We start from the raw sequence: 57671 nt of genomic DNA, 5'->3' as shown, positions 1-57671 counted from the left end.
TCACGGTGGGTGGGGTGACGCCGGACTCCTCGGCGACCTGCGCGGGGGTCAGTGCCGTGCCGTAGATGCGGAACGAGTCGATCGCCCCGTCGAAGAGCGGGTCCGGGTAGAACGACCTGCCGAGGAAACCCGCTGACGTGGTCTGTGCGTCCAGCAGGTCGGCGGCGGTCACGGTGGTCGCGGCCGCACCGGCGGCGACTCCGTCCAGGTACGTGGTGAGCCGCCCTCCGCCGAGGGTGACCGTGATCGTCCGCCACGCGTTCGAGGGCAGCGCGGCGTATCCCGTGACCTGTGCCTCCGCGCCCGCGAAGTCCTTGGTGGCGGCGGTACGCAGCCGGCCGTCGCCGTTGTAGGGGGTGGTGAACAGGTAGCGGCCGGTGTCCTTGCCGAGCGCGTAGATCCACTGCCAGGGGGCCGTCGTGCCGTCCCACCTGACGCGGGTGGAGACGGTGAGATCGGTGCGGCCCTCGAGGGCCGCCCGGGGGATCGTGACGTAGGCGCCGTTCGAGGTGGGTGCGCCGCCGGGCAGTTGCAGGGCGCCGTCGGCGAAGACCGCGGTACCGCCGTTGACCAGGGTGCCGTCGAGGCCGTTGCCGGAGCTGTCGGTGACGACGCCGGGAGTGTCGAACTCATAGGCCAGCACCGGGGCCGGCAGATCGGCGGCGTGCACGGGTGTCGCGGGGGCCGCGGCGAGGAGCACGGCTAGGACGGGGACTTTCCAGGCTCTCATGGGTCGCTCCAAGGCTGGGGTGCTCCCTAGCGTGTGAGCGTTAACAAATGAACGCTTGGCAAGCGATTGCGTTCTGTCAACGAGGGATTTCGGCCAGGTTACGAACTCAAACCACAACCGTCAATGCCTCGCCAGGAAATCGTTTGCCTCTCGCTCGCGGTGGTCCGTGGGCCACCGGCTGTGTCTCACTGTCGTCTCAGCGTGCTCGAGACGGCGGTGTGGGCCGGCTGGGTCTGGTGGCTGTGTCTCACCGTTGTCTCACCGTTGTCTCAGCGTGCTCGAGGCAGCGGTATGACACGGCTGGGGGGTTACACCGCCGTGGACGCCCGGGGGACCAGGCGGCAGGGGCGGGCGTGCTGGCCGTGCGCGGGGGAACCGTTGATCGCCGCGAGCAACCGCTCGGCGGCCGTGCGCCCGATTCCCTCCAGATCCATGTCGACGCTGGTCAGGGCCGGCTGGCAGCCGTCGACCATGACGTCCCAGTTGTCGAAGCCGACCAGGGCGATGTCCCGGGGGATCACCTTGCCGGCCTTGGTCAGCGCCTCGGCCAGCCCGCGGGCGATCTGGTCGCTGCCGCAAAACACCGCGTCCACGTCCGCGCCCGTGGAGAGCAGGATCCCGGCGGCCTGCCGGCCCCACGCCTCGCTCCACTCGCCGTACAGGGTGGGCGTCGCGAGCCGCAGGCCCTCCGCTGCCAGGGTGTCCACCGCGCCCTGCGCCCGGATCGTCGCCGAGTGGTGGTGCTCGGGCCCGGTGACGTGCGCGATCCGGCGGCGGCCGATGGCCAGCAGGTGCTGCACGGCCCGGCGGGATCCGTCGGCCTCGTCCGGCACCACCGAGCAGTCCTGCGGGTCGGCCGAGCTGATGAAGGCGTAGACCACCGGTACCGGCAGCCCGACCCCGATCGGCGCGCGGGCCTGGGTCCGCCGGCCGGTCACTATGATCCCGTCCACCTTGCGGCTGAGCAGCGTACGCAGGTAGTACTGCTCGCGGATCGGGTCGTCCCGGGCGTCGCACAGGAAGATCGACATCTGCCCGGCCCCGAGCGCGTCCTCGGCGCCGAGAAGGACCGGGATGCTGAATCGCCCGATGCTGTCCGTGGTGATCATGCCGACCGTGTAGGTGCGGCCGGTCTGCAGCGACCGGGCCGCCGCGTTGGCGACGAATCCGAGCTGCTCGGCGGCCTGCTGCACACGTAACCGGGTCTCCGGCCGCAGGGCTCCGCGGCCGTTGAGCGCTTTGGAGGCCGTCCCGGTCGAGACCCCCGCGAGCGCGGCCACCTGACTGATGGTCACCGCGCGGTCCATGGTGCTGATTGTTTCCTCCCCGGTTTCCTAGCGTGTCTGACACGCCGTGCTTCATGCGACCGTAACTTGGTCTTGACATGCGAGCAAGGCGCTACCTAGCGTCTAGGCAATCGATTTCCTAGCGATTCCTTCTCGACGGATCGCAGCCCCTCCCGCAACCTCCTCCATGTGCAAGGGGAACCAATATGTCCACTCTGCGTTCCGCGGCGGCGCTCGCCCTCGCGGCCTGCCTCCTGACCGGGTGCTCCAACTCCACCGGCACCGGTTCCGGCGACGGCGGATCCGCCGCCGGCGGTGACTATCAGATCTGGGATCCGTATCCGCAGTTCGACGACAGCTCGGACTGGGTGAAGCTGCTGACCAAGTGCGGCACCGATGCCGGCGTCACGGTCAAGCGGACCGGCTACGACACTACCGATCTCACCAACAAGGCTCTGCTCGCCGCGCAGCAGGGCAACTCGCCGGACGTATTGATCGTCGACAACCCGGTCGTGTCGACCCTCGCCGATGCCGGTGTCCTCACCACGGCCGACGAGCTCAAGGTCGACACCTCGGCCGTCGAGCCGAACCTGCTCGCCGCCGGGCAGATCGGCGGCAAGACGTACGGCATCCCGATCGGCGCCAACACCCTCGCCCTCTACTACAACAAGAAGATCCTCGACGCCGCCGAGGTCGACCCCACCGCGATCAAGGACTGGGCGTCGCTGACCAGCGCGCTGGAGAAGGTCAAGGCGTCCGGCAAGAAGGGCATCACGTTCTCGGCGATCGGCACCGAGGAGGGCTCGTTCCAGTTCCTGCCCTGGTTCTGGGGAGCGGGCGCCAATCTGACCCAGCTCGACTCGCCGCAGGGCGTGGCGTCGCTGGAGCTCTGGAACGGCTGGCTCAAGAACGGGTACGCGCCGAACTCGGTGCTCAACAACACGCAGACCACCAGCTGGCAGGAGTTCGCCGCCGGTGACTTCGCGTTCAGCGAGAACGGCACGTGGCAGCTGGCCAACGCCAAGAAGACCGGCTTCGAGTACGGCATCATCCCGATCCCGTCCCAGGCCGGTGGCACCGCACCCGCACCGACCGGCGGCGAGTTCGTCACCGCCCCGGTGCAGTCCGAGACCGCCCGGTACGCGGTCACCGAGAAGCTGATCGCCTGCCTGACCAGCGCGGACAACGCCCTCACCACCGACACGACGCTGTCCTACATCGCGGCCACCGAAGCGGTGCAGCAGAAGCAGGTCGCCGCGAACTCCGAGCTCACCGTCTGGGTCGAGGCGGTCAAGGCGGCCAAGGGCCGGACCAGTGACGACCTCGGCACCAAGTACCCGAAGATCTCGCAGCCACTGTGGACCGCGTTCCAGGCCGCGCTGAGCGGTTCGGCCTCCCCGGCGGACGCCCTGAAGACCGCCCAGACGACAGCGGCAGCGGCCACCAAGTGACGACGGAAGTATCCAGCCTCGTCCGGACGCGGGAGAACACCGCCCGTGTCCGGCGTGGCCGGGGGCACTGGACGGCCTGGGCGTTCCTGGCTCCGATCGTGATCTACCTGCTTGCCTTCTACGCCTACCCGCTGTACCGCAACCTGGACCTGAGCCTGCGGCACTACACGGTCCGCAGCTTCGTACAGGGCGACGCGCCGTTCTCCGGCCTCGACAACTACCGCGACGTGTTCGCCGATCCGGCGTTCGGCCCGGCGTTCCTGCACACGCTGACGTTCACGGTCGTCAGCATCGCGTTCCAGTTCGCGATCGGGCTCGCCCTGGCCGTGTTCTTCGCGCAGAACTTCAGGCTGTCGGCGACGTTGCGGGCGCTGTTCCTGGTGCCGTGGCTGCTCCCGCTGATCGTCAGCGCGTCGACGTGGTCGTGGATGCTCAACAGTGACTCCGGGATCGTCAACCACGCTCTCGGACTGATCGGTGTGGACCCGGTCAACTGGCTGACCTCGCCGGACTGGGCGCTGACCAGCGTCATCATCGCGAACATCTGGATCGGCATCCCGTTCAACCTGGTGGTGCTCTACAGCGGACTGCAGGCCATCCCGTGCGAGATCTACGAGGCCGCCGCACTGGACGGCGCCAACGGCCGGCAACGCTTCTGGCGGGTCACGTTCCCGCTGCTGCGGCCGGTCTCGGCGATCACACTGCTGCTCGGTCTGGTCTACACGCTCAAGGTCTTCGACCTGATCTGGATCATGACGAAGGGTGGCCCGGCGGACGCGTCCACAACGTTCGCCACCTGGTCGTACCGCTTCAGCTTCGGCAGTCTGCTGCCCGAGTTCGGTCCCGGAGCCGCGGTCGGCAACCTGCTGATCCTCATGGCACTGTTCTTCGGCCTGCTCTACATCCGGTTCCAGAGGAGGCAGGCATGAGGTACGCGGCAGTTCTCAGATACGCAAAGACCGTGCTCGGCCTGTTCTTCACGGCGATCATGCTGTTCCCGGTCTACTGGATGATCAACGTGTCGTTCACCAGGGACAACGACATGCGGGCCGACCCACCGCACCTGTTCCCGTGGAACGGGACCCTGGAGGGCTACCGCGCCGTCTTCGAGCAGCAGTTGCCGTACCTCGGAACGTCCTTGGTCGTCGGTCTCGGCACCGTCGCCCTGACGCTCGTGCTCTCCGCGCCCGCCGGATACGCCCTGGCCAAGCTCCGCCCGAAGGGCGGCGGCGCGCTCAGCTTCGTCCTGCTGATCGCGCAGATGATCCCCGGAATCATCATGGCGATGGGCTTCTACGCCATCTACCTGCGCCTCGGCGTCCTCAACACGGTCGGTGGCCTGATCCTCGCGGACTCGACGATCGCCGTCCCGTTCGGCGTGCTGATCTTCACGGCGTTCATGTCCGGCATCCCCGACGAGCTGATCAACGCGGCGCTCATCGACGGCGCGTCGAAGTGGCGCACGTTCGTCTCGGTGATCCTGCCGGTGTCCCGCAACGCGATCGTCACGGTCAGCCTGTTCGCGTTCCTGTGGGCGTGGTCGGACTTCGTCTTCGCCACGACGCTCGACGGCGGCGGTGACGCCCAGCCGATCACCCTCGGCATCTACCACTACATCGGCAACAACAACCAGCAGTGGAACGCGATCATGGCGACCGCCGTGGTCGCGTCGATTCCCGCGACGCTGCTGCTCATCCTGGCCCAGCGTTACGTGGCCGCCGGTGTGACCGCCGGCGCCGTCAAGGACTAGAGGATCCAATGAGCTCTGTTTTCCACGGTCCCGTCGCGCCCACCCCGCAGGCGATCGGCACCCTGTGGCCGCTGCCCGCCAACACGGTGCGGCTCGCGCCGGACGGTCTGCTCGGCGGCTGGCAGGCCCGCAACACCGAGGCCACCCTGCCGCACTGCGTGGCCCGGCTCGACACGTACGGCAACCTCGACAACCTGCGCAGGGTCACCGGCGATTCGGACGCCGACTACCGCGGGTACTGGTTCGCCGACACCGACGTGCACAAGAGCCTGGAGGCGGCGTTCTGGTCGGGGACCGCCGGTGAGTTCGCCGCGGAGACGGCCGCGCTGCTGGAGAAGGCCCAGGACCCGGACGGCTACCTGGTCACCTACTACCAGGACCCGGACAAGCGTGACCGGCAGTGGAACGAGCTGCACTTCAGCCACGAGATGTACACGGCCGGGCACCTGATCCAGGCGGCGGTCGCGGCGGCGCGTTCCGCGCCCGGAGATGCGGTGGCTCAGCAGGTCGTGTCGGTCGCGCGCCGTTTCGCCGACCTTCTGATCCTGCGGTACGGGGACTCGCGCGAGACCGACGGCCATCCCGAGGTGGAGACCGCGCTCGCCGAGTTGTACCGGGTGACCGGGCATCGGCCGTACCTCGACCTGGCCGCCCGTTTCCTGGACAACCGTGGCCACGGAACCCTCGGGCCCGGCCGGTTCGGCGCCGCCTACTACCAGGACCATCAGCCGTTGCGTGAGGTGGACGAGGTCAGCGGCCATGTGGTCCGGCAGCTCTACCTGCTGGCCGGCGCCGTCGACGTGGCCGTCGAGACCCGTGATGAGGCGCTGCTGGCCAAGACCGAGCAGCTGTGGGACTCGGCGCTGGACAGCCGCACCTACCTGACCGGCGGCCAGGGTTCCCGGCACCGCGACGAGGCGTACGGCGACGCGTACGAGTTGCCGCCGGACCGCGCCTACGCCGAGACGTGTGCCGCCATCGCCAGTTTCCAGCTCGCCTGGCGGCTGCTGCTGGCCACCGGCAAGGTGAAATACGCCGACGAGATGGAACGTGTGCTGCACAACGCGATCGCCGCGAGCACCGCCGCCGACGGGAAGGCGTTCTTCTACTCGACCCCGCTGCAGCGGCGCACCGGCCACGACAGCGGCGACGAGAACGCGCCCGGCCACCGCCTCGACTGGTACGAGTGCGCGTGCTGCCCGCCGAATCTGGCCCGGCTGATGGCGTCACTGCACACGTACGCCGCCACCGGTGACGACAGCGGCCTCCAGCTGCACCTCTACGGCGCGGGAACCTTCGCCTCGAGTGGGTTCGGTGTCGACGTGCGCACCCGTTACCCGTGGGACGAGCAGGTCACCGTGACCGTCACCGACACCCCGGCCGAGCCGTGGACCCTGTCGTTGCGCGTGCCGGCCTGGTGCTCCGACGTGCGGCTGACCGTCAACGGCACCCCGGCCCCGGCCCGAACGCAGGACGGCTACCTGCGCCTGCACCGCATCTGGCATCCGGGCGACGAGGTCGTGCTGACCCTGGCCATGCCGGCCCGCCTGGTCGCCGCGCACCCGCGGGTCGACGCCGTCCGCGGCGCCGCCGCCCTGATGCGTGGCCCGATCGTGTACTGCCTCGAACACGCCGACATGCCCGCCGGCGGGACGCTGTTCGAGGACTACGAACTCGACCCGGCGTCACCGGCCGCGGTCGCCTTCCACAGCACCGGACTCTTCCCGGTCACGCTGCGCGTCCGGGTCCGTGCCCGGGCACCCGAGAACCGGCCGCTCTACCGCGACCTGCGCAGCGGCGGCTCCACGGCGGCGACCACGACGGTCACCGCCGTCCCCTACTTCCTGTCGGCCAACCGGGAACCCGGCCCGATGCGGGTCTGGATCCCGCTCACCGCACAGGAGGACCAACCGTCCCCCTAACCCCCTTCGAGGTGACACCGTGCGCCACCGCATCCCCGCCGCACTGTTGCTCGTCCTGGCCGGGCTGGCCGTCCCCAGCCCGGCACAGGCCGCAGGCAACACCCTCACCGTCGACGTCGGCACCGTCGTGCGCCCCGTCACGCACGTCGCGTCCGGCGGCCTCTACGCCGTCGACACCGGCACCAAGCCGCCGCTGGAGCAGCTCTACCCGCTGCGGCTCAACCACCTCACCCAGCCGCCGCCCGGCGTGCAGCAGCTCGGCAACGGCGCCACCACACCCTGCTGCGACGGCAACCTGGCCGCCGGGAAGATCACCAGCGCCGGCGCTCAGCAGTTCTGGCGGCTGCCGGACATCTACAAGGACTTCCCGTACCGGTGGGTCAGCTGGGCCGACTGGGAGTCCAAGGTCCGCACCATGGTCAACACCCGGCTGGCGGCCGGCGGCACCACCAACGTCGACGGCTACGAGCTCTGGAACGAACCGGACTGGACCTGGAACACCAGCGCCGCCGGCACCTTCAACGCCGGGTGGACCCGTACCCACCGTTTGATCCGATCCCTCGACACGGTCACCCCGATCGTCGGGCCCAGCCACTCGGTCTACAACCACGACTGGATGGTCAGCTTCCTCACCAACGCCCGCGACACCGGCACGCTGCCCGACGTGATCGTCTGGCACGAGCTGGAGAACGACAAATACCTCCAGGTCGAAGCGCACGTGGCCGACTACCGGGCGATCGAGCGGTCCCTCGGCATCTCCGCGCGACCGATTTCGATCAACGAGTACGCGTCGCCGTCGCAGGTCGACATCCCGAGCGTGGCCGTGCACTACATGGCGGTCTTCGAACGGCACGGGATCCGGTCGGCGGAACGGGCCTACTGGTACGAGGCCGGCACCCTCAACGGCCTGCTGCACAACAACCTGCCCACCTCGTCGTACTGGACCTACCGGTGGTACGGCGACATGGCCGGCAACATCGTGCGGACCGTCCCCGGCTCGTGGCTGGAGGGCGTCGCCGCCTACGACGGCACCCGCAAGATCGTGAACGTGGTGTTCGGCGGCGACAGCGGGAACAACACGGTCCGGGTCACCGGGCTCGGCGCGCTCGGCTCCCAGGTGCGGGTCACCCTGTCCCGCAGCGGCACCACCGGCCGGTTCACCAACCAGTCCGCCCCGATCAGCGTCTCGAGCGGCACCTACACGGTCTCCGGCGGGGTGATCAGCGTGCCCGTCACCGGAATGGACGCGTGGGACTCGTACCAGCTGCTCGTCACCCCGACCTCGGGCGTGCCGGCGTGGCAACAGCGTTACGAGGCGGAGAACGCCACGGTCGTCAACGCGAACCGGTTCTCCAGCGGGTCGGCGTCCAGCGGCGGTTTCGTCGGTCAGATCGACGGCTCCGCCAACTCGCGCAACCAGTCGTTCGTCGACTTCCTGGTCAACGTGCCGGCCGCGCGGTCGTACACGATGACGATCGGCTACGCCAACGGTACGGGGGCCACCGCCACCCACGGTCTGGCGTACAACGGCAGTGCCTGGCAGACGGTCAGCTACCCGCCGACCGCGGCCTGGGGCGTCTTCGGCTCGACGGTGAACACCACGGTCAACCTGCGTGCCGGCTGGAACACCATCCGCCTGGCCAAGGGCTCGCCGTTCTTCGCCGGCGGCACCGGTTACGCCGAACTCGACTACATCAACCTGGCCTGACAGTGCATGAGGGGGCGCCGTCCGCGGACGGCGCCCCCTCACCGGGAGATCAACGGATCAGTATTGATAGCTGCGGTTGCGCGACCTCCGGCGGCGGCGCGGGTCCTGCATCAGCTTGCGTGACAGCAGGAACGCCACACCCACGCCGACGACGACCACGACACCGACCACGGGCAGGCTCACCGACGGCGTACCGCCGTTGGCATCCGCGGACTGCAGCACCGGGCTGGCCGCCTTCGTGGTGGCGGCGGCGTTCGGCGGCGGCGCGGTCGGCAGCGACTCGAAGTCGACGATGCCGCTGCTCTCCAGCAGCGTCAGGTGCGTCATCACGAACTGGTTGGTCCGCTGGGCCAGTTTGCGGACGGTGTCGTTGCGGGTGCTGGTCCGGATCGTCGCGATCGCCGGGAAGATCTTGCCGTGGGCGGCACGCAGGCGGTCGACGTAGATCTGGTCGAACTCCTCGCCCTTGGCGGCCTCCATCTCGTCGAGCCAGCCCTGCTGATCCTTGTTCGGCTTGTCCGGCAGATCGACGTCGAGTTTCTTCGCCGCGGCCTCGACCAGCGCGTCCAGCGACCCGTGCTGCGCGGCGATGTCCTCCCCGATCTTCTTGATCCGGTTGCTGTTCGACCGGGTCTGCGCCATCTCGCCGGCCGGGATCTCCCACAGCCCGGCGAGCTTCACCTTGATCACGAAGTCGATGTCGGCCTCGGCGACGTTGCCCTCGCCCGTGTCGGTCAGGAGGTTGTTCGGCGGGTTCGGCACGCCGGGCTCGGCGTACGCGGCCCGGGGATCGAACAGGACGAGCGCCAGCGCGGCGATCATGAGCGCGGTCAGCCGACGGGGCGCGGCGGACGAGCGGACGACAGCTAGCACGTTGTGCCTCCATGACCTGTGTATGACCTGTGCGGTTGTCCCGGTTGAGGAAGACCACGGATAACCGGCCGTGTCGGATCAACGGAAGTCGTTCGATCTTCGAAATCGAGGTGCTGTCCGGAATGAGTCAGCGCCCTGGTGTCCTGTGTGGAATCGTCGGGACATGGTGAAACTCGGCCTCAGTTTGCCCCAGTTCAGTCACTTCTCGCCCGGCCCGGACGTGGTCGCCGCCGCGCGAGCGATCGAGGAGATCGGCTACGACAGCCTGTGGGTTTTCGAGCGGGTGCTCGTACCCGAGGACCAGAGCGGCCCGCACGGCCTCTACAACGTTCCCGGGCTGCCGTGGCCGGACGTCTACCGGGGTGTCTCCGACGCGCTGATCACGCTGACCGTCGCGGCCGCCGTCACCGAACGGATCGAACTGGCCACCGGCGTGCTGGTGGTACCGCTGCACCTGCCGATGCGGCTGGCCCGGGAGCTCGCGACGCTGGACGCGGCCTCGGGTGGCCGGCTCACCGCCGGGCTCGGCGTGGGCTGGTCGCCCGACGAATTCGCCGCCGCCGCGCCGGTGCCGCTCAGCGAGCGCGGGCGGGCCCTCGACGAGTTCCTGGACATCGCGGCCGCCGTGTGGGGCCCGAATCCGGTCAGCTACGCGACGTCGCGGTACGAGGTGACCACCGCCGACGTCGGCCCCAAGCCGGCCCACCGCATCCCGATCCTGCTCGGTGCGGGGCCTGCCTCGCAGCGGGCGCTCAAGCGGGTGGTCGACCGTGCCGACGGCTGGGTCGCCACCGGTGTCACACCGGAGCAGGTGGCCGCCACCCTCGGGCGCCTGCGGGAGGCGGCCGAGCGGGCCGGACGCGAGACGCCGATCAGCTGCACCGTTCAGATCTCCGTACTGTCGCTGACCGCGCAGTCCCTCGAACCGCGGCAGCCGCTCGCCGCGAGCATGTCGCAGCTGGTCGACGACGTGGCGGCCTTCGCCGAGGCCGGCGCCGACCACGTCTACCTGACGCTGCCCGCCGCGGCCCGCGACGTGAAGGACCTGATCGACCGCGCGGCCGAGCTCCACGGGGCAGTGCGCACGGCCGGCATCTGAGCCCTACCGGGACGGAGTCACTGCCAGCGGCTCCGCCCCGTTCCTCCGTCCTCGCCTTGGACCTGTCTTACGCCTAGGTGTCGTAATTCACGTTCACCCTTGACTTCTAGTCGATAGCCAAGGCAGGCTCGTAGTACGCCCGACCCGGGGCGTGGGGAGGAGCAATCGTGACCGACGGCGTTACCGCTGGGCCGGCAGCGGCCCGCGACTTCGACGGCCTCTACAAGAATCTGCTGGCACGCCATCCACGCGACGCGTTACAGGTGCTGTGTGGTGCCCGGCTCGGTGAGCGGGAGGTGATCCTCGACGGGCCCACCGAGTTGCCGCGCCAGCGCAGCCTGCAGCGTGACAAGGTGTTCCTGGTCCACCACGACGACAGCTGGCCCGCCGACGTCTATCACGTCGAGGTGCAGGTCAAGCGGACCGACGACTTCCAGGAGCGGATGGTCGCCTACTGGGCGGGCCTCGTCCTCAAATACCGCCGCACCGATCACCGGATCCATCAGGTGGTGATCTGGCCGCTCGGTGGGGGATATCCCGGCAGCTTTCATCGCGACCAGGCCCGGCTCGACTATCGGGTCGTCAACGTGCCCGAGGACCTGGACCCGGCCGCTTTGCTGGCCGGTCCGCTGGCGCCGCTCGCGCTCTGGTCCAGGAAAGCGCCACCCGACGTAGTCGAACGCGTCGTCGACCGGATCGCCGCGACCGCCGACCCGCTCGCAATCCAGATCCTCGAAGCGCTGGAGAGGGGAGGCATGAACAACATCCTCGAACAGTCCGAGTCCGGCCGCGATATCGCCCGTCGTAACCGGGCCGAGGGACATTTCGACTCGATGCAGGCCCTGCTGCGGGCCAGATTCGGTGACATCGATGATCTAGACGATCTTGCCCGCCGATTGGCCGACGGCGACCATGTCGGCAACATCGCCCGCATTGTCGACGGTGTCACACTCGAGGACCTGCGGGCGATCGGTTGATCAGGGAACGGATCGAAAATTCCGAGAATTCTGAGGCCGGCCGCGAAATTGCCCGTCGCGACTGGACCAGAGGTTTCGCCCAAGGGTATGGGGAGGTCATCGGCGAGACGATCGGGCGGGTCGTCGAGCGAGCCTTCGATGAAGGGCGCCGGAAAGGGTGTGCCGACTCGATGGATCTGATCTTGCTGGCCGCGTTCGGTGGGACGGGTGATTCTGTCGGCCTCGCCCGCGAGCTGGCTGAGAGCGATCTCGAGGGAATATCCGGCGCATCGTTGCCGGTGCCACGTTGGATGAGCTGAGGAGTCCCAGCCGAGCAGGTTGATGCCGAGCTTCGCGGTGCCCGACGAGTTGTAGTAGTGGTAGACGAGCACGTCGGCGTCGGTGTCGGTGAAGACGGCGGTGTGGCCCGGGCCGTAGATGCTGCCGTGTGTCGCCAGGATCTCGGTGCCGCCACCGGCGGTGGTGTAGGTGCCGGCGCGGTCGCGGTATGGACCGGTGATGCTCGTCGAGCGGGCGACCATGGTGCGGTACGTGCTGGACGCGCCCCGGCAGCAGAAGCCGAACGACATGAACAGGTAGTAGTAGCCGTTGCCGCCGGTGTAGGAGCTGGCCCACGACGTGCCGTTCGGGAACGCCCGGCCCGCGTCGGTGAGTGCCGGTGCAGCCCGCGAGCCGCCTTGTCGGGCCGGTGTCCCGCCCGCGTCGCGCCTGCCCAGCCTCGGTGGGTTCGCGTAGCGCGTACAAAATCTAAGGTTTTGTCTGCTCTTGCCGAACCACAGGCCTGGATGGTTCGCGGACGCGGACCGCAGGCGAGGGAGCAGACATGGGCGCATCGGCGGAGCGGTGGTTCGGGGTCGGACGCAGCCTGGCGGCGGACCCGGCCAAGGCCGGAGCCGAAGCCTGCCGCGAAGCGCTCGGCGGACGCCGCGCCGGACTACTGGTCGTCTTCGCGTCGCTCACCCACGCCACCCGAGAGATGGCCGAGGCCGTCCACGCCGAAGCCGGCGGCGACGTACTGATGATCGGCTGCTCGACGTCCGGCGAGTTCACGCCCGACGGCCGCGGCGCCGGCGTCGTCGTCAACGCGCTCGGCGGCTACGACGTGTCGGTGCGCGCGGTGCCGCACGACAGCGTCGACCTGTACGAGGCCGGCATCCGTGCCGCGAGCTGCCTCGACGACATCGACGCCGAGAACCGGGTGGTGCTGCTGCTCGGCGACGGCCGCAGCGGCGATCAGCAGGAGATGGTGCGCGGCGCCTACACCGTGGCCGGTGCGCTGGTGCCGCTGGTCGGTGGCTGCGCGGGCGACAACGTCACCCAGACCGGCACGTTCCACTTCTTCAGCGACGGCACCGAGGTGCAGCTGCTGCCGAACGCCGTTCTCGGCGCCGCGCTCGGCTCGCCCGTTCCGTTCGGCATCGGCGCAGCCCACGGCTGGCGTCGCGTCGGCGAGCCGATGGTCGTCTCCCGCAGCGAGAACGGCATCATCCACGAACTCGACGGCGAACCGGCCCTCGACGTCTACCTGCGGCGCACCGGTGGCGCCCCCGAACTGGCGAACGACCCGGACGCGTTCCTGCAGTTCGCGACCGTGCGCCCGCTCGGCCTGGCCCGGCGTACCGGCGAGGACATCCGGGTGATCTTCCAGGCCGACCCGGAGACGCGTTCGATCTTCGGTCTCGCCGACACCCCCGAGGGCGCGATGGTGTGGTTCATGGAGGCCGACACCGACGGGCTCGTCGACGCCGCGCCCACCGCCGCCTCCGCGGCCATCGAGGGCGTGGGCTCCGAGGCGCTCGGCCTGCTCGTCTTCGATTGCTGCGTACGGTCGATCGCGCTCGGCGCCGACGGCACCGACCTGGCCGCGTCCCGCCTGCGCGACGCGATCAAGCCGACACCGTACGGCGGCTTCTACTCCAACGGGGAGATCATCCGCAAGACACAGGCCAAGGGCATGCATCATCTGACCGTCGTCGCGCTCGCCTTCGGCTGAGGTCATGTCCGGCTGGTCAACCCTGCAGCTCACCGAGTTCTTCAGCGCCATCACGCGCGCCGGGACGATCGTCACCGCGGCCCGTCTGGCCGTGCAGCGCGCCGCCGAGGCCACCGACGCGGAGGTGGCCGCGGTGGTGTGCGGCGACGACGTCCCGGCGTCGGTCGGCCTCGGCCGCACCCCGTCGGAGTCGCTGTTCACCAGCCTCGATACCGCCACCGACACGGCGTCGTTCCCCGGCGTCGGCCCGATGCACGTCACCGTGCACACCCTCGACCGCGACACACCCGACCGGCTGATCGTCGCCCGAGCCGACGAGCCGTTCGCCGCCGAGGAACGGCAGATGCTGCAGGGCATGGCCCGCGTCACCGGCCTGGCCCTGCGCGGCCTGCGCACCCTCGAGGCCGAGCGTCAGCTGCGCCTGGAACGCGAGCGGGAGGCGGGCGCGAGGCTCGAACTCGTGCAGGCGCTGGAACGCCGGGAACGCCTGCTGGAGACACTGCTGCGCGTGCAGCGGTCGGCGAACCAGCGCACCCCGCTCGCCGAGATCCTCGACATGATCACCTCCGCCGCGTCGGGCCTGCTCGACGGCGTGGCCGTCGCCCTGGTGCTGCGCGACGCGGTCGCCTCGGTCAGCTCCGGAGTCTGCGACGGCGACACCCTGATCGAGGCGGCCCGGCAAGCGATCAGCAGCGGCGGCCAGGTGGAGTGCGGCCTGCTGACGGCCGCGCCCGTCCACATCGAGGGCGAAGTGGCCGGCGCCCTGGTCATAACGGCGGTGGCGGCGGTACGGGACGCGGAACGGCGTGACGTGCTGGCGGCCTTCGCCGAACAGGCCAGCCTCGCCCTCACCGGCGCGCACACTCTGGCCGCCGTGCACGAGGCCCGCCACGATCCGCTGACCAGACTGCCGAACCGCACCCTGTTCCTGCAGCGCGTCGAGGAAACCCTGGACGCGTCGCCGGCGGCCGGTGCGGCCGGGCTCCTCTATCTGGACCTGGACCTGTTCAAGCAGGTCAACGACACCCTCGGGCACGCTGCGGGTGACGAGCTGCTCCGCGCGGTGGCCGGCCGGTTGCGGGCCGCCGTCCGCGACACCGACATGGCCGCCCGCCTCGGTGGCGACGAGTTCGCGGTGCTGCTCGAGCCGCTGCACCATCGCGGCCAGGCGCGCGAGATCGCGCAGCGGATCATCGATTCCATAGCGCTGCCGTACGACATCGCGGGCCGGACCATCCACACACGAGCCAGCGTCGGGGTCGCCTACAGCGGAGGCCGCTCGGCGGAACGCCTGGTCGAAGAGGCGGATTTCGCCATGTACCGGGCGAAGAAGACCGCTAAGGGCACGTTCCGGGAGTTCGAGCCCGACATGCGACCCGAACTCCCACAGGCCGTGTAGCGCTTCGCGGTGACTCTGCTGGTCGCAGAATCGGTGTCCGTCGCATCGTCGGGGCTGGCAGGCTCGGGCCGTGACCTCGTTCGCGTTGCAGGCGCAACCTGCTGATGCCGCCTCCTGGCTGGAACTGGCCGCCCGTGCCGAAGCCGCAGGTTTCGACACCCTGCAGGCCGCCGACCATCCCGGTTCCTGCGCCGCACCCTACGTAGCACTGGCCGCTGCGGCCGCCGTCACGAGCCGGATCCGCCTCGGCGCCTACGTGGCCAACGCCGGCGTACGCGAACCCATCCTGCTGGCCACCGACGTGGCCACCCTCGACGTCGTCTCCGGTGGTCGCGCGACCCTCGGCCTCGGCGCCGGGCACACGCCCGCCGAGTGGCGTGCCGTCGGCAGGGAACGCCCCGACGTCCGTGGTCGCGTCGACCGCTGCCTGGCGGTGGCTGAGGCCACGCGGGCACTGCTGGCCGGCGAGACCGTCACCGTGCACACCTCGCACCTCGACATGCACGAGGCCCGCCTCGACAAGCCCCAGCCGGTCCAGGAGCGTGTACCGCTGCTGCTCGGCACCGCCAACTCCCGGCTGCTGCGCTGGGCCGGCGCCCACGCCGACATCGTCGGCCTCTCCGGGCTCGGGCGCACGCTCGCGGACGGCCACAGCCACGAGGCGCGATGGCGCCCGGAGCAGGTCGACGCCCAGGTCGAGCAGGTCAGACTCGGCGCGGCCGGCCGTGTGAACCCGCCCGCCCTGGAGGCTCTGGTGCAGATCATGGAGATCACCGACGACGCCGAAGCGGTGGTCGCCCCGCACGCCGAGGAACTGGGCATGAGCGTTGCCGAAGCACTGGACGCACCATTCCTCCTCATCGGTACCGCCGGCGAGATCCGCGCCGCGATCGAACGCCACGAGAAGCGCTGGGGCATCACACGCTACGCCGTTCGGACACCCGCTTTCGACGCCGTGACCGCACTCGGCCTACTCTGATCTCTACTGCCGTCATAACCAGGTCTTATCCGGCCTGGCCGCGGTCCGTGAAAGGCACCGCGAGGTCCGTTTTTCGCTAGCGCCCGGCCGCGCGACACGCTTGGCTTTCCCTATGAACACCCCCGATCTCGTACGCCCATCGCGTGCCGCCATCGCAGCGGCGACCGTCACGGTCGTCCTGTGGGCGTCCGCCTTCGTCGGCATCCGGGCCGCGGCCCCGCACTTCTCGCCAGGCTCGCTGGCCCTCGGGCGGCTGCTCGCGGGTGCCGTCACGCTGCTGATCTTCCTGCTGGTCAGCCGCCAGGGCCTGCCACCGCGTGCCGCCTGGCCCGGCATCGTCGTGTCCGGGGTGATCTGGTTCGGGGTCTACATGGTCGCGCTGAACTGGGGCGAGCAACTGGTCGACGCCGGCACCGCCGCGATGCTGGTCAACGTGGGCCCGGCCGTGATGGCCCTGCTCGCCGGCTGGCTGCTGAAGGAGGGCTTCCCACCCCGGCTGCTCGCCGGCATAGCGGTCTCGTTCGCCGGCACCATCGTCGTCGGCTTCTCGATGTCCCGAGGCGGCCAGGCGTCGATCCTGGGCGTCGTGCTCTGCCTGGTCGCGGCGGTCACCTACGCCGCCGGTGTCGTCGCTCAGAAGCCTGCCCTCAAACACGCGACCGCCCTGCAGGCCACCACGTTCGGCTGTGTGATCGGAGCCGTGGCGTGCCTGCCGTTCGCCGGACAGTTGGTCGCCGACATCTCCGAGGCGCCGCTGACAGCCACGCTGAACGTCGTCTACCTGGGCGTGTTCCCCACCGCGATTGCGTTCACCACCTGGGCGTACGCGCTGGCCCGCACCACGGCCGGCAAGATGGGCGCCACCACCTACGCCGTCCCGGCCGTCGTGGTCGTCATGTCCTGGCTGATCCTCAGCGAGGTCCCGGGCTGGCTGACCCTGGCCGGCGGTGCCCTCTGCCTGGCCGGCGTCGCCGTCTCCCGCAGCCACCCGAAGACCAGCAGTCCGTCGCCCGTCGTGTCCCGCTGAACATCTCGCGGTGTGGCGGTCAGGACTTCGTTGCGGTGGAGATCGGGGCCGGAACCTGACCGGTTTCTGATCATTGGTCGTCAGGCTGTCCGGCGCGGTGGGGAAGGACCCCGCCCGGACAGGAGGGTTCCGATGCGTCGGAGTGTGCTGGCGGGGGCCGTGGTCGCGGTCTTCCTGCTGTCGGCCTGTGGGTCGTCCGGCAACGAGTCCGAAGGGGACAGCGGTGCGAAGGTGGCGACGCTGCAGAGCGCCGCGCCCGCGGGTGAGCCGGACGTGTCCCCGTCGAAGAAGGCGGAACGGCCGCGGGAGAAGCTCGGTATGACGGGTGAGGAGTATGACGCGCTGCTTGAGCCGTACAACAGGTGCATGCGTGAGCATGGCGTCGACGCGACGGAGGCGAAGAAGCGGGCCGGAGACTCGGCCGTGACAGGGGTGACCGAGGACGACGCGGCGGTGAAGGCCAACCGGATCTGTGAGCCGCAGTACATGCCGTTGCCGCCGTGGGAGAAGGACCCGGCCAACCCGGAGGCGCGTGACTTCGCGGTCGACGTGGTGAAGTGCCTGAAGAAGAAGGGCGTCAAGCTCGTCGAGGTGGACCAGGACGGGATCTCGATCGCACTGGGCGGCGAACAGAACGACTCGCGGTCGATCCGGCTGGGCCTGGAGCACATGTCGGGCTGCGAACGGGAGGTCGCGGCCAAGTCGTAGCCCCATCACGAGAGCGGCGGCCGGAGATCCGGCCGCCGCTTCGTCATTTCCCGAGGCGGAGGAATTCCCCAGGCGGAAGGATCTCCCGAGGCGGAAGAATTCCCCATGCGGAAGGATCTCCCGAGGCGGAAAGATTTCCAGAGGCGGAAGGATTTCCCAGGCGGAAGGAGCGTGAGGGCGGGGTCAGACGCTGGTGAGGGCCTGGGCCGGCGGGAGCCGGGCGGCTCGGACGCATGGATAGACGCCGGCCAGGACGCCGATGACCACGGCGCCGCCCACGCCGAGGGCCGCGGACTGGACGGGTACGACGAGGGGCCAGTCCTGCCAGCGGGCGTAACCGACGGTGGCCAGCAGCCCGAGCAGGGTTCCGGCCAGGCCACCCGCGGCCGACAGCACGATCGACTCGGTGAGGAACTGGCCCCGGATCTGGCCTCGGGTGGCGCCGAGCGCACGGCGCAGACCGATCTCCGAGCGGCGTTCCAGGACCGAGACGACCATCGTGTTGGCCACCCCGATGCCGCCGATCACCAGGGCGACCGCGGCCAGTGCCAGGAACAGCACGGAGAAGCTGCTCTCGGTGGCACGCTTGGCGGCCAGCGCGTCCGACGGGCGGGTGACGAGCACGTGACCGGGCCGCTCCGGGTTGATCGACTCGGGCAGCACCGACCGGACCGTCTCCAGCTGGTCCTCCTCGGCGCGCAGGTAGACGACGGTGGGGTGGCCGTCGAAGCGCAGTTCGGTGCGGGCCACCTCCCAGCCGACCAGCACCGACCGGTCGATGTCCGGCGACAGGGCGATCGGGGCGAGCACGCCGACGACGGTGAACCAGCGGTCGGCGATCACCACCTGCGGTGCGGACCCTCCGGGGGTCAGGGTGGTGATGCCGAGCCGGGCGGCGGCGACCGACCCGAGGACCACGGCCGGGAACTCGGCGGTCGCCGGGTTCAGCCAGCGGCCCGACGCGACCCGGGCGCCCAGCACCGGCAACAGATCGAGCCGCGCGGCCAGCACGGTCAGCCCGTTGCCGTTGGTGCGTTCGGTGCGGTCGTTTCGCCGTACCAGCGTATGGGTGTTTCCGACCGCACTCGCCGCCCGGACCGGACCGATGCGCTGGACCATCGCCACCGCTGACTCCGGCAATTCGGCCGGAGGATTCTGATCAGGTACGGGCATCGCCTGCAGTGTGTCGGTGCCGAGCGCCGACAGTTCGCGCACGAGGGCCGCCTGGCTGGACGCCGGAATGCCGGTCACCACGATCATCGTGGCGATGCCGATCGCGATGCCGAGACCGGACAGCACGGCCCGCACCGGCCGGGTCCGCAACCCGACGAAGCCGAGGGCGAGCAGATCGATCGGGCCGATCATGCGACCAGCCGCCCGTCACGGATCTCCACCCGCCGCGGCAGCGACGCCGCGATCTCCCGATCATGGGTGATCAGCGCGATGGTCGCGCCCTCGGCGTTGAGCCGGTGCAGCAGGGCGAGAACGGCCTGCCCGTTCGCGGTGTCCAGGGCGCCGGTCGGCTCGTCGGCCAGCACCAGTGACGGCTCGTTGACCAGGGCGCGGGCGATGGCGACGCGCTGGCGTTCGCCGCCGGACAGCTGATGGGGGCGATGCCCGGCGCGGTGGGCGAGGCCGACGCGGTCGAGGGCCTGCCGGGCGAGTTCTGCGCGCCGGCGGCGGGGGACTCCGGCGTACAGCAGACCGGTGGCGACGTTGTCGGTGGCGCTGAGGCCGTCGGTCAGGTGGAACTGCTGGAAGACGAAGCCGATCTCGCGGGCCCGCAGTGCCGACAGCCGCCGGTCGGAGAGGGTGGCGATGTCCTGGCCGGTGATCCGGACCGTGCCGGAGGTGGGCCGGTCGAGGGTGCCGATGATGTTGAGCAGGGTCGACTTGCCGGATCCGGACGGGCCGACGATGGCGACGAACTCGCCGGCAAGGATGTCGAGGTCGACACCGGCCAGCGCGGTCACGCCGCCGGGGTAGACCATGGCGGCACCGCGGATCGACAGCACGGGTTCGCCGGTCACGACGCCACCACCACGGTGGTGCCCTCGGCCAGGCCGTCTCCGGTGATCTCGACCCAGCCCTGGGCGAACATTCCGGTGGTCACGGCAGTCAGACCCGATTCCGTCTGTACGGCGTAGCCGCCCTCGGCCAGGGCGACGAGTGCCTCGACCGGGGCGGCGAGCACGCCCTCCCGTACCTTCCCCGCGAAGTTGACCTCGACGTCAGCGGAGTCGATCTTCGAGATGGCGGCCGCGTTGTCGACGGTCACGGTGATGGTCAGCTTCGGGGTGGTGTCGGCGACCGTGCCGTCGGCGGCGGTCAGGGCCCGGCCGACGGCGAGGACACGGCCGGGGACCGTGCGCTCGTCGGGCAGATCGACCGTGACGGCGGCTCCCCGTTCGATCGAGGCGGCCTCGGCCAGTTCCGCGGACACGGTGATCACCTTGCGGGTGGCGGTCACCGTCATGAGCGGGCCGTTCGCCGGGGCGCCCGGCTGCACGGCGATCGACTCGACCCGTACCGCTCCGGAGAGAACCTCGACATCGCCGACCGCGACCGCACCGGTCTCCGGCAGGCTCTGATCGCGCTGCCACTTCTTGATCGCCACGATGAGCTGAGCGGTGAGCACTCCCTCGCCCTTGCGCAACTGAACGGGACCGGGCTGCACCCAGCTGCCGGGGGAGGGCTGGACACCGATCGCGTAGCCGAGCGCCTTCAGATTGTCCGCGATGATCCGCACGTCACGGCCGATCAGTCCCTTGCCCGTGATCGGCCGATAGAGCGGCATGCCGCCGTAGAACAGCGGCACCGGCCGGTCGTCGGCCCGGTACAGCTGCTTTCCCCGTTTGACGGTGGCGCCGGGTGCCGGAAGCCACGTGACGGTCGCCTGCTTGTGGCCTTCCACGGGACGCGTCCCGCCGTACCCGATGGTCCCGGAAATGCTCTTGGAAGTGCTCAGGTCGCGCCTTTCCAGGGTGATGGTCGTGACCGCCTCGGTGGCCTCCGGCACCGGCTTCTCCGGGTCGTGCGGCCGGGTGATCAGGACGGCGGCACCGGCCGCGACCAGGACCGCTGCCCCGGCGGCCAGCCATCGCCGGGTGCGTCGCCGCCGGGGCGGGGCGTCAGTGTTCGCAAGCATGCCGGGCAGCCTCAGCGAAGATCTTTAGAAAGCTGTCAGGTCTCCTCGCAGAACCCTGCGGGGCTTGCGAGGGCACCTATAGTCGCCGCCATGTGCGCTCATGTGCTGGTCGCCGACGACGACGCGCGGCATGCCGAGGTGGTCCGCCGCTACCTGGTCGCCGACGGTCACGAGGTGACCGTGGTGCACGACGGCCGGACCGCGCTGGAGCAGGCCCGGCGGGTGCAGCCCGACCTGCTCGTGCTGGACGTGATGATGCCCGGGCTCGACGGCCTGCACGTGTGCCGCACGCTGCGGGCGGAGTCCGACGTGCTGGTGCTGATGCTCACGGCCCGGACCAGCGAGGACGACCTGCTGCTCGGGCTGGAGCTCGGCGCCGACGACTACCTGGCGAAGCCGTACAGCCCGCGCGAGATGATGGCCCGGGTGCGGACGCTGTTGCGCCGATCGAAACGAGATGGGCCAACCTCGGACTTGCGTACGGTCGGCCGCGTGACCCTGGATCCGGCGACACAGAGGGTGACCGTCGACGGCGAGCCGATCGTCTGCACCCGCGGCGAGTTCGCGATCCTGGCCGCCATGACCGAGCAGCCCGACCGGGTGTTCAGCCGCTCCCAGCTGCTGCACCACACCCGCGGCATCGACCGCAGCTCGACCGAGCGGACCATCGACGTCCACGTCATGAACCTGCGCCGCAAGATCGAACCGGACCCGCAGCGCCCGGTCCAGCTGCTCGCCGTCTACGGCGTCGGCTACCGCCTGTCGCCCGGCCCGGCATGAACCGCGTCCCCTGGCGGCACAGCCTGGTGACCCGCCTGCTGGCCACGTCGGTGCTGATCGCCGTCGCCGCGATCGCCGCCACCGCCTGGCTCGCCACCCGCACCGCGACCCGCGCGATCAACCAGGAACAGGGCCGGTCGCTCACCGACGACAAGGGTGTCTACGACATGCTGGTCGCCTACGCGGCCGGGCATCCGGACTGGTCACAGGCACCTGAACTGATCCACGAACGCGCCGCGAAACTCGGCCGGCGGATCACTCTGATGACCGAGGACCGGCAGGTCCTCATCGATTCCGGTTCAGGCCCGTCGTTGCGGGCCGCCCGGCCGTCGGCCGTCGTCGACCCGCTCAACCTCGACCTCGCCCTCACCGGCGGTACCGAACGCATCGACACGCGGGCGGTCGGCCCCTATCTGCTGCCGGCCCGCGAACGCGCCGAACTGCGCAGCACCGCCCGCAAGGTGCTGGACTGTCTCGCCGGGCTGGGTGTCAGCGGCCGGGTCGTCGAGACACCGAGCGGCCGGTCCGGCATCGAGCTGACCAGCACCGATGCCGAAGGAGCCCTGCCCAAGTGCGGGGCGCTCTGGGACGAGAACCCGACCAGCACCGAGGCGAAGGCGCTGCGGTCGCTCGGCACCCTGACCGCCCGGTGCGCCGGTCCGCTCGACGGCGGAACCGTCCTGGTCACGCCACAGTTCCGTCCGTACGTCCTCTCCTCCAAACAGATGGCCGACCGCAAGATCGCGCCGGTCCCCGCCGAGCCGGTCACCGGCACCCGGGTGACCGCCCGTGTCCAGTCGTGCCTGGAGAAGTCGCGCCGCACCCAGCTCCAGCCGTACGTCGCCCCGCCGGCGCTACTGTTCGTCACCGACCCGGACACCGGCGCCGACCGGACCACGTTCACCCTCACCGGCGAGAACACCGTGCGGATCGTCACGGTGACCGGCGCGGTCCTGCTTGCGACCATCGTGGTCACCGTCCTCGCCGGACGGCGGCTGGTCCGCCCGCTGCGGGCGCTCGCTGAGGCGGCGGGTGGTCCGGCGCCCGCGGTGGTCACCGGCCGTGACGAGATCGCGCATCTGGCGCGTGTCCTGAACACCTCGGCGCAGCAGCGGCGCGCCATGGTCAGTGACGTGGCGCACGAGCTGCGGACGCCGCTGACCAACATCCGCACGTGGTTGGAAGCGGCCCAGGACGACCTCGCGCCGACCGACGACCAGCTGGTGGCGCTGCTGCACGAGGAGGCGGTGCTGCTGCAACACCTCATCGAGGACCTCAGCGATCTCGCGGCCGTCGATGCGGGCACCCTGCGGGTGCACCCCGAGGCGATTGCGGTGCGAGACGTGATCGAGCAGGTCACCGACATCCATCGGGGCACGGCGCATTCCGCGGGCGTACGGCTGGAAGCGGCCGTCTCCGGCGATCCGATCGTGTCGGCGGACCCGGTGCGGTTACGTCAGGTGGTCGGCAACCTGGTGTCGAACGCGGTGCGTCACACACCGCCGGGCGGCGTGGTCACGGTCTCCGCCTCTCAGCACACCATTGCGGTACGCGACACGGGCACCGGGATCAGCGAGGAGCATCTTCCGAAGGTCTTCGACCGGTTCTGGCGTGCCGACGAATCCCGCAGCCGGGCGACCGGTGGCACCGGCCTCGGCCTGGCGATCTCGCGTCAACTCGTCGAGGCGCACGGCGGCACCATCTCGGTCGCCAGCACCCTGGGAGCCGGCACCGTCTTCACGGTCCATCTTCCCGGCTGAATCTCCTCCGGTCGGCGTGTTCTTCTGCCGGTCCGCGGGACGGAAAATGTCATACCCGGCGGGCAGGATCTCCCGCATGACGGTTCTGGTCGACGCCCGTTGTCTGCGGCTCATCGAGGGCATCGTGCCTCTCGATGCCGAGTTCTGTCCGCTACCGGTCCCACGCTGCGCTTTCGTGCCGGCCGGGCGCGGTTTCGTGACGGCCGGCCGCGCTTTTGTGCCGGCCGGCCGTCGTCGACCAGGGGTCTCGTCACGATCGGCCCGTCGTGTGGGGCTGTCGTGGCGGGGGTGCTCCCGGCCCGTCGTGTAGCGGTGCTCCCGCCCCTGTGGCCGGGGCGGGAACGCGTCCGGCGTACGACTAGAGCTGGGTTGAGCGGAGGGATTGCAGGACACCGGGGTACAACCGGGTCTTGATCGTGCCGAGCGCCGGGCCTGCCTTGCTCGCCAGTGACTGCGCGAGGGCGATCGCGGTCGGTAGCACCTCCTCGGCGGGGACAGCCCTGTCGACGATGTGACGCTCCGCGGCCTCGGTCCCGCCGTACCGGCGAGCCGTGACCATCGCCTCGTGCGCGGTCTGCGGGGTGAGGCGTGCCTGGATCAGCGCACTCATGCCCGGGGTGAAGGGCAGGTTGATGTCCGCCTCGGGCAGGCACCAGAACCCGCGGTCGGCGCGCATGATCCGCAGGTCGTGGGCGAGCGACAGCATGGCGCCGCCGGCGAAGACGTGGCCGGGCATGGCCGCGACGGTGACCATCGGGAGGGTGAGCAGACGGGCGAAGAGTTCATGGATCGACATGCCGTAGGCGATCCGCTGATCCGGGTTGGCCAGCAGCCAGTCGAGGTCGAGGCCGAGGCTGTAGTGCTTGCCGGTGGCGGTCGTGACGAGCGCTGCCGGGGTGGCGGCTTTCTCGACCTCGTCGAGCAGTCCGTTGACGGCGGCGATGGTGTCGGGGTGCAGGCGATTCTCGGTGTCGCCGAGGTCGAGGACGAACACGTCCTCGTGGCGGTCCAGGGTCGGCATGGCAAGGCCTCCTTAGTTACCCATGGGTAACATAGCGGACGAGCCCCGGTTCGTCGATGCCCGCGCCCACGGGCACAATGGGAGGGTTGGTTCGGCGGTGGCAACCCTCGAGGAGGAACGGTGGCACTTCAAGAACGGCCGGAGAAGTGCGTGGTGGCCGTCGACGGCCCCTCCGGATCCGGTAAGTCCACCGTCTCCCGGCGCCTGGCCACCGCGGTCGACGGCGTCTACCTCGACACCGGCGCGATGTACCGTGCCGTCACCTGGGCCGTGCTCCAGGGCGGCGCCGACCTGACCGACCCCGACGCCATCGCCAAGATCGCGCTGGAGACCGAGCTGTCGATCGGCACCGATCCGCGGGCCCCGCACTTCGCCGCCAACGGCATCAACGTCGACGCCCCGATCCGCGGCCCCGAGGTCACCGCCGCCGTCTCCGCGGTCGCCGCAGTCCCCGCCGTACGCCATCACCTGGTCGCCCTGCAGAAGGCCATCATCGCCGGCCAGCCGCGCATCATCGTCGAGGGCCGCGACATCGCGTCGGTCGTCGCCCCCGACGCCGACCTGAAGGTCTATCTCACCGCGTCCGCCGCCGCCCGCGCCGCCCGCCGCAGCGCCGAGGACGCCACCGACGTCGCCGCCACCGAGGCCGACCTGGCCCGCCGCGACAAGCTCGACTCCAGCCGCGCCGTCGACCCGCTCAAGCAGGCGTCCGACGCCGTCGAGGTCGACACCACCGGCCTGGGCATCGACGACGTCGTCGCCCACCTCCTGGATCTGCTGAACAGCAAGGTAAGTAAGTGACTGAACTCCCCGCCGGCCTCGATCTCAACGACTTCGAGGGCGGGTTCGACTTCTCCGGCCCCGACGGTTCCACGGACCCGTCGTCCGATGAATTCGTCGGCCCCGTCCCGGTCGTAGCCGTAGTAGGCCGCCCCAACGTAGGCAAGTCCACCCTGGTCAACCGCATCATCGGCCGCCGCCAGGCCGTCGTCGAGGACAAGCCCGGCGTCACCCGCGACCGCGTCCCCTACGACGCCCAGTGGAGCGGCCGCCGGTTCACCGTCGTCGACACGGGCGGCTGGGAACCCGACGCCAAGGATCGCGCCGCCGCCATCGCCGCACAGGCCGAGATCGCCGTACAGACCGCTGACGTCGTCGTCTTCGTCGTCGACGTCTCGGTCGGCTCCACCGACGTCGACGAGGCCGCCGTGAAGATGCTGCGCCGCAGCCACAAGCCGGTGATCCTGGTCGCCAACAAGGCCGACAACCAGAACCTCGAGCTCGAGGCGGTGTCGCTGTGGTCCCTGGGCCTGGGCGAACCGCACCCGATCTCCGCCCTGCACGGCCGAGGCTCCGGCGACCTGCTCGACGACATCCTCAACGCCCTGCCGCCCACCCCACCGGTGGTCGAGGGCGTTATCCGGGGCCCGCGCCGGGTCGCCCTGGTCGGTCGCCCCAACGTGGGAAAGTCGAGCCTGCTCAACCGCCTGGCGAAAGAGGAGCGCGCGGTAGTCGACTCGGTCGCCGGCACCACGGTCGACCCGGTCGACAGCCTGGTCGAGATGGACGGCCAGGTCTGGCAGTTCGTCGACACCGCCGGCCTCCGCAAGCGCGTGAACCAGGCCTCCGGCACCGAGTACTACGCCTCCCTCCGCACCGCCGGCGCGGTCGAGGCGGCCGAGGTGGCCGTGGTCCTGCTCGACTCGGGCGAGGTCATCAGCGAACAGGACCAGCGGGTCATCACCCAGGTCATCGAGTCCGGCCGGGCCCTGGTCATCGCCTTCAACAAGTGGGACCTGGTCGACGCCGACCGCCGGTTCTACCTCGACAAGGAGATCGACCGCGACCTCAAGCGCGTCACCTGGGCCGTCCGAGTCAACATCTCCGCGAAGACCGGCCGGGCCGTCGACAAGCTGGCCCCCGCCCTGCGGCGCGCGCTGACGTCATGGGAGACCCGCGTTCCCACCGGCGCTCTCAACCAGTGGCTGACCGCCCTGACGCAGGCGACCCCGCACCCCGTTCGTGGAGGCCGTGCTCCTCGGGTCCTCTTCGCCACGCAGGCCGGTGTGTCCCCGCCCCGGTTCGTCCTGTTCACGACGGGGCCGTTCGACGCGGGTTACCTGCGCTTCATCGAGCGCAAGCTGCGAGAAGAGTTCGGCTTCGAGGGTACCCCCATCGAGGTCTCCGTGAAGCCTCGAAAGAAGACAGGCCCGGGGGGTCGCGGAAAAGCGCATGGGTGAGGTTGCTAGTCTGTAGGAGATGTCGCGCGGGGCTCTAGGGCGCCGGGCGGGATCGGGCTGTAGCGCAGCTTGGTAGCGCACTTGACTGGGGGTCAAGGGGTCGCAGGTTCAAATCCTGTCAGCCCGACTTTGTTAAAGGCCAGCTTAGCTGGCCTTTTTCATTTCTAGGCGTCGATGCACCTTCGGCGGCGTGACACGCATTTTTGCACGTACGCGCGTACGGTTTACGCCATGATGCGGATGATCTTCGTAGCCAGTTCGTATTCAAAAGCTCTTGAGCCTTCCCTCCGTATCGGCCCCACTTCCGGGGCCCCTGGTTGAGCAGGGCGTTCATGGCCGGACTGATCGAATCTCCACGTGACGGGTCTCCTTGTCGGTGATGCCGAACGTCGACCACAGCGCCCTCCTATGTGGATGATCACGACACCTCGATGACACGAACGCCCGTACGGTGATCTTCGCCGAGGTTCGCCGGTCCCGTCCGGGGCCGGTGATTCCATGATCGTGGTTGCTCGTGGGGTGCGGAAGTTGGCTGCGGTTGTCCCGGGTTGTCCGCGGTAGTCCCGGCCGGTTGATCGGGCTGTCGTCGCGGCTCCGGTGGGGTAGATCGAGCTGCACCAGATCCGGCACCTGGCCGCCGTTGAGTCTGGTCACCGGTCGGTTGCGGGGAGTGTGGGTGAGGTCCGGCGGTGTACGGGTGATTTGTCGCCCGGTTACCCGATGGTGTGTCTGTCTCGGCCGGTCGATCGCTGTTCAGGGCCGAGTCCTCTCGCGCGGCATTTCGGGATCATCGCCTTCACGCTGTGCCGGTTCGGATCGCTGAGCCGTTCGTGCCGCCACCCAGAGGTGCGTCGGCTAACCCCTTGGGGATCGCCCACATCGTGCACGTCGACGATCACCGCCGAAACCGGACCGGCAACACACTCCCGCAGAGTGGCTTACACCTGACGGCCGAGTGCCGGCAACCACTGGCCGTGCACCGCCATCTCCACCACGATGATGCTCGCATCAGCCTTGTCGGCCACCGCCCAAGCCAGTAGCTGAGGAACTCAACCGATCCGGCAGACCTCAGCGTCTCGGTCGCCACTGCGAACGCGGGATGAGGCCGTCATCGTAAGCAGTCATCTGGTCATAGACCTGCTCCCAGGTCAGCTCGCCCGTGATCCACCCCTGATTGCGGCCGGCTTCCTGCAACACCCGCCGGGTCGACCATAGATCGAGCCGATTCTTGTGGCCCCGCTCGCCCAGCCAGCGGGCCTCTCGGCTAGCCCGCTGGCGCCCGTCGCGATCATCGATGAGAACGAAGACGTCGTGGCCCTGCTGCACGTATACGGAAGCGTGCGCCAGGACCATGATCTCCCCGAGGCTTTTCTTGGTGCGGACGCGATCTCGGGCCGGCATGCCACTGATTCGGGTAACCGCGGCGGTGAACTCCCGGGTAGTGAGCTCGTCGGGCAGGATCGCTACGCGCCCGGAGGTTTTCAGCGTCGTCCAGACGCGGCGAACGTTGGTGGTCTTGAACCGCTCGTTGAAGCTCATCCCGATGATTTCGCCATCGACGCGGGCAGGTGCCGCAAGCTGCAGACTCTGCGATGCGGCTACCTGGATCAAGATGTTCTGCTGATCGACAGCGAGGAAGTTCAGCGATGGGCCTGCGTCCAGCAGGATGCTCACGAGGCCTGGTCCTCCGGGGCGTTGGTGAACAACGGGGCGTCGTCATCCCACTCGTCCCATTCCTCGGTCTGATCGACGTCCCGCGGGGGGCCGAGTTCCTGCTCGAGGGTGCCGGCGTCCTGGCCGTACCAGCTGACGAGCTCGGTGATACCGAGCACCCCGCGCTGGTAGCCCTCGACCGCGCGGGTCATCAGGGACTGCGGTGCCCGAGGGACAGACGAGTCCGCGACCAGACTGCGGTACTGGCTGCCCCAGCCGAACGTCGTCGCCAGGTTCACCGTTGATCGATGACGCCACTGCGTGCAGGTATCGACGTCGATCAACGAGAGATTGCGCAGTTGGATCGCTGCGATGGACGGTGAGACCTCGAACTCCTGCACAAGATCGGAGAGATCCGACAGCGAGAGGCTCGCCGAGCTATGGCCGGAGGGGAAGTGGCGCCGGACGGCGCTCAGGGGAAGCAGCAAGTGGCGTGCGAATGAGTCCGCACGGATCTCCTGCGGCGACCTGTCGCCAGGGACCAGCGGTTCAGGATCGTCGAGGTCGCCAGCGAGCACATGTCCGAGTTCGTGCGCGATCGACGACCGCTGCCGCATCGGATGCGGTGTAGTCGCGACGGCGATCACGACCCGGCCGGTGGCCGGGTCGCACATCGACAGCCCGTGTTCGGTGTCCGGCACGTTCATGCTGATCACGTCGACGCCCAAGGTGGCGTGCACGAGCTCGAACATGTCCTTGATCGGGGCGTCGCCGAGGCCGTGTTCGGAGCGGAAGGCGTCCGCGAGCTGCCGAGCGTGCTCTTCGTTGGTGCTCAGCTCATGCCCCCGTGATGCCCTGGCCGGTCAGGTAGGAGTCCAGCTCCAGATAGGCGTAGAGACGTTCCCGCATCACGGTCATCGCGGAGAAGTCACCGTCGGTGCGAGCAGCGAACCGGGCGCGCTCACGTACCTCCGGCAAGCCGGTGATCGCGGCCGCGCGGACGCCGAAGCAGTCAGCGAGCTGTACCAGCTCATCGCCCCTGATGACTCGCTCGCCGCTCTCGATCCGGGAGTAAGTAGGCTGAGAGACGTCGATCGCCCGGCGGGCCGCGTCTTGAGAGACGCCTGCAACCTCGCGCGCCTCGCGGATGCGTCGACCCAGTTCTCCGATGTCAGCGTTCATTTGAATAAGCCTCCCTCCGTTATTCATCATCTCAGCAGGTGCTCCGCGATGCAAGTTTTGCGGAGTTCGCCGCGGGCGTCATCGGCGGCAACCGGCTTGACAGCCGCCTTGTTCAGTCCGCCAGTGCCGCTTCGGGGCCGGCGGCTGCCGGATCGCCTCTGCCAGGCAGGCGGTTGGCGCAGCAACAGGTAAGGAGGCCGAACAGTCTCATGAAGGAATCCCGAGTCTGCCGACATCACCCTGGAGGCCCTTGGCCGACCGATCCGCGGAGCCTGGCCCCTGAGTCCCGCTGTTCCTCCCGGGTGGCATCGACCAGCCCACCCATCCCCGCGCAACCAGAGCAATACATCGATGCTGCGATACGCATCTCCCTACCGCTTCGGGAAGTTCTTCAGCAGGGGCGGTCTGGTTTAGTGGCTAGAGATCACCTTGGCGCTTCGGCAGCCAATCCGGCAAGGACCCCGCCATGCCGGGCGACGTGCCTGCACGGCTTTCGCGGAAGATAGGTACCGCTCACGTTTGCGCCGACCCTCGCCCCGAACACCTTCGATGCATTGGTGTGGCCGCTGCCGGTATGCCAGATCACCGATGTGGGACCCCTGCCGGTTGGTTTCAGATTTGGCCCTGGTCGCTCACGCCGACGATTGAGTCGACTGTGGCCAGAGCGGGTGGGGCTTTCGGCGCCCGTAGCGGACGTGTGATCTCCAGCCGAGGGCGGTGGGGGTGGGGGTGGGGTATCCCAACCGCCGACTGTGCCGAGTCGCGGCGGCATTGAGGGGTTCTCTGCAACGGTGACAAGAAGTAGGTTTACGCCCACGGAGCGCGTTGAGTACGGCCCTGGGGCAAGGTGGATGAGCTACGGCAAGTATAACCATCAAGGATATTTCGGTGAGTGCTTCGTGCGCGTTCTTGCAAGCGCCGCCGGCCTGATCGCTGGTCAGCAGGACGTCGACCATACGGGCGTCGACTTCTCCATCGACTTTCCTGGAACTCGTGGCACTGTCCGCTTCCCCAAGATCGAGGCGCAGGTCAAGTCCTGGTCCAGCCCCAAGGGGACTGACCAGCATTGGCACTACCCCATGGACGTGAACCACTACAACAGCCTCGCCGGTGAGGGGTTCGCTGTGTCGCGCTACCTCTTTTTGATCATCGTTCCCTCGGATACCTCCCAGTACGCCCAGGTAGATGAGACGGCCATGCGACTCAGCCACTGCGGGTACTGGGCATCCTTGCGCGATTCGCCGGTGATCGACCAAGGTGTGCAGCGGCACGTCACGGTCCACGTTCCCAAGCGCAATCTGCTTACCGTCAAGGGCCTGCGGTCGCTTCTCGATCCCGTCCCGGTGCAACGGGTACCCACATCATGATGCCGCCGGTCATAGTGAGTGCCGATGAGCTGAGTGCCGCCTCGGCTCTGGCGCCCGAGACGCTGAGTCAGTATCTGTCGTCGGCCGGCTGGGAGCTGGAACAAAGTCTCGAACGGGCGACCTTGTGGACGCGGCGCGAGGACGACGGCGACTTCCAGGTGTTGGTCCCCGGTGATCGGGACTTGCGTGACTATGCGAGCCGCGTCTCCGACTTTCTCACCACCGTGGCTGCCGTCGAGGAGCGTCCGATCCGGCTGCTCCTTGACGATTTGGAGACTGCCGGCGCGGACACGCTCTCGTTCCGTCTGATGCCCAGCGGTCCGTCCGGGACGATCCCGCTGTTCAACGCGGTAGACGCCCTGGCCGGGGTGCGGGAACTGGTCGTGGCGTCCACGTACGCCCTGATGAGCGAGCAGCCGATGCTGGTGCAGGGGCGCCGACCGGACAGCGCGCTCGACTTCGCCCGCACTGTGCGATTGGGAACTCCGCGCGCGGGAAGCTGGGCGATCGCGGCGCAGCTCGCCGTGCCACGAGCCGACGTGAATGCCGATCCGCCACTTGCTCGCCGGGTGTCGTTGCAGATGCACCGTGCGGTGCGGGCGTGTTATGCCGCCTCGGGCGAGGCGCAGCGCAACTTTGATCTCGGACTGTTCCTGCGCCTGACCGGTGAGGGTGTATCGGCGAACGTCTGTGACGCGCTGGCCAAGCTCGGCCGCGACGGCGTTCCCTACGACGTCAGGTTCAACTGGGCCAGCCAGCTGCCTTCGTCCGTGCCGCCTCGGTCGTTCCGCTTCAGCACTCGGCGGATCGAGGTTCTGCGCACGGCGGCAGAGCAGCTCAAGGTGGCGGTTCCCGACGGGGAGGTCACGGTCGAGGGTCAGGTCAGCAGGTTGCGGCGGGATATCGGCGAGGGTGGCCAGGCGACCGTGAAGGGCCCGATCTCCACCGTGTACGGCTCCTCGGAACGGTCCGTGCGGGTACTGCTGCCGGACGCCCTCTATCAACAGCTCGTCGACGCACATGGGCGTCGTCGGCATGTGCGGGTCACCGGTACTGCCGTGCGCGGGCGGATCGAGCGGGTTTCCCACGTCGAGGTTCTGGGCGGCGTCACCGAAACCTGACCCGGCGTGGCCTGCGGTGGTTCCATCATCCATAGATCCATGGCAGCCTTTTGTGCCATACAGGAAGACGAATGGACGGTCTCATCCGTACTCTCAGTCCACATAGGATTTTGAGCGCATGGCGCATGGCGCGAGGGGAGAGTGGGACGACCGTGGACAAAGCCCTTTCCGAGGCACCACTCGAATTGGCGCCGGGGTCGGTGGTGGTCATCCGGGACGAGGAATGGCTAGTGCAGACCGCGGAGGAAACCGCGGACGGGCTCCTCATGCACGTCCGAGGCTTGAGTGAACTGGTTCGCGATGCCAGCGCCAGCTTCTACGCTTCCCTCGACCGCGTCGAACCACTCGACCCGGCAGCAGCGAGCGTCGTGGCGGACGACAGCCCGCGCTACCGCAAGGCCCGCCTCTGGCTGGAATCCACGTACCGCAAGACCGCCGTTCCGCTCGCCGATCGCTCGCTCACCGTTGCCACACAGGCCCTGGCGACACCGTTGAGCTACCAGCAGACCGCCGTGCGCAAGGCACTCGACCCGGACAACCTACGTCCCCGGATCCTGCTGGCCGATGCGGTCGGGCTCGGCAAGACCCTGGAAATCGGCATGATCCTGTCGGAGTTGGTCCGCCGGGGCCGAGGCGAGCGGATCCTCATCGTGACGCCCCGCCACGTGCTCGAACAGATGCAGCAGGAATTGTGGTCGCGATTCGCGCTGCCGTTCGTCCGCCTCGACTCCGCCGGGATCCAGCGGGTTCGGCAGAAGCTTCCGGCGAACCGCAACCCGTTCACCTATTTCCGGCGGGCGATCATCTCGATCGACACGCTGAAGTCGGAGCGGTACGCGGCCAGTCTGAAGAAGCAGCGCTGGGACGCCGTCGTCATCGACGAATCGCACAACCTGGCCAATGCGTCCACGCAGAACAACAAGCTGGCCCGCACACTGTCCCGAAATACCGAGACGCTGATCCTGGCGTCGGCGACCCCACACAACGGGCGCAAGGAATCCTTCGCCGAGCTGATCCGGCTGCTCGACCCGTCCGCGATCCCGCCCGGCGGCGAGCTGGTGGCCGAGGAGATCGAACGGCTGGTGATCCGCCGCCATCGGCACAGCGACGAGGTGGCCGGGGTGGTCGGTGCAGACTGGATGGAACGACAGGAACCGGAGAATCTGTTGGTGCCCGCGAGCCCGGCGGAGAACGCGGTCGCCCGCGAACTCGAGGACGTCTGGCTGTGGCCGCCGGACCAGCGCACCCCCTACTCGGGGCAGAACGCGTCGCTGTTCCCCTGGACGCTGGCCAAGGCCTTCCTTTCGTCACCGGCCGCACTGGCCGAGACCGTCCGGCAGCGCCTGGGCCGACTCCAGCACGACGCCGCCGCCACGGTCGAACGAGCGGCCCTGGAACGGCTGGCCGCCCTGAACGCGACGGCGCAGGCGGCCGGCTCGGCCAAGTACACCCGGCTGGTCCAGCGGCTCCGGGAGATCGGCGTCGGATCCGGTTCGCCGATCCGGGCGGTGGTGTTCGCCGAGCGGGTCGCCACCCTGACCTGGCTGCACAGACACCTTCCTGCCGACCTCGGAGTGCCCGCCGAGGCCGTCGCGATCATGCACGGTGGCCTGCCCGACGACGAGCAGCAGCGCGTGGTGGACGCCTTCAAGCAGGAACACGCCCCGGTCCGGGTCCTGGTCACCGGCGACGTCGCCTCCGAAGGGGTCAACCTGCACGCCCAGTGCCACGAGCTGATCCACTACGACATCCCGTGGAGCCTGATCCGCATCGAGCAGCGCAACGGCCGCATCGACCGGTACGGCCAGCAGCACCCACCCCGGATCACCGCCTTGCTGCTGGAGCCGGACGGCGACCGCTTCGCCGGCGACATCCGCATCCTGGCGAAACTGGTCGACAAGGAGAACGAGGCGCACCGCGCGCTCGGCGACGTGGCCTCCCTGATGGGCCAGTACGACGTGAATGGCGAGGAGGACGCCATCCGTGCCGTCCTGGCCGGGCAGCGTGACCTGGACGAGGTGGTACGCACGCCGGACGAGGTACTGGCCGGTGACGACCTGTCGGCGATGTTCTTCGGCATCGTCGACGCCGACGACACCGACGAAGAGCCGCTGCCCGAGACGACCGTAACCGCCGGGTCAGGGCTCTACCCGGACGAGGTCTCGTACCTCGACGAGGCGCTGCACGCCGCCTTCGTCGACCCGACCAGGCCGCTGAGCAACAACGGTGTCTCCTGGCGTCGAGACCCCGCCTTCGGCACCGCCGAGCTGACCCCGCCACCTGACCTGGTGCAACGCCTCGACGTACTGCCGCAGAGCTATCTCGCCGACCGGCGGGTCACCGACAAGCTCGTCCTGGCCACCACCCAGGCCCGGGGCAAGGACCGGCTGGAGCAGGCGCTGCGCGACGACACCGGCTCCAGTTGGCCGGACGCGCACTACCTGAGCCCTCTGCACCCGGTGCTGGATTGGGCTTCCGACCGGGCCCTGGCCGGGCTGGGCCGCAACCAGGTGTTCGCGGTCCGCGGCGACGTCGACGAACTGACCGTGCTGCTGCTGGGCACGCTGACCAACCGGCGAGGCCAGGTCGTCTCGGCGGCGTGGTTGACCGTGGAGTTCCCGATGCCCGGCGACCTCGTGTTCGCCCTGGTGAGCCCACATCCGTCGGCCTCCGCGGCACTGGCCGCGCTGGGCTTCGACACCGCCCGGTCCAACCCCGGCCCGGTGCCCGAGGCAGAGGCGCTAGGCCCGTTCATCCCACCGGCCGTGCACCACGCCCGCGAGCAGATGCGTGACCTGTTCGCCGTGGTCGAGAAGGACGTCGCGCACCGCGTCGAACAGTGGTCCCACCGGCTCGCCCAATGGCAGCACGACGCCGATGCACTCATCCAGCGCCGCGATCTCAAGCAGCGTCGGGTCAGCATCGGCCAGGAGCAGCGGCTGGTCGCCGACATGAACCCGGACCGGCAACTGGTGCGCCCGCTGCTGGTCGTCGTGCCGTCGACGGGAGGGCGGGCGTGAGCGTGTCCGACGCGATCCTGGTCGGTGAGGGCTGGATCTCCGAGCACTACTTCACCACCGACGCGACGAAGGAGTCGTTCCGCGCCCGGGTGCTGGAACGCCGTAAGACGTGGGACGCGGAGGCCGACAACCGCCGGCCCACCCCGCGTAGCCGGTTCACCGAGGCCCGGCAGGAGCTGGAAGCCGATCTGGCCAAGCTCGGCGAGCTGACCGATGTGGAGGCTGACCTCGGCGCCACCGACCCGCAGACCATCGCCGCCGCGGTCGCCTCGATCCATGAGCGCATCGTCGGCATCCTGGAACTGCGCGAGCACGGCCTTGTCGTCGGCGGGGACGGGCCGATCCTGCGCGTCTCGGCCCCCGGCATCACCGATCGGGCCTCGCTGGTCGTGGTGCTCGCCCAGCCGGTCGTCACGGTCGAGGACATCCTCGCCAAGGACGGCCGGACACTGGCCGCACCGGTGCGCCTCCACGACGACGGCGACGAGCTGACCTCAGCGGCGAAGCTGACCTCCGCCCTGTTCGGCGAGGACGACGGCCCCGACCTGATCCTGATCCTGGCCGGCCGGTGGGCGGTGCTGACCGAACGGGATCGCTGGGCGGAGGGCCGTTACCTCGCCATCGACCTGCAACTGATCTGCGAACGCAACGACACCAGACGCGGCGGCGAGGTAGACCGCATCCTGACCTGCCTGTCCGCCGAGTCAATCGCGCCGGACGCGGACGGCAACCTGTGGTGGACCGCCGTTCTCGACGAGTCGATCAAACACACCGTCGGGGTCTCCAAGGACCTTCGCGAGGGCGTACGGCTGTCCATCGAGATCATCGCCAACGAGGTCGTCGCCCGCCGCCGCGCCCACGGCCTCGCACCGCTGCCCGCCGCCGAAGCCCAGCCGCTGGCCAAGCAGGCGTTGCGCTTCCTCTACCGCATCCTCTTCCTGCTGTACGCGGAGGCGTCGCCCGAGCTGGGTGTGCTGCCGGTCGGGGCTCCCGAGTACGACCGGGGCTACAGCCTGGACCGGCTGCGGGAACTCGTCCAGGTCGAGTTGGCCACCCCGCGTGCCCGCGCCGGCACGCACCTCTACGAGTCGCTGGGCGTGTTGTTCGAGCTGGTCGACCGGGGACACCAGACCGCCGACCCGGACGACGAGGCGCTGACCGCGCCGGGGCTCACCTTCAACCCGCTGCGCGCCGACCTGTTCCGGCCCAGCGCCACGGCGCAAATCGACGCGGTCGGCCTCGGCAACGCCGCCCTCCAGGAGGTCCTCACCCACCTGCTGCTGAGCAAGGAGCGACGGGGCAAGGACCGAGGCTTCATCTCGTACGCGGAACTGGGCATCAACCAGCTCGGCGCGGTCTACGAGGGCCTGATGTCGTACACCGGGTTCTTCGCCGGCACCGACCTGTACGAGGTCGCCAAGGGCGGTGACGGCACCAAGGGCTCCTGGGTGGTGCCGGTGGACCGTACCGACGGCATCGAATCCTCCGACTTCGTCAAGCAGCCCGACAAGGTGACCGGCGAGCCGCGCCCGGTGCTGCACCCGCAGGGTTCGTTCGTGTTCCGGCTGGCCGGGCGCGAACGCCAGCAGTCGGCGTCCTACTACACCCCCGAGGTGCTGACGAAATTCACCGTCGGGCAGGCCTTGGAGGAACTGCTCGACCAGAACGGTGAACGCACACCGGCCGCCGACATCCTCGGCATGACGATCTGCGAACCGGCGCTCGGCTCGGGCGCGTTCGCCATCGAAGCGGTTCGGCAGCTCGCCGACCAGTACCTCAAGCGCCGCCAAAGCGAACTGGCAGCCGAGGGCAAGCGGATCGACCCGGACGACTACCCGAAACGTCTGCAGGAGGTGAAGGCCTACCTGGCCCTGCACAACGTGTACGGCGTCGACCTGAACGGCACCGCCGTCGAACTCGCCGAGATCACCCTCTGGCTCGACACGATGGTGCAGGGCCTGTCGGCACCGTGGTTCGGCCTGCACCTGCGGCGCGGCAACTCGCTGATCGGCGCCCGTCGGGCCGTCTACCGCCGCAGCCAGGTCGCCGACAAATCATGGTTGGGCGCGGTGCCGGACGAGGTGCCCCTGACCTCGCTGGTCGAGGACATCGAAGCCGAGCGGGTCGCCACCGACGGCATCCACCACTTCCTGCTGCCTGCCGACGGCTGGGGCTCAGCCGCGGACGCCAAGGAAGCCGCGGCACTCGCGCCCGACGCGGCGAAGAAACTCAAGACCTGGCGAGGCAGCACAAAAACCAAACCCACCAAGCAAACCATCGACGCGTACGCCGAACTGGCGCACCGCGTGGAGTCGTTGTGGCAGATCGCCTACCGTCGGCTGGACATCGCCGAGAAGCAGATCCGCCGTTCCATCCCGGTGTGGGAGGCTGGGGACCTGCCCGCCGGGGGTGCGGTGACCCGCGAGCAGATCGAATCGGCGCTTGCCGATCAGGGCGGTGCCTACCGTCGACTGCGCCGAGCTATGGACGCCTGGGCTGCCTTGTGGTTCTGGCCTCTCACTGACGAGCTCGCTACCGTGAACGGCAAGGTGGTCGAGCCGCCGACCGTCACGCAATGGATCGAAGGCTTGCAAGCGCTGCTGGGTCGCAACCCGGACCTGAAGTCGGCTCGCCACAAAGAGCGCAATGTGGCGCGATGGACCAGTCGATCGCTGTCGAACCGAAATGTCGGCGTGGCAGCCAGAACAGCCTTCCGGGCCGGTATCGACTGGGAAGAACTGAACCAGGCCGAGGCGATGGAACTCAGCTTCGCCAACGCCGAGGGTATGGATGAGGTGCTGAGGAAGAATCCGTGGCTGGTGGTGTGCGAGCGCATCGCCCACCGGCAGGGCTTCTTCCACTGGCAGCTGGACTTCGCCACCGTGTTCACTCGCGGCGGCTTCGACCTCCAGGTCGGCAACCCGCCCTGGGTACGGCCTGACGTCGACGTGTCGGCCCTGCTCGCCGAGGGCGACCCATGGTGGCAACTCGCGCCAAAACCGACGCAGGCGGAGGTGGCCGTTAAGCGTGATGCCACCCTCGACCTGCCTGGTGTGCTAAACCTGGTCATCGACGGCACGGCGGACACCGTTTGCATCGGTTCGTTCGTTAGTGCGACGCCGCAATATCCGCATCTTGTCGGTCTGCGACCCGACCTGTACCGCTGCTTCATGGAGGTGATGTGGCGGCACGGTTCGGCCCGCGGCACCATCGGCATGATTCACCTGAACTCCCACTTCACCGACGAGAACGCAGGCCCTCTTCGCGCCGAGCTTTACTCACGACTCCGCCGCCACTGGCACTTCATCAACCAGCTGCTGCTCTTTGAAATCCAAAATCACAAACACTTCGGCATCACGGTGCACGGATTCCCGCAGAGTGAGCCGGGCTTCACCCAGGCGAGTTGGCTCTATCACCCCGATACGGCGGTGCGTTCCCTGGTGCACGACGGCTCCGGGCCGGAGCCTGGACTCAAGGACGACGAGGGTCACTGGGACGTGCGTCCGCACCGCTCGCGGATCACTAAAGTCACCGAGGATACGTTGCGCGCCTGGCACGCCACAATGGAGGCCGGCGATGTGCCGATCCGGCAAACCCGGATGGTATACGCAGTTAACCAGTCATCGGCGGCTGTTCTTGAAAAGCTGTCTCGCGCACCGCGTATCGGGGAACTCGGTCTTCTTTCCTCACAAGGGTGGAACGAGACGACGGATCGACGCAAGGGGTATTTCGAGTCGGAGTGGAGTGTGCCGTCGTCCTGGGATGACGTGATTCTCCAAGGGCCGCATCTGTATGTCTCGACGCCTATTAATAAGACGCCAAATCCCACCTTAGTCAGCAATAAGGATTGGTCGGTGACGGACTTCGAGGCGCTGGCGGCCGACGCGATCCCGGCGACGGCCTACCAGCGCCGAGGCGACCGCTATGACTACGACTGCGCCTACACCGACTGGGGCAACGAGGACCGCCCCGACCCTGCCCGCGACCACTACCGCATAGCCTGGCGCCGCATGGCCGCCAACCAGGGCGAACGTACCCTGATTCCAGCAATCATCCCACCAGGTGCAGCTCACGTGCATCCGGTGCACACGATGATCGTCGCCGGTGGTGGTGCAAGCAAGCTCCCGGTGGTCAGCGCATTCGTCTCGTCGATTGTCTCTGACTACTCAGTGCGGTGCGCACCGAAGTCGGAGATTTCGTTCGGCACCATCGGACGGCTTCCCATCTCTGAGGACCATGAGCTGAGCGATGCGTTGATGATTCGTGTTTTGCGCCTCAACTGTGTGACCGCCGTATATGCGGAGCTCTGGTCTCGCTGCTACACGGACCAGTTTCACGATGACGCTTGGGCGGGAGGACTTGTGCATTCCCGTCGCTTCGGCCTTGAGCAGGTAGGGCCGGAGTGGACAGCGGAGACGCCGTTGCGGGTTGCGGCGGATCGGCGGCAGGCGCTGGTGGAGATCGATGCGCTGGTGGCGCTTGCTCTCGGGTTGACCGCTAACGAGTTGTGCGCGATATACCGGACCCAGTTCGCCGTGCTGCGCGGCTACGACCGCAACGTCTACTTCTACGACGCGAACGGTCGGCTTGTGCCCAACTCGGTGCTCACGGTCTGGCGCAAGAAGGGCGACCGAGTCACCGCCGAGGAGCGCACCGCCACCAACCAGGCCGGGAACACCTACACCTATGAGCTGCCGTTCGTCACCCTGGACCGGGAGGCGGACATGCGGGAGGCGTATGCGGTCTTCGAGCAGCGTCTGCGGGATCGTCAATGACCGAGCTGCTGCCGACCGTCCAGGCGGCCAACGTCCGACACAGTCTCGTCGACTACCTGACGACGACGTTCGCGCTGACCGAGGCGGACCCTCGTGACGGCCTCGACACGTTCTTGTCCGATCCGGTCACCGGCATGTTCAAGGGTCCGTACGTACGCCTGCGACTGCCGTTCCGACCAGCCGAGCCGGGCTGGCGGCAGCACCTCGACTGGTATGCGGGCCCGGCTCCCTATGGTCATCAGGCCGCCGCGTTCGCCCGGCTGACCTCGCTGGGCGGGCGGCGCCCGCAGCCGACGCTGGTCACCACCGGCACCGGATCGGGCAAGACCGAGGCGTTCCTGTACCCGATCCTGGATCATGTGCGCCGGGCCCGGCTGGAGGGTGTCACCGGGATCAAGGCCCTGGTCCTCTACCCGATGAACGCGCTCGCCAACGACCAGGCAGCCCGCCTCACCAGTCTGCTCACCGGCCATCCGGAGTTGGCGTCGATCACCGCGGCGCTCTACACCGGGGAGAAGACCCGGCCGCGAACCATGGTCACCGTGGAGGGACTGATCACCGACCGTGGTGTCATCCGGGACACCGCCCCCGACATCCTGCTCACCAACTACAAGATGCTCGACCAGTTGCTGCTGCGTCATGAGGACCAGAGGCTGTGGCGGCAGTCCGCGACCAGTCTGCGTTACCTGGTGCTCGATGAGTTCCACACCTATGACGGTGCGCAGGGCACCGACGTGGCGATGCTGCTGCGCCGCCTCGGCCTGGCCCTGAGGAGCCACTGGCGTGACGACGATCCGGCCGTCACCGACGATGCCCGGACGCGGCCGCTCGGGTTGATCACACCGGTGGCGACGTCGGCCACCCTCGGGGACAAGGGCGATCCGGGCGCAATGCTCGGTTTCGCCGAAACCGTGTTCGGTGAGCCGTTTCCCGCCGACGCGGTGGTGACCGAGTCCCGGCAGGAGCTCGCCGAGTGGGTGGGCGACGCGGACGCCGTCGTCGCCGACGCCGGGTTCTCCGTCGCGGAGGCGTTCAGGGCTGAGGATGTACGCGCGGTCGTTGACGATCTCGGTGCCGACCCGGACGGCGCGGCTCTGGCCCGTACCGTCCTCGGTCTGCTCTGGGCCGGTGACCGGGACCGGCTCGCCGCGGCCGGGCCTGACCTGCTGCTCGCCCTGGTGAAAGCGCACCCGCTGGTGCAGGAACTCGCCTTCGAGACCGCCGATGCGATCAGCGTCGACGACCTGGTCCGCCGGATCGCGGGCCAGGCCGACCGGCGTACCTCCAGCCTCGCGGCGGGCGGCTTCGACGCCGACTGGGCGCGGGCGATCACCGCTGTGGTGGCGGCCCTCGGGCACATCCGGGCGATCGTCGGACGGGACGCGCTTGCCGTCGACGTGCACCTGTGGGTGCGTGAGCTGACTCGCATCGACCGGGCCGCGGACACCACGGCCCGCTTCCGCTGGGGCGACGACGGGCCGCCGGTGGCCGGCGGCGACACCGAGGACATCCGGCCGTCGTTCCCGGCCGTCTACTGCCGGTTCTGCGGCCGGTCTGGCTGGGGTGTCGCGCTCGCCCCGGTCGGCACCGGCCTAGCCGTCGACGACGAGACCATCCGGCGCAATCACGCCAACCACGAGGGGCGGTTCCGGGCCCTGCTGTACGCGCCGGCCGAGGCCGATGCAGCTTACGACGGGGCGGCATACCCCGACGGGCTGGCCTGGTTCTCGGTACGTGGCCGCGAACTGCTCACCGCACCCCCGGGTGACGACGATCGCGACCTGCGGGACGGCTGGATTCTGCCGGTGCTGACCAGCGCCGGACGCGATGCCGACGAGCACGCGCGGCTCGACATCTGCCCGTCGTGTGCCCAGCCGGACGGGATTCGCTTCCTGGGCAGTGCCATCGCCACCCTGCTGTCGGTGTCGCTGTCCACGCTGTTCGGCTCGGCGGCCCTGGACGTACAGGAGAAGAAGGCGCTGGTCTTCACCGACTCGGTGCAGGACGCGGCGCACCGGGCCGGTTTCGTTGAGGCCCGCTCGCACACGCTGACCCTGCGTGCGGCACTCAACGCCGCGATCGCCCCCGGCACCCTCACCCTGGACACGCTGGTCGAGGACGTGATCCAGCGCACCGGTACGGACCACTTCCAGCGCTATCGACTGCTCGGTCCCGACTGCGTCGACCGGGAGTCGTTCACCCCGTTCTGGACGTCGAAGACGCTGCGGGGGGTGCCTGCACGGGTGATGTCCCGGGTTCGGAAACGGCTCGCGCTCGACGTTGCGCTGGAGTTCGGGCTCAACTCGCGTACCGGCCGAACCCTCGAACTGACCGGTGCCGCCACCGTCGAGGTGGATGCCGGCCCACCGGCCCGGATGGTCGCCGCCGCCCGAACCGTGCTGGCCGGGTTCGTGGTCCAGAACCCGCTCGGCTCGGAGCACGGCGAACCGGCCGACGAGACGCTGGTGCAGTGGGTGCGGGGCGTACTGGACCGGATGCGAGCACAGGGCGCGATCGACCATCCCTGGTTCACCACCTTCCGTCAGGAGGACGGCAACCGCTGGTCCATCTGGGGTGGGCGGCCCCGCGGCGACGGCATGCCCGCCTTCCCCAACACCCGGCCAGCTCCGAGCTATCCGCGCGTCGGCGGGGCGGCCAACCCGGTACGTGACAGCGACCTGGACGCGGTCACCTCGGCACAGTCCTGGTACGCGCGCTGGACCTCCCGGGCGTTGTCGGTCAGCCCAGCCGACGGCGGGCGGCTTGCTCGGCTGCTGCTCGACCGGCTGGCCCGCGATGGTGTTCTCGCCACCGTCACCAGCCGGAGCGGCGCCACCGTCTACGCGCTCCCGCCGTCCGGTGTTCAGGTCGCCCCGGCCCGGCCTGCTGACCTGGCCGCGCGACGGCACCTGTTGGCCTGCGACACCTGCCGGGCCCTGGTGCCGGGCAGCCGCATCACCGTCGACCAGCTCGACGGTGCGCCGTGCATGCTGGTGCGCTGCCACGGCCGGCTCACCCGGGAAGTCCTGGCTGACAACTTCTACCGCCGGCTCTACGCATCCCCGGACATGCGCCGGATCGTCGCGCGTGAACACACCAGTCTGCTCGACGACGCCACCCGGCTGAGCTACGAGGACGGCTTCAAGAAGTCCTCGACCGAGCCGCAGGCACCGAACGTGCTGGTCGCCACCCCCACCCTGGAAATGGGCATCGATATCGGCGACCTGTCCACCGTGCTGCTGTCGTCGCTGCCCCGTACCGTCGCGTCCTATCTGCAGCGGGTCGGGCGGGCCGGGCGTCTCACCGGAAACGCCCTCAATCTGGCCTACCTCACCGGGCGCGGCGACCAACTGCCCAAGCTCGGCGACCCGCTGTCGGTCATCAACGGCGAGGTACGCCCGCCCGCCACCTATCTGAGCGCCGAGGAGATCCTGCGCCGGCAGTTTACCGCCTGCCTCGTCGACGGCATGGCCCGCGACGAGCGGCACACCCATCCGACCAGCGCGCAGCAGGCCATCGGAGCCAGTGACCCGGACTCGTTCCTCGGCGAACTCATCGCCGCCGCCGAGGCGGGTGGTGCCGCGGCGGTCCGCCGGTTCACCGATACCATCGGATCGTTGCCCGAGGCCACGATCACCGCGCTCACCGATTTGGTCAGCCCGTCGGCCGGTGCCGGCACCAGCCTGTTCGCCGGAAACGTACACGCCGCCAGCAGACGGTGGCAGCAGACCGTGGAGACCCTCAAACGGCGCCAGATCGAGGTCAACAAGGTGTTGCCCGAGTTGGAGGCCAAGTACGCGTCGCCAGCCCGCACCGACGACGACAAGCGGGCCCTGCGATCGGCCAAGACCACCCGCAAGCTGATCGGCGGGCAGCTCGCGCACCTACGCGGCGAATACTGGATCAGTGTGCTGGAGGAGCACGGGCTGCTGCCCAACTACACGCTGCTCGACGACACCGTCACCCTCGCCGTCGGGATCAGCTGGACGAACCCCGACTCCGGCGAATTCGAGAGCGACAGCGCCCAGTTCCAGCGCGGATCGGCGCAGGCCATTCGCGAGTTCGCGCCCGGTGCCACCTTCTATGCCCGAGGCTGGGAGATCGCCGTCGACGCGATCGACCTCGGCATCGACGGCGAATCCATCCGTCCCTGGGCGTTCTGCCCCGCTTGTGGCTACGCAGCCGACATCGCCGCCACCGGCCGGGAACAGCAGATCGCCAAGTGCCCGCGATGCGGCAGCACCGGCATCGCCGACACCGGCCAGCGCCTCGACGTCGTCGAACTGTCGCACGTCTCCGCCGAGGTACGCCGTGACGAGGTGAAGATCTCCGACCGGCGTGATCAGCGTGACCGCATCCCGTTCCAGCTCATCACGGCCGCTGACATCGATCCGGCCGGCATCGCGGCCAAGTGGTTCGCCGAGAACACCGGGCTGGGCTGCACCTATCTGCGCAGCATGGACCTGCGCTGGCTCAACGTCGGTGTCTCCGGCCACGGCACATCACGGATCATCTCGGCCGACGAACGTACCGGCGCGTTGTTCCGGGTGTGCAGTGGATGCGGCAAGCTCGACACCGACTCCGGTCGCAACCGCCCGCACGAACATCGCGCGTGGTGCCCGTATCGCAAGGCGGAGGTGGAGAACACTGTCGCCGTAGCCCTTTCCCGCACCCTGCGTACTCAGGGGCTGCTGCTGCGCCTGCCGTACGCGGTCACCCTCGGCGACGACTTCGCCGTGCCCAGCCTGGCCGCGGCGATCCTGCTCGGGCTGCGGGAACAGATCGGCGGGCACCCCGACCATCTGCGGGTCGAACATGTCGTCGATCCCACCCTCAGCGACGGCACCGACAACCACGACGCGCTGCTGCTGCACGATGTGGTGCCCGGTGGCACCGGATACCTCGCTGACTTGGCCGCCCCGGACCGGCTCCGCGATCTGCTCACGCTCGCCTGGCAGCAGGTCCGCGACTGCGAGTGCCAGCATGAAGACCGCCTCGCCTGTCACCGCTGCCTGCTGCCGTTCACCCCGCCCGCCGCATTGCGCCGGACATCCCGCGCCGCCGCTGTGCGGCACCTCGCCCACCTGCTCGGCCTGCGCGAGGACGCCGACTCAGCCGACGGGCCGCCGTGGACGCTCGTCCAGACTCCACCGCGGGACAGCCCTGAATCACACCTGGAACAACGCTTCCGCAAGCTGATCGCGAAGCGGCTGACGGCTGTCGGGGCAGCCACCACCGAGGTGCCGAAACCTTGGGGCAATGCCCTACGCTTCACCCTGCCCGGCGATCACCGCCAATGGACGCTGACGCCGCAGGTGAACGTCGAGAACTCGCGCCCCGACTTCCTGCTGGAAACCAACGACACGGCTGTGCCGGCCGTTGCTGTCTTCACTGACGGTCACGCCTTTCACGCCGTCGCGTCGCGTAACCGGCTCGCCGACGACGCCGAGAAACGACAGGTGCTGCGGGACACCGGCCGGATCGTGCTGGCCGTCACCGCGGCCGATATCGCCTCGGCCGAGCAGGAAGTCCCGGTGGCACCGGCCTGGTTCTCCGAGGCCACCGTGGCCCGGCTGATCAAGCAGGCCCCGTTCCAGGCCGCGCCCAGCGCGTACGAAGCGCTGCGGGCCGGCCCGATCACCTGGTTGCTCGGGTGGGTGTCCGCGCCCAGCCCGGCGGACCTCGGGATCGTCGCGCGGGCCGCGCCGATGTTCCTGGTCGACGGCCAGTCCCGCCGTACCTGCGCAGCCGGGGTCAGCCTCGCGTCGATCGGGCGAGCCGCACTGCTCAGCGAGGAGCTGCCACCTGGTGACCGGACCATTCTGGTCCGGCAGTTCGGTGCGCTCGCCGTCGTCGTCGAGCCGACGAAGACGGCAGTACACGCCGCGTTGGTGCTCGACGACCGGGCGCAGGCCCTCGACGCTGCGCACGCCGACGCCTGGCGGCTGTGGCTCCAATTGTCCAACGCGATGTCGCTTCGTGACTGGCCCACTGTCATCACGACCACCAGTCAAGTGGGAAGCCCGGTCACTGTTGCGGCGGCACCGGAGCCGGCCGACCCCGGTGGGCTTCCCGACGTCGTGGACGACAGCTGGGCAACCGCGTACGAGTCGGCCGCGCCAGGTGCGGAGCGCGAGCTGATTCGGCTCCTGGTCACCGGCGGCAGCCTCGAAGCCCCACTGATCGGTGTGGAAGGCCCGCAGGGCATCCCGATGGACTTCTGCTGGCCGCGCCAGCGCATCGCCGTTGACCTCTACGACATGCCCGACGAGGACCGCGCCGACCTCAGCTCCGCCGGCTGGCACGTGGTGCCGCCGGACCCGGACGCCATCGTCGCCGCGCTGACCGAGACCACCGACCGCAGGGAGCGCTGATGCCGACCATCATCATGACCAAGTGGCCTGTCAAGATTGACGGCTCGGTCAAGGCCAAGGCGATGACCTACCTGCAGAAGCTCTCCGCCGACGACACCACAACCGGTTTGCACATCGAACCGATCGCCGGTGCGGCCGACTCCCGGGTACGCACAGGCCGCGTCGACCAGTTCTGGCGTGCCGTGATGTTCCGGCTCGACGGCGCAGGGGAGAGCCACTACGTCATCCATGGCGTGTGGCCCCACGATGACGCCCTTGTCGTCGCTGCCCGGGTCCGCCTCAAGGTCAACCCGATCAATGGCCTGCCGCAGATCGAGGAGGCCGAGCCCGAGCCTCGGCCGGCCGACACACGACTGGCGACATCATCCGCCGCCAGCTCCTCGGGGCCGGCGGCAGAGTCTCTGCTGGGACGGATCGGGCGTACGCGCGCCGACCTCGTCGACCGGCTTGGTGTCCCCGCCGACATCGCCGACCAGGCATTGGCCGCACCGGACGAAGACGCCGTTCTCGACCTCGCTCAACAACACGAAGGCTGGCTCGGGCTGCTCCTAGTCGACCTGGCCACCTCGGACTCGATCGACAGCATCGCCGAGCGGCTGCAACTCGAGGCGCCCGAACAGACGGGTGACGAAGACGCCGACCTGCTGCGCTCGCTCAAGCAACCCGCTGCCCAGGCACAGTTCACGTTCATCGACGGCCAGGAAGAACTTCGCCGGGTCATTGAAAAGGGCGACTTCGGTTCGTGGCGGGTGTTCCTCCACCCTGAGCAGCGCCGGTACGCGGTACGCCGATACAAGGGCCCCTTCAGGCTTTCCGGTGGCGCCGGAACCGGCAAGACCGTCGTACTCATCCACCGAGCCCGAGTGCTGGCTCGAGAACAGCCCGACGCCCGGATCGTGCTGACCACGTTCACCACGAACCTGGCCGATGCCCTACGTGACGGTCTTGCCCAACTCGACCCGACGGTTCCGCAGGCGACTGCCCTCAACACACCCGGCGTATACGTGACCGGCGTCGACGCCCTCGCAGCCGCCGTCATCCGCGCTGCCGGCGCCGGCATCGGCGATGCCGTCAAGACCGTCCTGGGCGATGCCCGAACCACCCCTACGGCGCGCACCCCGAACGGCCGATGGCGAGAGGTCATCGAGGCGTCATCGTCGAAGCTGCCCCCGGAAATCGCCAACGAGACCTTCCTCAGCGCCGAATACGCCCTCATTGTCCTGCCCCAACGGGTGAAGAACGAGAACGAATACCGCCGTGTCCGACGACCCAGCCGTGGTGTCGCCTTGGACCGCGCCAAACGGGACAGCGTGTGGGCGTTGATCGCGGCGTACCGCGCTCAGTGCCGCATCGACGGCACGCTTGATTTCGCCGAGGCCGCAGCCGTCGCCGCCGCCCACCTGGAGACCAGCGGCAGCCAAGCCGACCACGTGCTCGTCGATGAAGGTCAGGACCTGTCACCGACGCACTGGCAAATGCTGCGAGCCCTGGTCGCCGAGGGCGAGGACGACCTGTTCATCGCTGAGGACTCCCACCAGCGTATCTACGGCAACCGGACTGTCCTGGTCCGGTACGGCATCAAGATTGTCGGCCGCTCGCAGCGGCTCACCCTCAACTACCGCACGACCGCGCAGAACCTGCGCTACGCGATGGCGATGCTCGATGGCGGCGACTACGTCGACCTGGAAGAACGTGCGGAGGCCACCGGCTACCGCTCGGCGCGATCGGGGCCGAGGCCGGTAGTGGAGACCGTGGAGTCGCTTATCACCGAACTCGACACCATTGCCGATCGCATCCGCTCCTGGCTCGACGGCGGGACGGCACCCGAGACAATCGCTGTCCTCGTGCACGACAAGTTCCAGCGTGAGCGAGTTGTCAACGCACTCAACGAACGCGGCGTGCAGGCACGAGCGATCGATCGCGATCGTCCGGCGGAGGGCCGGGTGCTGGTGATGACCATGCACCGGGCGAAAGGCATGGAGTTCGTCAAGGTCGTACTCGCCGACGTCGGCTTCCGTTCGGCTGCCGAGAAGGCTCGGCTTGACGGCCTGGACGACATTGAACGGCACGATGCCGAGCTTCGCGCTCGCTCACTTCTATACGTAGCCGCGACCCGTGCGCGCGACGAACTCGCCGTGGTCCAACGCCGATAGCTTCCGGCATATGGATTACGGGCCGCGCGGGCTGAATTAGCCAGCCATCACGTGTCACTCGATCGAGTGGTGTCGACGTCCGCTCGTCGCCTCGGTGCGGAGGCCTCGTTGAAAAAGGTGAAGGCTTCTCTGATCTGGAGGGCCCTTACCGAGAGCCGAGGTGCGGATCATTTCCGATACCGATGCGATCGTTCAAGACCAGGAGACAGGGCTGTACGGGTTCCGGCTGGAGATGGGCCGGGGCCGTGACGGGGCCCGGATGCAGGTCCGCCGGTCCGGGTTCGCCACGGAGAAGTTGGCGTTGACCGAGTACCGCCGGTTGTGCCGGCAGCGGGACGCGCGGCATCCGAAGCCGCGGCTGGGCGACACGGTGCAGAGCATCTGTGATGGTTGGGTGCTGGCCCGGGAGCAGGAGCTCGAGCCCAATACCGTTTACAACTACCGGTGGCTGTTCGGCCTGATCTACCCGCACGTGGGTGGTGTGCGAGCCTCGCGGCTGAGCGCCCGGATGGTCGAGCGTGCCTACCGGGACCTGGAGACTGCCGGCTGCTCCCGGACCACCCTGCGGACGCTGAACCTGGTGCTGGTGAAGGCGTTCATCGAGCAGACCGGCCGCAACCTCAACGTGCGCAAGCCCCGTGAAAGCGACGGCGAGCGGCGGGTGTGGACTCTCGCCGAGGCGCGCCGCTTCTCCGCGTACGTCAGCGAGGACCGGTTGTACCCGATGTGGCGGCTGCTGCTCGTGACCGGCCTACGCCGCGGCGAACTCTGCGGCCTGCGGTGCGGTGATCTCGAGCTGGAACGCGGGACGCTGACCGTGCGCCGGCAGATCGTGGTCGAGGATCCGGGCAGCCGACTGCGGGTGAAGCCACCGAAATCACACAACGGCCTGCGCGCGCTGAAACTGGACCCGGTCACCAGCGAGCAGCTCGCCGAGTGGGCGGCGGGGCCGACGTCGCGGTACCTGTTCACCGGCCGGACCCGTGAGCCGATGCGGCCGGACAACCTCACCGACCGGTTCAACGACCTCGCCGTCGCCGCCGGCGTCCGCCCACTCGGACCACACCAGGTCAGGCATCTGATCGCGTCGAACGTGCTCGACACCGGGTACGGCATCCACGAGGTCGCCGAACGACTCGGCCACGACGCCGCCACCCTCATGCGCTACTACACCCGCGTCAACGCCACCCGACGCCTGCAAGCCGCCCATGAGATCGCCGACCTGGTAGCACCACCGACACCACTCCTCGCCGCCTGAACGGCCGTACGCGCGTCGCCGGATTCCGTATGGCGAGCAATCGCGTCCAAATATGGCGTGTACGGATTTCGGTGACTGGACTCGGGCAGCGCATCCCAAGATTCTTATTGAAAAGTTAATAAGGGGCCTGGAGGGTGCCCAATCCATCGGGGAAACAGGCCCTCAACCGAGGTGATATGCCGTGGAAGAGCGAGTTGAGTCAAGGGGTGTACCGGCCAACTGCTTAGCACGCCGCTCGTCGGCGCGAACCAGACGGCAGGGTACCTTCGAGCCATACTCTAAATCCATGAGAAATCGCAGCCCAGAGAATCTGCGCCCGCATAACCACAGGTAGACTGGCTTTCGTGGAGCGTAGGCGAGGTCGCTGGTGGTGACACCTTAACTCGGCCTGTTATAGTTGTCGGCGACCTGGGAAAACGTTACTGAGCACGTCGCTGGGCCTTTAGGTGCCCCTGGGGGGCAAGGGGTCGCAGGTTCAAATCCTGTCAGCCCGACCAATTTGCCCAGGGGATATGCAGTTTTATGCATATCCCCTGGGCCGGTTTTCGGGCGATGTGGTCGCCAGGTGGTCGCACCCCAGCACGGATCTTGCAAAGGCGTACTCAGGCTGCTTTCTTGGCGGCTGTACCGTGCCAAAACTGCGTTAGCTGCAAGCTCACCGGGTGTGCGACGACTTCGGGCACGGTATACGCACGCCGCACCATCTCGATGGAGACCGGGTCACGGTGGGGCGGCGCCGGCTCCGGTTTCGCGGTCCCACAACCATCTGGTGATGTGGGCGACCGCCTTGTCCCGGTGCCGCCGATAGGTGTTGAACGACAGGTGCAGACTCTCGGCGACCCGTTCCTGCGTGGTGGTCGGCTCCAGGAAGGTGCGTGTCACCAGGACGGCCAGATCCGCCGGCAGCGTCCGCACGGCGGTGCCGATGAGGTCGCGCAGCCGTTCGGCCGGTGTCCGCCCGTCCTGGTTCCGGCCGCTTCGCACCACCCGGGCGTGCAGCAGCGGATTGTCGCGCAGGGTGGTCGGCTCGTGGAGGCCGCGCAGCGCGGATCGGACGGCGTCGGCGAACTCTGCCCGGGACAGCACCGGCCGGTCCAGGTCCGGGCCAGGCCGGCGCACCGGCGCCCCGATCTGCCGGGCGTGCATGCGCTCAGACCACTCGGCCCGATCGGTACGCCGCCAGTCGTGGACGAAGAGGCCCGGCGAGCCGTGTGCGGCTCCGAAGTCGAGGAATTCCATGGCCTGCCGCCACTGCGCGGGGTCGTCGAACGCGCCGACCAGGCTCCATGCCACGTCGTCGCCGAGCTCGATGATGTCGAGCATCTGAACTGCCAGGGACAGGGTCATCGACGGAGACGGTCGCTGCCCGTGCTCGCGGTCCACGAAGAACCGCCAGGCGCGTACCCGCTCACCGGGACGCGGCGAACCGTGTTCGGAGACGTACGCCCACATGCCGTCGACGACCGGGTCGACGCCGATGTCAGCTGCGGTCAGGTCGAGGCAGGCGGTGTAGCCGCAGAGTTCGCCGGAGAGCCGGAAGACCCGGAAGGCTTCGGGCTGCCGCCGCATCCAGTGCGTCACCAGCCCGGACTGCCGCTCGTCCTGTGACGCCGCGGTCATGGCGACGATCGCCGTCCGGTCGTTGTCTCGCAGGCGGTCGACGTACGCCTGCGTGGGCGGTAGGGCACTCAGCATCGGGATGCCGGACCGGGTGCGGTTGATCAGGATGGTGGCCACCAGCAGCTGGATCCGCTCCCGCTCGCCGGGGACGGCAAGGACCTGGTCGAGGAACGCGGCGAGCTTGCGGCGGTACAGGTCGGCGTACCGGTCGGGGGCGCGCCACCGCAGATCGGTGTCGATCGCGTCGCGGACCACGTCGTGCGGATACAGGCCGTGGGTGCTCTCGACGACGAACGGCAACGTGCGCAGCCACGCGAACATGTCACCGGCGTCCGCGCCGAGCAGTGTGGTCAGCAGATCCTCGGTGGTCACCGGCACGTGCGCGCAGACCTCCAGGGCAGCACGGTGGCGTACGGTCGGTACTTCGTCGACGAGTTGTGTGAGCAGCGCTCCGACGACATCCGGCAGGTCGCTCAGCGCGCGCGGCGATGCCCCGCGATGCACCGCGTCGACGAGCATGGACAGGGTGAGCGGGTGGCCTCGGCTGATCGCAAGCAGTTGCTCGTGCATGCTCTCCGGCACCCGCTGAACGGCGAGATGGGCCTGCCCCGCGGCGTGCGGCAGGTTGCCGAGCGGGACGACACGCATCAGCCCGCGCCACGCCGGGTCGGCCCGCCATCGCGGTCCCGGGGCGTGCCGCCCGGCGATCACGACGACGCTGTCGCCGGGAAGTGACGGCAGATACCGCTCACGGACCCAGTCGTCGATCGACTCCAGCCGCTCGTAGGTGTCGATCAGCAGCACCGGCCGCGCCTCATCGGCCGGGACCGGCAGCGGATCCGGCCCCAGGCTCAGGTGCCGGGCGTCGACCCGGGTCGGAGTGCGGCCCATGCCGACGGCAACCTGCGCGAACGCATCCAGCAGGGTGCTTTTGCCGATGCCGCCGGGGCCGTGCACGAACAGCATCCCGGACGTCGCCAGAGTGGCCCGGAACAGGGCGACCTCGTCCTCGCGGCCGACGAACGACTGCTGGCGCAGCCGGTGCAGTTTCTCTCCGAGCGACGCCACGCCGCGACCATAGCCGATCCGGTTCGGGCACCCGATGGGCACCGTTTGGGCTGTGGCCGGGTGCCGGTCCCCTGTGATGATCTTGGCTCCGTCTAGGGAATGAGAGATCAGATGACCGACAACGACCTGGCGTACGGCATTCCGAGCAACTGGGGGCGCTGGGGCGAAACCGACGAGAGAGGCGCCGTCAACCTCATCACCGGCGAGGCGCGGGCACGGGGCGCGGCCGAGGCGCGCACCGGCGAGTCCGTGTCGCTGGCGCGGGTCACCCGATCGACGCCGCTGACCGCCGGTCCGTTCGCGCCGACGACCGCCTCGACCGGAGTGCAGACCATCATGCTGCACACCGGAGCCGGCAGCCCGGCGATGGGCGAGATCCTGCTGGTCAATTCGCACCATCCCGAGGTCACCCACCTGGACGCGATGAGTCACTGGGTCGAGGGCGGCAGGACGTACCCGGGCGTGGCCCAGGCGGACAGTTCCGGGCCGCTGGGTGTACGGCACGGCGCGGCCTCCGCGTACGCCGATGGGATCGTCACCCGCGGTGTGCTGCTCGACCTGGCCCCCGGCGGGCGGCTCGCCCCGGCCACCGCCGTGACCGGGGCCCTGCTGGACGAGGCGGCGGCTCGCGCTGGCGTCGAGGTGCTGCCGGGTGACGCGCTGGTCGTCCGCGGTGGCTGGCACCTGGCCGAGGAACGGGCCGGTGGTGGAGCATTGCCCGGCATGACGGTCGACGCGGTCCGCTGGATGCACGAGCACGGGATCGCCGTCTACGCCGGTGACATCGGTGACGCCCATCCGCCGTTGCCGGACGAGATCCCGGGCGCGCTGCACCGGTTCGGACTCGGCCAGCTCGCCATCCCGCTGCTCGACGGTTGCGACCCGGCCGAGCTCGCCGACACGTGCGCACGTCTCAGCCGGTGGACCTTCCAGTTCATCGTCGCGGTGCCGCGGTTCACCGGCACGACAGGCCTGCCGGTGAACCCGCTCGCGATCTTCTGAAACCTCGGGAGGCGCTGTCGCATCGAGCGATCGGCTGCCGCGGGCGGCCGCGTGGTGATCGGATGCCGGCGACCTGGAGGGCGGCGTCGGCCACGGTGGACACGGCAGCCGACGCCCCGGCCGGCACGGCGACGGTACCGGCCGGGGAACAATCGGCCGAGGCGATCGTTGTTCAGCGGTCTGCTTGCTGTCAGCTGCTTACGGTCCAGCGCTGGTTCGCGCCGCCGTTGCACGTCCAGAGGATGAGCTTGGTGCCGTTGGCGGTACCCGCGCCGTTCGCGTCCAGGCACAATCCGCCTGAGGCGCTGGTGATGGACCCGCCGGCGTCGACGGTCCACTGCTGATTGATCCCGCCGTGGCAGTCCCAGATGATGACCGCGGTGCCGTTGGTGGTGCCGTTGCCGGAGGCGTCCAGGCATTTGCCCAGCGCCGTCAGCTGCCGGCCGGAGGTCTGGGTCCAGCGCTGCTTCGCTGTGCCGTCGCAGTCCCAGAGCTGCGTCTGCGTGCCGTTGGTGGTCGTGCCGGAGGGCACGTCGACGCAGCGGCCGGACTGCGCGCCGACGATCCGCCCGCTCTGCTGGCTCCCGCCGCCCTGCGACCGGACGAGGAACGTGGACGCGGCGGACCGGTTGCCCTGGGCGTCGACGACGAACAGCCGGTACTCGCCGGCCGACGACGGGACCGCGATCGCGGTGGCGGCACCGTCCGCGGTGGTCATGGTCGGCCCGGCGGCGAACGTCGTCGTCCCGGCGGGCGCCAGCCAGATCCGCCTGGTCGCGTCGCCGGTGCTGCGGATCCGCAGCGACGACCCGCCAGTGGCGTAGGTGCTCGCGGGCAGCACGTGATCCGGCAGGGACAGCTCGCCGGGCGGGACGATGTCGCGGTACGCGTCCTCCAGCCCCGAGTTCACCGCGATGCCGTAGGCGGCCGCCGGCCACACGTAGTCCGCGGACACGAGGATGTCCTGCACCGTGCTGTTCGGCAGGTTCTTGTTGGAGACCTTGTTGATCGGCCCGTACGTCTGCGTGAGGCTCAGGTCGTGCTTGCGCCCGAAGTCGTCGGAATTGATCATCCAGGTGACGTTCTTGTCGATGCTGAGCACGTTGTCACGGAAGTTGATGTAGGCCGATCCCTCGTCCGGATGCAGGCCGTACTTGTGGCCGGAGGGAACGCCCAGCAGGTAGTTGCCGGTGACCGTGGTGCCCGGCTGGCTGCCGAGGGTGTAGATGGGCCCGGTGTCGGAGAGGCGCTGCACCGTGTCGACGATCCGGTTGTTGCTGATCGTGTTGTTCCGTGCCGTCGTGGTGGGCCGGCCGGGCGCGATCGAGCCGGACGAGCCGTCGAAGTTCCACCAGCCCCAGCCGAGGGTGATGCCCGACCACGGCGCCTTGCGGATCAGGTTGTGCTGCACCGTCAGCGTGTCAGCGAAGTACGCCGAGATCGGGCTGTGCCCGTTGAACAGCACCGCGCTGTCGTACAAATAGTTGTTCTTGATCTCGATGTTCTTGGTGAGTCCCTCGACCTGGACCGGATACTTCTCCCGGTTACCGGAGGTGGCATCGCCGATGTAGACGTGCTGGGGATGCCCGACCGAGATCGCTGATCCTGCGATGTCGTTGGTGCGGTTGCCGGTCAACCTGGTGTTCTGCACGTCGTTGGCCATGCTGATGCCGTCCGCGCCGGTGTGCTGGATCTGGTTGCGCTCCAACAGGATCCCGTCGGCGTTGCGCAGCTCGACGATGCCGGGCGTGAGGTCGACGTTGCGGTAGTGGTAGGCGTGGAAGTTCTGCTTCGCATAGGCGATGGCGCTGAGATTGCCCTGCTGCGCCTGCTTGAACACCGAGCCGGCGACGTTGACCAGGTTCCAGTCCGAGTGCTGCACGGTCAGGCCGGAGAAGGTCAGATTGCGTGCGTGGTTGCTCGTCGTGGTACCCGCGATCCGCAGCACGGTGGACACGCCGCCGGGCGCGAAGACCGTCGCCGTGGCCAGGTTGTCGGCGGCGGCCTTGTAGTAGAAGACCGTCCGGCTCGTGCGATCGAAGTAGAACTCACCCGGCGTGTCCAGGAACTCGTAGGCGTTCATCACCTTGTGCGTGCCGCCCGGCTGCGCGTTGCCGTTGAACGCGCCCTGCGCGATCGCGGCGCCCGGCTGCTGGAATGTCGCCACGCGGGAGCCGCCCTCGGTGGTCACCTGACGCACGCCCACGATGGCGGTCGTCCAGGTGGTCGCCGTCTCGATCTCGAGGTCGTCCTGGTTGGCCGCGATCGCCGGGAAATCGGCGGTGCTGTAGCGGGCTCCGGCGCACTGTGACCCGGACTCCCACGCCCACGCCGCCTGTCCCGCGGTGATCGTGTATGTGCCCTGGCAGCCCTGCGAGTTGATGGTCTTCGAGGCCATGAGGGCTCGCTTGTCGTTGACGTAGAGCGCGCGCAGTTTGGTCGAGCGGTCCAGCGGTGCCTTCCAGATGTTCCCGCTGTGCTGCGTCCAGCCGCCGACCCGCACACCGCCGGTGAGCACCGGCTTCTCGCCCGGATAGGCGGCGTAAACCACGCGGAAGCCGCCGGTGCCGGAGTCCTCGGCACCGAAGTCGATCGTGCTGGTGACGGGGTAGTCGCCGCCACGCAGATAGACGTTGATATCGCCGGTCATCGTGCCCTTGGTCGCGCGGACGACATCGCGCGCGTGCTGCAAGGTGCGGAACGGTGCGGTGATCGACCCCGGGTTGCCGTCGTCGCCGTCCGGAGCGACGTAGAAGGTCGCTGGGGCTGCCGCCGCTGCGGGCGTTACGCCCGTCAAGGTGACCCCGATGACCATGGCCACCGCAAGCAGCGACCTGCCGACGACCGAGACGGCTTTCATATACGGCTCCCCAGACGGTCTTTGGTGACGTAGCCGTCAAGTTAGCGTTAACTTTTTATTAGGTCAATTACGTTCGTCGATGCCTTAATTTCGTCGTTCACGCAGGTAGCAGGGGTGTTACCTGCGCCGTAACAATTTCCGATGGTCGGTGGAAAGCTCAATTCGCGGGTTCCGGCAAAAGGCTGGACGTCCGGGTCTCCGCGCCGGAGGCCGAGTAGAAGTTCTCGTCCCGCTCGATGGCCAACGTGTACGCCTCGCCGATCCTCGAGTCCGCCCGGAGGCCACGGATCAGCCGGTACGTGAGATCGACCTCGGTCAGCGGGTCGAGCGCCCGATCGTCGACCGAGGTTTCGTACAGCTCGTTCAGCGCCGACCGGTACAGGTCGGCGACGTCTCGGTCCGGCTCAAGCGACATGCCCGAAGCTGATGACCGCGGCCGCGTGCTCGTACCCCATGCACCGGAAACCCCAGTGGCGGACTGCCATCCACCGAGCGGCCGAAGGGCCCGATGAATATCAGTGCGGTCGCGAGGGGCCGGTGGATTCGCTGTCGCTCTTGGTGGCTCGGATCTTGTGGCCGGCGCTGGTGAGGCATCGGCCGGAAGGCAGGTCGAACTTCCAGCCGTGCAGCTGGCAGGTCAGCACGTTGCCGTCCAGGATGCCGAAACGGGACAGGTCGGCCTTCAGGTGGGGGCAGCGCCGCTGGAGGGTCCAGTCGCCCATCTGGGTGTCCTCGGCCTCCACGGCCTTCTCGTGTTCGTCGTACCAGCCCTCGGCGTACTGCAAGCGTTCCCGGCCCAGGCACTTGAAGAAAGCGTAGATGTACTCGTTGTACTGGCCGATGCGCGCGGCCGAGAAGCGGCAGCTCAGGAACAGGCTGTTGACCCAGTCGCCCTCGTCGATGTGGATCAGGTGCTCGATGATCGCCCGGCCGGTTTTGAAACGGTAGCGGACCTTCTCGTCGGCGTAGGGGCGGACCTGTTTGGCCGGGAAGTCGACGACGATCTGCTCGACCACCTCGCCGTCGGGGCCGAACGAGTCGGTCAGGTCGAAGCGGACCGGGCCGCCTACACCCTGCGCCATGTAGATGGACTCCTCGAGCAGCGGCTCGATGCGCTTCTTCAGCTCGCCGAGCACGTCGATCTCGGGGTGCCGCCAGGACGCCTTCTCGGCCTCGATGATGGGGCGCTTGCGCTCCCGCATCTCCTCGAGGTGCGCCCGCTTGTTCGCGAAGAACTCGCCGACGGGCGTCGGGTGCGTGGTGGTCTGCTTCGTGCCGCCGTCGGTCAGCTCGGTCACACTGCCGGGCAGCTGAACGACCGCGTTGGTGCCGCCGACCTTCGCGTACTCCGTCAGGAACACCGACTG

39 protein-coding genes, 1 tRNA gene and 1 pseudogene (1 of these 41 running past the window's edge) are annotated in these 57671 nt (G+C 68.8%); 26 read left to right on the top strand and 15 right to left on the bottom strand.

Annotation, left to right across the window (positions count from 1 at the left end; genetic code table 11):
* Both CLV67_RS41985 and CLV67_RS41980 read right to left on the bottom strand, forming a co-directional pair.
* A protein-coding gene (locus CLV67_RS41985; RefSeq protein ID WP_106328959.1) for a LamG-like jellyroll fold domain-containing protein crosses the window boundary here: on the bottom strand, positions 1–730 show its beginning. 2744 nt of this gene lie to the left of the window's left edge; only the first 730 of its 3474 coding nucleotides appear in the window; its start codon is at positions 728–730; its stop codon lies beyond the left edge, outside the window.
* A 308-nt stretch (positions 731–1038) separates the two neighbouring features.
* Positions 1039–2037 carry a LacI family DNA-binding transcriptional regulator gene (locus CLV67_RS41980; RefSeq protein ID WP_106328957.1) on the bottom strand — a complete coding sequence of 333 codons (999 nt, stop codon included), beginning with the start codon at positions 2035–2037 and terminating at the stop codon, positions 1039–1041.
* Between the two features lie 185 nt (positions 2038–2222).
* Here CLV67_RS41980 and CLV67_RS41975 point away from each other — a divergent pair, with 185 nt between their 5' ends.
* Genes CLV67_RS41975 through CLV67_RS41955 form a run of 5 tightly spaced genes read left to right on the top strand, consistent with a single transcriptional unit; the run spans position 2223 to position 8847 of the window.
* Entirely contained in the window at positions 2223–3467 is a 1245-nt protein-coding gene (locus CLV67_RS41975; RefSeq protein WP_106328955.1) for a sugar ABC transporter substrate-binding protein, read from the top strand.
* On the top strand, positions 3464–4396 hold the full coding sequence (locus tag CLV67_RS41970) for a carbohydrate ABC transporter permease (protein WP_239166687.1): 933 nt from the start codon (positions 3464–3466) through the stop codon (positions 4394–4396). Before CLV67_RS41975 ends, CLV67_RS41970 begins: the two co-directional genes overlap by 4 nt.
* Complete coding sequence (locus CLV67_RS41965; RefSeq protein WP_106328953.1) at positions 4393–5217, top strand: carbohydrate ABC transporter permease; 825 nt, start codon at positions 4393–4395, stop codon at positions 5215–5217. The genes CLV67_RS41970 and CLV67_RS41965 overlap by 4 nt, the downstream gene beginning before the upstream one ends.
* Before the next feature lie 8 nt (positions 5218–5225).
* Complete coding sequence (locus CLV67_RS41960) at positions 5226–7139, top strand: glycoside hydrolase family 127 protein (protein ID WP_106328951.1); 1914 nt, start codon at positions 5226–5228, stop codon at positions 7137–7139.
* A 19-nt stretch (positions 7140–7158) separates the two neighbouring features.
* Complete coding sequence (locus CLV67_RS41955) at positions 7159–8847, top strand: carbohydrate-binding protein (RefSeq protein ID WP_106328949.1); 1689 nt, start codon at positions 7159–7161, stop codon at positions 8845–8847.
* Positions 8848–8904: 57 nt separating this feature from the next.
* Here CLV67_RS41955 and CLV67_RS41950 read toward each other — a convergent pair whose 3' ends face one another.
* Positions 8905–9720, bottom strand: coding sequence for a DUF4142 domain-containing protein (locus CLV67_RS41950; protein WP_239166688.1), 816 nt, complete (start codon positions 9718–9720; stop codon positions 8905–8907).
* 163 nt (positions 9721–9883) lie between these two features.
* Here CLV67_RS41950 and CLV67_RS41945 point away from each other — a divergent pair, with 163 nt between their 5' ends.
* The 3 genes from CLV67_RS41945 to CLV67_RS52350 all read left to right on the top strand — a co-directional run bounded on the left by CLV67_RS41945 (position 9884) and on the right by CLV67_RS52350 (position 12095).
* The gene (locus CLV67_RS41945; protein WP_106328945.1) at positions 9884–10819 is read left to right on the top strand and encodes a TIGR03619 family F420-dependent LLM class oxidoreductase; all 936 of its coding nucleotides are present in this window, start codon (positions 9884–9886) and stop codon (positions 10817–10819) included.
* A gap of 167 nt (positions 10820–10986) precedes the next feature.
* Entirely contained in the window at positions 10987–11796 is an 810-nt protein-coding gene (locus tag CLV67_RS52355) for an RpnC/YadD family protein (protein ID WP_106328943.1), read from the top strand.
* A complete protein-coding gene (locus CLV67_RS52350) occupies positions 11793–12095 on the top strand; it encodes a hypothetical protein (RefSeq protein WP_170154210.1) in 303 nt (100 codons plus the stop codon). The genes CLV67_RS52355 and CLV67_RS52350 overlap by 4 nt, the downstream gene beginning before the upstream one ends.
* A 90-nt stretch (positions 12096–12185) precedes the next feature.
* On the opposite strand, the pseudogene CLV67_RS53925 reads toward CLV67_RS52350, so the two are convergent.
* Positions 12186–12365 (bottom strand): annotated as a pseudogene (locus CLV67_RS53925) (arabinan endo-1,5-alpha-L-arabinosidase); the annotation flags it as partial.
* Between the two features lie 254 nt (positions 12366–12619).
* Here CLV67_RS53925 and CLV67_RS41930 point away from each other — a divergent pair.
* The 5 genes from CLV67_RS41930 (at position 12620) to CLV67_RS41910 (ending at position 17902) form a co-directional block, all read left to right on the top strand.
* On the top strand, positions 12620–13789 hold the full coding sequence (locus CLV67_RS41930; RefSeq protein WP_106328941.1) for an FIST signal transduction protein: 1170 nt from the start codon (positions 12620–12622) through the stop codon (positions 13787–13789).
* Between the two features lie 4 nt (positions 13790–13793).
* Positions 13794–15188, top strand: coding sequence for a GGDEF domain-containing protein (locus CLV67_RS41925; RefSeq protein ID WP_106328939.1), 1395 nt, complete (start codon positions 13794–13796; stop codon positions 15186–15188).
* Positions 15189–15258: 70 nt separating this feature from the next.
* Positions 15259–16167, top strand: coding sequence for an LLM class flavin-dependent oxidoreductase (locus CLV67_RS41920; protein WP_106328937.1), 909 nt, complete (start codon positions 15259–15261; stop codon positions 16165–16167).
* A 112-nt stretch (positions 16168–16279) separates the two neighbouring features.
* Positions 16280–17194: a DMT family transporter gene (locus CLV67_RS41915; protein WP_106328935.1), complete on the top strand. Its 915-nt coding sequence runs from the start codon at positions 16280–16282 to the stop codon at positions 17192–17194.
* Between the two features lie 132 nt (positions 17195–17326).
* Positions 17327–17902: a hypothetical protein gene (locus tag CLV67_RS41910; protein ID WP_106328933.1), complete on the top strand. Its 576-nt coding sequence runs from the start codon at positions 17327–17329 to the stop codon at positions 17900–17902.
* Positions 17903–18085: 183 nt separating this feature from the next.
* Here the strand turns inward: CLV67_RS41910 and CLV67_RS41905 are convergent, their stop codons facing one another.
* From CLV67_RS41905 to CLV67_RS41895, 3 genes are read right to left on the bottom strand one after another with little or no spacing between them, the layout of a single operon-like run.
* On the bottom strand, positions 18086–19267 hold the full coding sequence (locus CLV67_RS41905) for an ABC transporter permease (protein ID WP_106328931.1): 1182 nt from the start codon (positions 19265–19267) through the stop codon (positions 18086–18088).
* Positions 19264–19893 (bottom strand): ABC transporter ATP-binding protein, encoded by a 630-nt coding sequence (locus CLV67_RS41900; protein WP_106329086.1) that lies wholly within the window; start codon positions 19891–19893, stop codon positions 19264–19266. Before CLV67_RS41900 ends, CLV67_RS41905 begins: the two co-directional genes overlap by 4 nt.
* A 35-nt stretch (positions 19894–19928) precedes the next feature.
* Positions 19929–21050: an efflux RND transporter periplasmic adaptor subunit gene (locus tag CLV67_RS41895; protein WP_106328929.1), complete on the bottom strand. Its 1122-nt coding sequence runs from the start codon at positions 21048–21050 to the stop codon at positions 19929–19931.
* A gap of 90 nt (positions 21051–21140) precedes the next feature.
* On the opposite strand from CLV67_RS41895, the gene CLV67_RS41890 reads away from it, so the two are divergent.
* Both CLV67_RS41890 and CLV67_RS41885 read left to right on the top strand, forming a co-directional pair.
* Complete coding sequence (locus tag CLV67_RS41890) at positions 21141–21830, top strand: response regulator transcription factor (protein ID WP_106328927.1); 690 nt, start codon at positions 21141–21143, stop codon at positions 21828–21830.
* Complete coding sequence (locus CLV67_RS41885) at positions 21827–23590, top strand: sensor histidine kinase (RefSeq protein WP_106328925.1); 1764 nt, start codon at positions 21827–21829, stop codon at positions 23588–23590. Before CLV67_RS41890 ends, CLV67_RS41885 begins: the two co-directional genes overlap by 4 nt.
* Before the next feature lie 358 nt (positions 23591–23948).
* Here the strand turns inward: CLV67_RS41885 and CLV67_RS41880 are convergent, their stop codons facing one another.
* Positions 23949–24611 carry an enoyl-CoA hydratase-related protein gene (locus CLV67_RS41880; RefSeq protein ID WP_106328923.1) on the bottom strand — a complete coding sequence of 221 codons (663 nt, stop codon included), beginning with the start codon at positions 24609–24611 and terminating at the stop codon, positions 23949–23951.
* A 120-nt stretch (positions 24612–24731) separates the two neighbouring features.
* Here CLV67_RS41880 and cmk point away from each other — a divergent pair, with 120 nt between their 5' ends.
* The 3 genes from cmk (at position 24732) to CLV67_RS41865 (ending at position 26978) form a co-directional block, all read left to right on the top strand.
* Positions 24732–25412 carry a (d)CMP kinase gene (gene cmk, locus CLV67_RS41875; RefSeq protein WP_106328921.1) on the top strand — a complete coding sequence of 227 codons (681 nt, stop codon included), beginning with the start codon at positions 24732–24734 and terminating at the stop codon, positions 25410–25412.
* Complete coding sequence (gene der, locus CLV67_RS41870; RefSeq protein ID WP_106328919.1) at positions 25409–26851, top strand: ribosome biogenesis GTPase Der; 1443 nt, start codon at positions 25409–25411, stop codon at positions 26849–26851. The genes cmk and der overlap by 4 nt, the downstream gene beginning before the upstream one ends.
* Before the next feature lie 53 nt (positions 26852–26904).
* A tRNA-Pro gene (locus tag CLV67_RS41865) sits at positions 26905–26978 on the top strand.
* 941 nt (positions 26979–27919) lie between these two features.
* On the opposite strand, the gene CLV67_RS41860 is transcribed toward CLV67_RS41865, so the two are convergent.
* The 3 genes from CLV67_RS41860 to CLV67_RS41850 all read right to left on the bottom strand — a co-directional run bounded on the left by CLV67_RS41860 (position 27920) and on the right by CLV67_RS41850 (position 29686).
* Entirely contained in the window at positions 27920–28525 is a 606-nt protein-coding gene (locus CLV67_RS41860) for a PIN domain-containing protein (RefSeq protein ID WP_106328917.1), read from the bottom strand.
* The gene (locus tag CLV67_RS41855; protein WP_106328915.1) at positions 28522–29256 is read right to left on the bottom strand and encodes an ImmA/IrrE family metallo-endopeptidase; all 735 of its coding nucleotides are present in this window, start codon (positions 29254–29256) and stop codon (positions 28522–28524) included. Before CLV67_RS41855 ends, CLV67_RS41860 begins: the two co-directional genes overlap by 4 nt.
* Before the next feature lie 85 nt (positions 29257–29341).
* On the bottom strand, positions 29342–29686 hold the full coding sequence (locus tag CLV67_RS41850; RefSeq protein ID WP_170154211.1) for a helix-turn-helix domain-containing protein: 345 nt from the start codon (positions 29684–29686) through the stop codon (positions 29342–29344).
* Between the two features lie 851 nt (positions 29687–30537).
* Between CLV67_RS41850 and CLV67_RS41845 the strand changes: the two genes are divergently transcribed.
* From CLV67_RS41845 to CLV67_RS41815, 7 genes are all read left to right on the top strand, one after another.
* The gene (locus CLV67_RS41845) at positions 30538–31053 is read left to right on the top strand and encodes a DUF4365 domain-containing protein (protein WP_106328911.1); all 516 of its coding nucleotides are present in this window, start codon (positions 30538–30540) and stop codon (positions 31051–31053) included.
* Between the two features lie 14 nt (positions 31054–31067).
* Positions 31068–32174 carry a hypothetical protein gene (locus CLV67_RS41840; protein WP_239166689.1) on the top strand — a complete coding sequence of 369 codons (1107 nt, stop codon included), beginning with the start codon at positions 31068–31070 and terminating at the stop codon, positions 32172–32174.
* 125 nt (positions 32175–32299) lie between these two features.
* Complete coding sequence (locus CLV67_RS41835; protein ID WP_106328907.1) at positions 32300–35194, top strand: SNF2-related protein; 2895 nt, start codon at positions 32300–32302, stop codon at positions 35192–35194.
* Complete coding sequence (locus CLV67_RS41830; RefSeq protein ID WP_106328905.1) at positions 35191–39969, top strand: restriction endonuclease subunit M; 4779 nt, start codon at positions 35191–35193, stop codon at positions 39967–39969. The genes CLV67_RS41835 and CLV67_RS41830 overlap by 4 nt, the downstream gene beginning before the upstream one ends.
* Positions 39966–46343, top strand: a complete 6378-nt coding sequence (locus CLV67_RS41825) for a DEAD/DEAH box helicase (RefSeq protein WP_106328903.1) — start codon at positions 39966–39968, stop codon at positions 46341–46343. Before CLV67_RS41830 ends, CLV67_RS41825 begins: the two co-directional genes overlap by 4 nt.
* Entirely contained in the window at positions 46343–48496 is a 2154-nt protein-coding gene (locus CLV67_RS41820) for a UvrD-helicase domain-containing protein (RefSeq protein WP_106328901.1), read from the top strand. Before CLV67_RS41825 ends, CLV67_RS41820 begins: the two co-directional genes overlap by 1 nt.
* Positions 48497–48656: 160 nt before the next feature.
* Complete coding sequence (locus CLV67_RS41815; protein ID WP_239166690.1) at positions 48657–49754, top strand: tyrosine-type recombinase/integrase; 1098 nt, start codon at positions 48657–48659, stop codon at positions 49752–49754.
* Between the two features lie 720 nt (positions 49755–50474).
* Here CLV67_RS41815 and CLV67_RS41810 read toward each other — a convergent pair.
* On the bottom strand, positions 50475–52442 hold the full coding sequence (locus tag CLV67_RS41810) for an ATP-binding protein (protein WP_106328899.1): 1968 nt from the start codon (positions 52440–52442) through the stop codon (positions 50475–50477).
* 111 nt (positions 52443–52553) lie between these two features.
* Between CLV67_RS41810 and CLV67_RS41805 the strand changes: the two genes are divergently transcribed.
* Positions 52554–53444, top strand: coding sequence for a cyclase family protein (locus tag CLV67_RS41805; RefSeq protein WP_106328897.1), 891 nt, complete (start codon positions 52554–52556; stop codon positions 53442–53444).
* A 190-nt stretch (positions 53445–53634) separates the two neighbouring features.
* On the opposite strand, the gene CLV67_RS41800 is transcribed toward CLV67_RS41805, so the two are convergent.
* From CLV67_RS41800 to CLV67_RS41790, 3 genes are all read right to left on the bottom strand, one after another.
* Positions 53635–56304, bottom strand: coding sequence for a right-handed parallel beta-helix repeat-containing protein (locus CLV67_RS41800; protein ID WP_106328895.1), 2670 nt, complete (start codon positions 56302–56304; stop codon positions 53635–53637).
* Positions 56305–56461: 157 nt separating this feature from the next.
* Positions 56462–56719 (bottom strand): hypothetical protein, encoded by a 258-nt coding sequence (locus CLV67_RS41795; protein WP_106328893.1) that lies wholly within the window; start codon positions 56717–56719, stop codon positions 56462–56464.
* A gap of 100 nt (positions 56720–56819) precedes the next feature.
* A partial coding sequence (locus CLV67_RS41790; protein ID WP_146169511.1) for a Rieske (2Fe-2S) protein occupies positions 56820–57671 on the bottom strand: 852 nt, incomplete at its 5' end.

Origin of the sequence: Actinoplanes italicus (genome assembly GCF_003001815.1) — a bacterium.
GTDB lineage: Bacteria > Actinomycetota > Actinomycetes > Mycobacteriales > Micromonosporaceae > Actinoplanes > Actinoplanes italicus.
This window is presented reverse-complemented; position numbering and strand designations above follow the sequence as displayed.

What these genes read in the sequence shown, in the direction of transcription:
- CLV67_RS41795 (WP_106328893.1), bottom strand. Translation starts at nt 56,719, where the DNA reads ATGTCGCTTGAGCCGGACCGAGACGTCGCCGACCTGTACCGGTCGGCG.
- CLV67_RS41835 (WP_106328907.1), top strand. Translation starts at nt 32,300, where the DNA reads ATGGCGCGAGGGGAGAGTGGGACGACCGTGGACAAAGCCCTTTCCGAG.
- CLV67_RS41930 (WP_106328941.1), top strand. Translation starts at nt 12,620, where the DNA reads ATGGGCGCATCGGCGGAGCGGTGGTTCGGGGTCGGACGCAGCCTGGCG.
- CLV67_RS41855 (WP_106328915.1), bottom strand. Translation starts at nt 29,256, where the DNA reads ATGTTCGAGCTCGTGCACGCCACCTTGGGCGTCGACGTGATCAGCATG.
- CLV67_RS41820 (WP_106328901.1), top strand. Translation starts at nt 46,343, where the DNA reads ATGCCGACCATCATCATGACCAAGTGGCCTGTCAAGATTGACGGCTCG.
- CLV67_RS41880 (WP_106328923.1), bottom strand. Translation starts at nt 24,611, where the DNA reads ATGCCGACCCTGGACCGCCACGAGGACGTGTTCGTCCTCGACCTCGGC.
- CLV67_RS41980 (WP_106328957.1), bottom strand. Translation starts at nt 2,037, where the DNA reads ATGGACCGCGCGGTGACCATCAGTCAGGTGGCCGCGCTCGCGGGGGTC.
- CLV67_RS41975 (WP_106328955.1), top strand. Translation starts at nt 2,223, where the DNA reads ATGTCCACTCTGCGTTCCGCGGCGGCGCTCGCCCTCGCGGCCTGCCTC.
- CLV67_RS41845 (WP_106328911.1), top strand. Translation starts at nt 30,538, where the DNA reads ATGAGCTACGGCAAGTATAACCATCAAGGATATTTCGGTGAGTGCTTC.
- CLV67_RS41960 (WP_106328951.1), top strand. Translation starts at nt 5,226, where the DNA reads ATGAGCTCTGTTTTCCACGGTCCCGTCGCGCCCACCCCGCAGGCGATC.
- CLV67_RS41965 (WP_106328953.1), top strand. Translation starts at nt 4,393, where the DNA reads ATGAGGTACGCGGCAGTTCTCAGATACGCAAAGACCGTGCTCGGCCTG.
- CLV67_RS41885 (WP_106328925.1), top strand. Translation starts at nt 21,827, where the DNA reads ATGAACCGCGTCCCCTGGCGGCACAGCCTGGTGACCCGCCTGCTGGCC.
- CLV67_RS41905 (WP_106328931.1), bottom strand. Translation starts at nt 19,267, where the DNA reads ATGATCGGCCCGATCGATCTGCTCGCCCTCGGCTTCGTCGGGTTGCGG.
- CLV67_RS41805 (WP_106328897.1), top strand. Translation starts at nt 52,554, where the DNA reads ATGACCGACAACGACCTGGCGTACGGCATTCCGAGCAACTGGGGGCGC.
- CLV67_RS41850 (WP_170154211.1), bottom strand. Translation starts at nt 29,686, where the DNA reads ATGAACGCTGACATCGGAGAACTGGGTCGACGCATCCGCGAGGCGCGC.
- CLV67_RS41900 (WP_106329086.1), bottom strand. Translation starts at nt 19,893, where the DNA reads ATGGTCTACCCCGGCGGCGTGACCGCGCTGGCCGGTGTCGACCTCGAC.
- CLV67_RS41800 (WP_106328895.1), bottom strand. Translation starts at nt 56,304, where the DNA reads ATGAAAGCCGTCTCGGTCGTCGGCAGGTCGCTGCTTGCGGTGGCCATG.
- CLV67_RS41945 (WP_106328945.1), top strand. Translation starts at nt 9,884, where the DNA reads ATGGTGAAACTCGGCCTCAGTTTGCCCCAGTTCAGTCACTTCTCGCCC.
- CLV67_RS41915 (WP_106328935.1), top strand. Translation starts at nt 16,280, where the DNA reads ATGAACACCCCCGATCTCGTACGCCCATCGCGTGCCGCCATCGCAGCG.
- CLV67_RS41825 (WP_106328903.1), top strand. Translation starts at nt 39,966, where the DNA reads ATGACCGAGCTGCTGCCGACCGTCCAGGCGGCCAACGTCCGACACAGT.
- CLV67_RS41910 (WP_106328933.1), top strand. Translation starts at nt 17,327, where the DNA reads ATGCGTCGGAGTGTGCTGGCGGGGGCCGTGGTCGCGGTCTTCCTGCTG.
- CLV67_RS41895 (WP_106328929.1), bottom strand. Translation starts at nt 21,050, where the DNA reads ATGCTTGCGAACACTGACGCCCCGCCCCGGCGGCGACGCACCCGGCGA.
- CLV67_RS41890 (WP_106328927.1), top strand. Translation starts at nt 21,141, where the DNA reads ATGTGCGCTCATGTGCTGGTCGCCGACGACGACGCGCGGCATGCCGAG.
- CLV67_RS41925 (WP_106328939.1), top strand. Translation starts at nt 13,794, where the DNA reads ATGTCCGGCTGGTCAACCCTGCAGCTCACCGAGTTCTTCAGCGCCATC.